Raw genomic sequence first — 54,429 nt, 5'->3', positions numbered from 1 at the left:
ATTTATATTTATACTTATATATATATATTATGGCGTCACAATATTGAACCAGAATGGAAATTCATCCATCATCATCAATAGTTGACCAAAGACTTTGCCATTACCATCGAGCTGCATTTTTCCAGATTTGACCAATTGCCCAAAAGACTGTTGTTTTAACAGTAAAAGGTTTAAATCTTTTCGGTCGATAGTGACCGTTAAGTCTGCGGCTTTGTCTTGAATATTTTCAATGTTATTTAAATGGGCATTACTTAACTCGACTAGGAATTTTTCATTACGGTCGGGGAAAACAAAATTAATTTTAAACTGATGTGCCAAGGCTTTATCAGTATTTAACCGCACACCCAGAAAATCAAAAATCAATTCACTACTCATGGCTTTGATGATATCTGGGCCAGCTTTAGTGGCTTTAGCCTGGGTAGGTATGCCGTGGCGCAATTCAAAAGCGGCCGCTAGATAACTATTACGCCAGCCGGCATTCTCAGCTTGGTAACCCAATTGTTCTAAGGTGTCTGCTTGCAGGTTTTTTGCTTGCTGATTTTCTGGCTGAGCAAAAACCAAGTGATTGAGTAACTCAGCTACCCAGCGATATTCGCCTTGATCAAAAGCTTTTTGCGCCTGAGTTAATACCTTTTCTGCGCCGCCCATCAAGTCAATATATTTAACCGATGATTGCGCCGGACTCAACTTATTAAGCGTTGCCGGGTTAGCGTCATAAAAACCTAAGTATTTATTGATAATGCCTCTAACATTATGAGAATAAGAGCCATGGTAACCACGGTTATACCACTGGTGCGCTAACACGTCAGGTACCGCTAATTGGTTGTGTATTTCATTAATGGTGACGCCTTTGTTGGCAAGATTTAGCGTTTTATCATGTAGATAACCATACATATCACGCTGTTTCTCTAACACTTCTATAATGTATTCTTTGCCCCATCTTGGCCAAGAGTGCGAAGCAAACATGATGTCGCTATCCTGAGCAAAACGATAGATAACTTTATTGATAAACTTACTCCACGCTTGTGAGTCCCGTACTTCAGCGCCACGTAGGGTATAAATATTATGCAGTGTGCCAGTAACATTCTCAGCCAACCAGAGGGTTTTAAACTGAGGGAAATAGGTGTTCATTTCAGCGGGTGATTCTGTCCCTGGGGTGTTTTGCATGACCATTTCAATACCATCAACAATAATGCTTTCTTCATCGGCCAAAATTTCTCTCGTCGGTGCAATCAAATCGATGTAGCCGGTAGATAAGCCTTTACCAATAGCGGCGTCAACTTGGCCTTTAGGACCTTTTGCCAGCGCGTTCCCATATTGGTAGGTGGCACGACGCGTCATCGCATTGCCGGCTAATACATTTTCTTTAATCGCGTGTGCCATAAAACCACGCGGGGCAATAATTTCTACGGCACCAGAATCAACTTGGGCTTGGCTAACCACGCCTTTTATACCACCAAAATGGTCAGCATGAGCGTGACTATACACTACGGCTTTTACCGGGAATTGACCTAGTTCTTCGGTCACTAGGGCTAATGCAGCTCTAGAGGTCGCCGCCGTTAATAGGGGATCAAAAATAATCCAGCCACTATCACCTTTAATAAAAGTAATATTGGCTAAATCGTAGCCTCTGACCTGATAAATGCGTTCGGTTACTTGATACAAGCCATAAGCCATATTTAACTTAGCTTGACGGAGTAAACTGGGGTTAACCGTGTCTATATTAGGGTTATTAAGTAAAAATTGATAATTACCGAGTTCCCAAACCACGTTACCTGAGGTGTCTTTAATAATGAGTTTTTCAGGCCGTTTGATCAGGCCTTTTTCCGCCAAAGAGAAATCAAGTTTATCGCTAAAAGGTAAGTTTTTCAGTAATTGCGCTTGATGAGCAAGGGTATATTTACTGGCGGGTTTTAGCTCGGTATTAGCATGAGCAGCACCCATGGTGACGAATAAAGCACAATATAAAAATAAAAAAGTACGTTTGCACATATCATTTCTCTTAAATAAGCGATAAAAAAAGCTGATTAATGCGGTTGAAAATACATTCAACCCTATTAATCAGCTCGGTTTTACTTCACTTTACTTTAATTAACGACCTAAACGTCTAAGCGCTGAAGTTGAAAAGTCTTGTCTACTGACTTTTTCGCCCCAAATCATAAAGGTCGGCTCTTCATTACTTAAACCAGTCACCAAGTAGCGACCAGAATTTAAGTCGTGTAAGGTTTCAGCAACCATCCAAGGGGTATCAACATCATAGAATTGGATGTTGTGGGCTTCTGATAATTTCCATAGTTCACCACGACCGTCATATTGATCGATAACAGAGGCGCCCCAAGTATCTTCATCGATAAAGAAAGTACGTTTAGCATAAATATGTCTAGCACCTTCTTTTAGTGTCGCCTCAACTTGCCAAACACGGTGTAACTCATATCTTAAATGCTCAGCATTTAGATGACCTTCTTGTATTAAGTCTTCATATTTTACTGTGGTATCGAGTAAGTTATATGAGTTATATGGGATATAAAGCTCTTTTTTACCGACTAACTTCCAGTCATAACGATCAGGAGCACCATTGTACATATCATAGTTATCAGTCGCTCTTAAACCATCAGTACCTGCGCCTGGGCCGTCATAAGCCACATTAGGTGCACGACGAACACGACGTTGGCCTGCATTGTAGACCCAAGCTTTACGTGCTTCTTTCACTTGATCTATAGTTTCATGAACTAATAGCGCAGTACCTGTTAAGCGTGATGGCGCAGTAATTTCCTGCAGATAATAGAACAATATATTGGCATCTTCTTCAGCATCACGGCCGCCTTTTAAAAACTCAGGCCAAACTAATTGGTCATTCATTTTTACGGGCACAAATGAACCATTTGCCTGTACGGGAATCGTGGTCAAAAAACGTTTAGCCGTACCACCACGATAACGCGTGATATGATTCCAAATAACTTCTGAGCCATTTTGCGCGATTGGAAAAGGGATCGTGGTATCAAAATTAGCGATACCATTACCCGATTGCACCAATTCAGCTGTGGTCGCATTTTTCTTCACAACATCATAAAGATCATTTGAGTAAGCGGCTGTTCTTCTGGTTTGATAAATAGGCATTGTATAGTCTGCATATTTCTCAAACATAGCAATTTGACCAGCACTTAAATTAGCTTTGTAATCACCAAAATTAGCGTTAGTAATTGAAAACAAAACCTTATCTTCTGCAAAAATGTTTGCGGGACGCCCTGAGTCTGCACTTGCTGTCGTATTTTTACTGGTCAGCCCACCTGTCCATGCCGGAATAGTACCCGAGGCATTAGCCGCCATTTCAGCACCTAATGGCGTTAGCGTTTTGCCTAATTGCTCAGCTTGCTCTGCAGTCACTTTGGCGAAGGTATAACTACTAACGAGTGATAGCATTAGTAAACTTGCTGTTGTAATATTTTTTTTCATCATAATTCTCTTATGTTTTTTGCAATATAACTAATATGAAATGCCAAATGACAGCGAAACTAAATCTTTATCTTCTAAATTGCTGTGACTACCACCTGAGTAGTTGTTGTAGCCTAGCGTCATAGAGTATTTTTGTTGATATGAAGCTTGCACAGAAACCCCTAAATTTTTGCGACCTTCATGAAATTGCTGACCTGGATCTGGCGAATAGCCACTCACATCATGGCCCCAAAAAATACTTGGCTCTAATGATATGCCCGCATAGACATCGCTATAAGTAAAGATAGCTTTCATGCGGTAGCCCCAAGCATTATCGCTCACAAAACCATCGGCACGACAATCACCTGATAAAGCACCTGCGGCAACTAAATTGCTACAGTTAAAACCACCACCGGCATCAAAGTCACCTAAACCAAAGACAGAATTACGGCCATAATGTTGGTCAGAGTCTTCAACACCATCAGTTAAAATAACACCGACTTCACCAATAACGGTTATGCGAGAAGCTCCTAACCTGTTTTCAAAGAATTTAATCGCGGTGACTTGTAATTGGGTCACATCAAATTCATCCCAACCTTGAACTTCTTGGCCATAGCCAACAGCGGTAACTCTTGGGCTGAAACGTAATACCGGTGATTCAGACAAAGCACCATTTAATATTTCAGGGCCACTAATTTGAATAGGCGTATCTGGCTTGTAAGAAACCTCACCTGATAAAGCCACACCGGCAACATTGGTGGCAAAACTAGCACCAAAGTATTTTAAGTCTTCAGGAAATTCAATATTATAAGCTGGATTTAGTGCCGCTAAAGCGCCACCTGTTGGGTCGACCATCTTAGGAACGAAAACCGGTGAAGGGCTTCCTGTTGCTAAAGGAACACGGGTACGAACAGCATTAATTAGTGGCACACGAGAGTGAATATTCATGTAGTACAAACCAAACTCAGTATCATTGAGTTCTTCAGCATAATAACGTGCCGCTATACCGTATTGACCACCGTCATCTGGTTCAACATCTGCTTGTCTTTCAGCAGCAAAACCTCCGGCTAAACCAGCTTGATCGCCAAAAGGTCCTACCGAAACAAAGTTACAACCAGAGGCGGCAAAATCTGCTCCTGAGAAATAGGTACCACAACCATCAATTTGAGTTTTTTCCCACTCATATTGATAAAAAGCTTCAATACTCAATTCACTGGTTAAACCTAAGTTAGCGTAGAGCATGCCAACCGGTAAAATACCCTCTTTTAATGTCGCGCCTGGGCGACGTAACGCGGCGACATCAAATGGGTTAGATGAGTTCATACCACCTTGAATAAAGGTGCTTTCACCCCAGCTCACCACTTGGCGGCCTAAACGTACGTCCAGAGGAGAGGTACCTATATCGAATGCGCCATAAACATAAGCATCAAGTAATGTTACACCTGAGAATTTAGTATTATCTTCAAAGCCATCATCACTTAATGGGGTATTTGGCGTGTAGCCATTGTTAGAATTACCATGAAGCACATCACTATCTTTAAGCGCATAGTCGTACCAATATTTAACACGAACAAAAGCACCAAAATTACCTTTACTCAACTGCAGATCATGCACACCTTTTATTATTTTCGAATAGGCATCATGCTTGGCATAGTTTAAATTGCCATCATCTGTAGTTGATGTAAAACCTGTTCCACCATTGGTTTTACCAATAAAACGAGGGTCAGCATCACCCAGTCTCCAACTTGCGCCAATATCTAATTGTGAGTTGATTTGCAGTAGAATGTCATTGTCTTCACCAAAGTTAAAGTCTACGGCCTGCGCTGAGGATGTACCCAGTGCCATAGCAACAACCAGAGCTAATGGTTTGATTTTACAGTTATTAGTTAGCATTTTATTCGCCTGTTATTATAGTTGTAATAGGTCAGTTGTAATAGATAATGTAATGTTTTTTTATTGTAATTGTAATAGGTAATGTAATATTTCTTCCGCATTAACATTACGCCAATGTTTTAATTAATATTTCGCTAAATGCGCCAACCTATTGTCATTTCGTGCAATAGTCGTAAAATAGAAAAAAATCAAAATATAGGTAATGTAGTGCAAGATTATTATTCAACATTAACTGGCTGGATGATCCCTATTTCAAGGGCTATGCAAGCAAATAGCATTGACGCTGCAAAAGCGCTAAAAGAATGTGATATCTCTCTCGATGTCATGCAGGATCAAGAGTCTAGTATTGCTGCCGAAAAATTTGCCCATTTACTTGAATATTGTAATAAAAAATTAGACCGTCATGATTTTTCTGTACTAGTAGCAGAGCAATTTCACCCAGGTATGTTTCATGCATTAGGTTATGCCATGATGTCTTCAAATACCTTGTATGATGCACTGGAGCGTATTGCTCATTACAAACGTGTGGTGTCAAACACTTGTCAATTAGTTAATCATGAACGCAATGAACACTTAGTCTTTGAAATGAACATTTTTACCTATGAATCAACTAACAGACCCGTACTATCACAAGAAATTGTTGAGACTTTTCTAGCGACCATTATCCGCTTTTCCCGCGAGCTTGTTACCTTAGACTTTGCGCCGGTAAAAGTTTGTTTTGCTTACCCTACTCCCCGTTATGATGTGTCTTATTTAAACAATTTTTTTAACTGTGAAGTAGAGTTTGATAGCAACCAAACCGCGATTATCTTTGATCTAAAGCAAACGAAAGAAAAATTACTTTGTGGTAATCCCTTAATCACTCATAGCCATGAAAAAATGCTTGACGAATTTATGGCTAGAGTTGATAAAAATGATTTAACACATATCATCAAAAACAAAATTTTTGAACTATTACCACTTGGCGCACCATCACAAACTGAAATAGCTGAATTTCTTGGGATGAGTTTGCGTAATTTGCAACGCAAATTAAATGACCAAGGGACAAGTTATAAAGAAATATTAGAAAGCACGCGCAAAAAATTAGCGATGAATTACATTACTCAAAAACATTTAAGCTTAAGTGAAATTGGCTATTTAGTGGGTTTTTCCAGTGTCGGTAATTTTAATCGCGCTTTTAAACGCTGGACCAATCAAACCCCTGGTGATTATCGACAAGGTCGTAAAACATAGAAAATTAGCGCTCAATTTTTCTAAAACTGCATACATCTGTAGTTTGGCTGGCGTGTGTATAAGGGCTATCATCAGTTTAAAACTTTGAAGATAATAAATTTAAATTGATGCTAGCGATATCACATAGTCCAAATTCAGCGGCAAAAATCCCATCAAAAATTAACTGTGTTGCAAAGATAATCATTTGGCACGTTTAACACCTCTAAATTAAATTGTTATCATCAATACTAGTCAGTAGATTTATATAACTTATTAGGACTTTTATGCGCCCATCTTATATTGCTCTTAGCGTGATAAACTTATTTTTTCTCGCACAGCTTAATTTAGCTGAAGCGAAAACTAGCTTAGATTTACTTGAGTTACCCGCCAAGCAAAGCGCTTTAGCCAGTAAAAGTGTACTGATGGCAATGACGCCTAATAATAACGCTATTCTAGCGGTAGGTGAACGTGGCCATATTATTAACTGGAAAAGTCAGTCAGATTGGCAGCAACAACAGTCCCCGGTGAGTGTATCTATAACCAGCATTACGGTATTGTCTAACGGCAGAAAAATAGCCGTGGGGCATGATGGCGTCATTCTAAAAAGTGCCCCTGAAAGTAACACTTGGCGTAAAGTATTTACTGGCGCTGAGCTGACTAAGCTTAAAATAGCCCAGGTGAAAGAGCAATATAAAGCCCTGCAGTTAGTGATAACGAACACGCAAGATGAAGACGAACTTGATGAGCTAACCTACCAACTTGAAGACTTAGCCTTTGCCATTGAAGATAACCAATTAGAATTAATCTCTGGTCCCAACAAACCGCTTTTATCTGTTACAAGTACCGCTAACGACACCCTATTTGCTACTGGTGCTTACGGCTCATTTTTGACCAGCAATGACCAAGGAGAAACTTGGTCCTTAATCAGTAAGCGCCTTGATAACCCTGATAGCTTTCATCTGAACTCTGTAATTACCACCCCTGATGACCAGTTATATATTGTTGGCGAAAATGGCATGGGCTTTCACTCTGACAACCAAGGTGAAACTTGGTCGTCAATGGCTTTACCCTACTCTGGCAGCCTATTTGGCATTATCGCCAATCCGACAAACTCTGCCCAACTGGTGGCTTTTGGCTTACAAGGTAACCTGATGGCATCGCTTGACGGTGGCGCGCATTGGCAACATAAAAAGCTCCCCACTAGCGCTAGCTTACTCGGCGGCACCTTCTCTAAACAAGGTAAAGCTTACTTAGTGGGACACGGGGGCTTAATTGTCGATTTACTCCCTGAAGACCTCAGCACATTGGCGATTAATAAACATCCTTCAGGTGCAGCACTTTCAAGTGTTGTAGTGCAAGAAAATTCATTAATTCTCGCCGGACAATTCGGTATTTTAACCTGGTTACTTAAGCAGTAAGGGCAAACTTATGTCAGAGAATAAATCCGTTCATTCGGCTAGCAAGTTAGAGCAACTTATAGAGAAATTCGTCTTTGGTCATCGCGCGATAGTGATGACCATTATTGCCGTTTGTATCGCTTTACTGACCATTCAAGCGGTTAACGTTAAGCCTGAAGCTAGCTTTACTAAAATGATCCCCGGTGATCATCCTTTTGTAAATAATTTTTTAACCTATCGAAAAGAACTGGCTGATTTAGGTAATGTGGTTCGCATTGTGGTAGAAAATAATCAAGGTGATATTTTCAATGCTGATTTTCAACAAACCTTAAAGCAAGTTACTGACGAAGTTTTCTATATTCCGGGCGTAAGTCGTGACGGTCTTAAATCATTGTGGACCCCTAATGTTCGCTGGCAAGAAGTCACTGAAGAAGGTTTTGTTGGTGGCGCCGTAATCCCCGATGGTTATGACGGTTCGGCTGAAATGATAGAACGCGTTAAAGCGAATATCTTTAAATCAGGACAAATAGGCGTGTTAGTGGCTAATAATTTCCAATCAGCCATTATTTTAGCGCCCTTGCAAGACATTAACCCTGAAACAGGTTTGCCGCTTGATTACCGAGAGCTGTCAAAAATTTTAGAAGAAAAGATACGTGACAAATACAGTAGCGACAATATCACTATTCGTATTGTTGGCTTTGCAAAAGTGGTCGGTGATTTAATCGATGGCGCTTTACAGGTTGTCGCCTTTTTCGTTTTAGCCGTGCTTATTACCTTTGTATTATTATGGTTTTATTCGCGCTGTATACGCAGCACAGTGTCGGTATTAGTCTTCTCTATTTTTGCCGTATGTTGTCAACTGGGTATTCTGAATTTACTCGGTTTTGGTATTAACCCTTATTCAATGTTGGTGCCCTTTTTAGTTTTTGCGATTGGTGTTAGCCACGGCGTACAAATTATCAATTCAATTATTCACCATAGCGTCACTGGCGCTAATAAAATTGATGCCGCCAAACTTGCTTTTCGCTCACTCTATATTGCGGGTATTACCGCTTTAGTCAGCGATGCTATCGGTTTTACCACCTTAATGGTGATTGATATTGAAGTGATCCGAGAACTCGCCATAGCCGCCAGTATTGGTGTCGCGATTATTATTGTCACCAACTTAGTTGCACTGCCTATTTTAATGAGTTACATCGGTGTTTCTCCTGCTGGTTTAAAATACGCCCAAAAATCAGCTCATAAAACCGGTATTGTTGAGCGTTTGTTTAAAAACTTTGCTAAACCGCCACTTGCAAAAGTAGCGATAGCTGTTGGCATTATTCTTTTTGCTTTAGGGCTTTATTTCTCACAAGCTATGCAAATTGGTGATTTAGACGCCGGAGCACCCGAGCTAAGACCTGATTCCCGCTACAACTTAGACAATGCTTATATTGTTGAAAATTACAGTACCAGTACCGACCTATTTGTCATTATGGTTAAAACTGAAGTTGAGCAATGTGCTCAATATCAAAACCTAGTGTGGGTCGATCAATTTCAATGGCATTTACGCAATGTGCCTGGTGTACAAGCGGTAAAATCTGTTGCCGATGTGTCAAAATTTGGTCTGTTTGGTATGAACGAAGGCTCATTAAAATGGTATGGCTTAAATCGCAACCAGTTAATGACCAACGCTTCCTTGTCTAAAACACCACAAGGTTTAATGAACAAAGATTGCTCTATGGTGCCCGTATTGGTCTTCCTTAATGATCATAAAGCACAAACCCTAGACAATGTGGTTAAAGCGGTAGAAGTATTTAAAGCTGAAAACCAAGTTGATGGTGTCGAATTTCTGATGGCTGCCGGTAATGCCGGTATAGAGTCTGCCACTAATATGGTGATTGAAGATGCACAAACTGAAATGCTAGTTTGGGTATATGCCATTGTTATTATTATTTGTTTAATCACCTTTAGAAGTGGTCGCATCGTGGTTTGTATTATCACGCCATTAATCTTAACCAGTATCATAAGCCAAGGCTTAATGGGCGTTTTAGGTATTGGCGTAAAAGTTGCCACCTTACCTGTCATTGCCTTAGGTGTGGGTATTGGTGTTGATTACGGTATTTATATTTTCAGTAAAGTTAAAGAGGCACTCGGCCAAGGTAAATCCTTATACATGACTTATCGCTACGCTTTAAACCAAACAGGTAAAGCCGTTGCTTTTACCGGTATAACCTTAGCGATTGGTGTAGCTACTTGGGTATTTTCACCGATAAAATTCCAAGCCGACATGGGTATATTACTAACTTTCATGTTTATTTTTAACATGTTAGGAGCACTAACACTGATTCCAGCTCTTGCATGGTTACTGAAGATAGGCTCTAACAAGGATAAGAAATAATGACTGAAATAATCACACAAACAGCCTTAAATGAGACTTTTTTACAACAAAAAGCATTTTTTGCTCAGCATACTTATCCTAGCTATCAAGAGCGCATTAGTGACTTAATCAAGTTAAAAGCGCTTATTGTTGATAACCAAGACGCTTTTATTGCCACCATGAGCGAAGATTTTGGCCATCGTAGTGCTGATGACTCAAGAATAGGTGATATTCTCACCACCGTCATGGGTATTAACTATGCAATAAAAAAATTAAAAAACTGGATGAAGCCTGAAAAAAGACATATCGGGATTTTATTTCAACCGGCAAAAGGTCAGGTTATTTATCAACCTAAAGGTGTTATTGGTATTATCGCGCCGTGGAATTATCCGGTATTTTTGACCTTAGGGCCGTTAACAACAGCATTAGCCGCAGGTAATACTGCGATGATAAAAATGAGTGAATACACAGCTAACACCAACAGCTTATTAGCCAAGTTAGTGGCGAAGGTGTTCCCGAGTAATCAAGTGGCGATAGTTTGTGGTGAAGCTGACATGGCGGCGGCATTTTCAGCGTTAAGTTTCGATCACTTATTTTTCACTGGCTCTACCGGTGTCGGTAAATTAGTGATGAAAGCTGCCGCTGAAAATCTAGTCCCTGTGACCTTGGAATTAGGCGGTAAATCACCGACCATTATTGATGAAGACATCGATATAAAGACCGCAGTCAGTCGATTAATTTTAGGTAAAACGCTTAATTCTGGCCAAACTTGTGTGGCGCCAGATTATATTTTTTGCCCACAAAGTAAAGTATCAGAGTTAACTCAAGCTTTTCAAAGCGCTTATCAAAGTATGTACCCTAATACGCTAGAAAATGACGACTGCACTTGTATCATAAATGATGGACAAAAAGCCCGAATTGATGGTTTATTAACTGATGCTAAAGCGCAAGGGGCGACCATAATACCCTTGAGCCCAACCAGCAGTGATAGCGCGTCGAGAAAAATGCCTTTAACACTGCTCACCGATGTTAATGATGACATGAGCGTGATGCAGCAGGAAATTTTTGGCCCCTTATTACCTATTATTGGCTATAACAATATTGACGAAGCCATTACTTATATTAATAGTAAACCGCGTCCACTGGCCTTGTACATTTGCAGTTTTAACAAGGCCTTTCAACAACAGGTATTATTAAATACTCATGCCGGTGGTGTCTGTATTAATGATGCCGCTTTTCATGTTGCTATTGATGATTTACCTTTTGGTGGTATCGGTGCCTCTGGCATGGGGCAATATCATGGTAGTGAAGGTTTTAAAACTTTCTCGCACGGAAAATCAGTACTTTCACGAGGAAAAATAAGCCTAGGGACATTATTATTTCCCCCGTTCGGTAATAAAATTCATCAAATTTTGTTTAAATTATTTATTCGTTAATTAACCTCATGAGTAAATAATTTACTCATGACACTTTTATTAAGTTTTTGATCTTTTTTTCGCAAAGAAAATAAATCAGCCCGATGTTTATGGTTGCAGACTAAACATAAGTACCTGCAGCCCTTTAGCAGCAATACTTGAATATTGTGATTGATAGCACCGCTGCCGTGATGTATTTTAACCGCTACGACTGATCAATAACTTAATGAAATTATTATTAATTTACAATTTCATATTACTTTGCTTGTTCTACTCTCTTTGTTTCAAGCACCAACGCATCTAGTTGCTAAAGGAAATAACATGACTAAACCTTGGATTAAAAATTATCCAGAAAACGTGGCTCATGAAGTGGATTTAAATCGTTATGACTCTTTATTGGCTTTATTTCATCAAACAACCGCTAAATATGATCAACAAACCGCCTATAGTAATTTTGGCGCTGAGTTGACGTTCAAGCAAGTAGATGTACTATCACGATCCTTTGCGGCTTATCTACAAAATGAACTCAAGATTGTTTCAGGTGAACGTGTCGCCTTGATGTGTCCGAATACCTTATGTTTTCCAGTGGCTATGTGGGGCATTATTCGTGTTGGCGGCGTGCAAGTAAATGTTAATCCTATGTACACACCACGAGAGCTTGCGCATCAGCTTAATGATGCTCAAGTCGAAACCATCATCATATTTTCACCCTCAACAAAAATGCTTGCTGATGTTATTGAAAAAACTGATATTAAAAATGTTATTACGGTTAACTTAGACGATTTAGTCAATAAAGGTTTACCTTGCGATCCTGTTGACTCGCGTTTGAGCCAAACCATAAGTTTTACTGATGCCTTAACGCAAGGAGAAAGTTTAACCCTGACTGAGCCGACTCTCTGTCAAACTGATTTATTGTTTTTGCAATATACTGGTGGTACTACCGGGCTATCTAAGGGGGCTATGCTGAGTCATGGCAACCTAATTGCCAATATTATGCAATACCAAGAGTTTGCTAAAAATAAGATAAATTACGGCAATGACGTTGTTATTACCGCTATCCCCATGTACCACATCTTTGCTTTGATGGCGAATACGCTAAGCTATTTCTATTTTGGCGCTAAAAATGTTTTAGTGACAAATCCTCGTGATATGGCGAGCTTTGTCGACATATGGAAAAACACGCCCGCCACTGTTTTCACTGGGGTAAACACTTTATTTAATGGTTTATTACACACGCCGGGCTTTGATCAAGTTGATTTTTCATCATTAAAAATTTCTCTGGGCGGCGGCGCAGCAGTACAGCAAGCGGTCGCAGACAAATGGCAACAAGTGACCGGCGTTAGGCTAAACGAAGGTTATGGTTTATCTGAAACTGCACCGGTTGTGTCATTAAATTTTGGCACTACCATTAACGGCAAAGCCGTTTATATACCCGGTATTGGTGTACCCGTGCCCAGTACTGATCTTTCTATTCGTGACGATGCTGGCAATGAAGTCGCACAAGGCGAATCTGGTGAGTTGTGTGCTAAAGGTCCACAAGTTATGCAAGGTTACTGGAACAATATCGCCGCCACCAATGAATGTATGACTCCTGATGGCTACTTTAAAACCGGCGATGTCGGCATGCTGGACGAGCAAGGCTTCTTCCACATTGTTGATCGTAAAAAAGATATGATTAATGTTTCTGGTTTTAATGTTTATCCTAACGAAATTGAAGCTGAAGTGGCTAGAATGCCTGGCATATTAGAATCAGCTTGCATCGGCGTAACTGATGAAAAAACCGGCGAAGCCGTTAAAATCTTCATCGTTAAATCAGATAAAAGTATTACCGAACAAGATGTTATCAAATTTTGTCGCCAAGGATTAACGGCCTATAAGGTCCCTAAACATGTGGTTTTTATCGATGAAATTCCTAAATCAAGCGTCGGTAAATTATTACGCAGAGAGTTAAGATAGTATTTACGGTGGGCTACAGCGGTTATACGGGCAATGAGTGAAAATAATTCAACCGTTGAATGAATTCTTCTCGTTTGCTGCCAACAGATAATAGCCTTAAGATGATCTTGTTTTAGGATCTCCCCCGGTTCAAAAAACGTTTTTACATAGTTAATTTGTTTCATTTTAAGGACATCAATCGATGTCCTTTTTTTTTCATTATTTTTTATCCACAACATTATTTTGGTGCAAGCACACTATAATGGTGCACTATCCGGTATTTCAAAGCGTAAAAAATAAAATAAAACATATTAAATCAATAGGTTAAATTGCGGCTTAAGTTTTGCTATAAGACATTTGTCTTTATTAAAATATGTTAACTATGCCAATTCAAACACCTATACGTGGCCTACGCTCATTTTGCGTAGCGTCGAAATGTTTAAGCTTTAAGCATGCTGCAGCACAATTATTTTTAACTCCCTCAGCCGTTAGCCATCAAATAAAACAACTTGAAACACAATTAGGTATCGTTTTATTCAATCGTGGCACCAGAACCATTGAACTTACCAGTGCCGGAAAACAGTTTTACCAATCGATTCAACCGTTAATTAATCAATTAGAATCAACCATAGACGAATTTACGCAAAAACAACAAAATCAAACTATTGTCATCAGTTTGCCAGAATTTTTTGCCAGCGAATTATTTATCCCTCGTTTATCAGAGTGGTCGCAAAATAACCCAACCATTAACCTACAGCTAGAAACAGTTAAGTCTGGCAGCGAACCATCACGGTCTGCAGATTTATCTATTGTACTTGCCAATGGCAAGCCTAATGCAAAAATAGTTCAAGAGTTATTTCCTATTCGTTATGCCCCGGCGTGTAACAAAAAACTTTATAAAAAGCTAAAAAATACCGGTTTTTCTGCCTTAAAAACCACACCGTTACTTTTACATAGATCACGCCCATGGTCTTGGCATCAATGGGCTGATAAAAATAATGTTGACGATTTTGACCCTAAACAAATCATCCAATTTGACAGTATGTATGCTGTAGTTCGAGCAGCACAACAAGGTATGGGTATTGCCCTCGTACCCTTGCCAATGAGTAAAGCCTGGTTCAGTGAGCAACTGCTGGTAAAGCTATTTGACGAGGAATTAAATACCAATGATAAATATTATCTTATTCAGCATGAAAATATGGATAATAATACAAAGCTGAAGCTCTTTGCTCAATGGGTAAAAGAAACCTTCACCATTTAACCCGTTTACGCTTATAAGCGTAAAATGCTGATGTTCGCCCTTGAGTCAATTCTCCGCTAACAACAGAGTTAAGCTACTGACATACAGTTGAATTTTATTCACTTGATAGGTGTATTCTAATCGTTTGTCAGTTATTGGGCTTATCTTTATATTGTTGTTGTATCAATTTGATGCACAACACATATGGAGAAAACAACATGAACAAAACCATGTTACAAAACACACTATTCGCCACTTTATTATTAAGTACTACGCCTGCAACTTTAGCCAATGAAGGGATATTCCAAGTGGCTGTCGTAAAAGGTAGTATCGGTACTGCAGACATCACTAAAGGTGAAGTAGCATTGGGCATAAAAAAATTAACCGCTAGTGAAAGTAGCAAAGATTTTTATGACCGTAAAATGAATTTGTGTGTGGCTTATTTGCAATCTACACAGAGCAATAAATCAGAGTCAGCCTGTACAGAAGCGATCAACAGCATAGAGTCTATTAAGCTTCAAAATAGCAAAGTGCGCTATTTAACCTCACTTAATTACAGTAACCGTGGTGTTGCTAGGTATAAACAAAATCAATTAACCGCAGCATTAAAAGACTTTGAATTTGCCGTTACCATTGACAACAACCCGATTACAGCCGGTAATTTACAAAAAATAAAACAACTTTTACCGGTAAACAATGTAGAAAAAATAGCGGCGTTATCTGATTAACACTGATATTTTTCCAATTAGGAGCAGACAAATGATCAATAATATACTTCACACAATCAGCTCAACCATTAGCTTGATGACTGAAATTAAGCATATCTCGATTAGCCAGTGGGATGTTGAGTAAAAAGACGGCATTATTCATTACCAAGGTTTATAAGCTGGTAGCTAAGGTAATGAATAATGTCAAAACCACCATAACAGCACGCAATAAGAGTAAAACAACGCATTTAAATGATTGAACCAAGATTGCCACTGTCTACAATAAATAGGTTTTTCATATGATAAGCGCAACAAATTAAATCACCTTATTAGTCATTTATTAGCTTAAACATAGCAAGGCTAACAAAGCGCTAGGCATGTATCATTTTTTGTGCATAATGAAGGTCCCTCATGCATTATTGCAAGCTATTCAAAAGATAAACAAGTCCGTTATATGATAAAAGACATTTCCAACTTGCAGGTCAAATTACAAACCTTACTCGCAGCACAGCAAGAATTTTATACTCAAGGTAAAGTAGCCGATTACATTCCGGCCTTGGCTGAAGTCAGCCCAGAAAAAATGGGCGTTTGTGTTTCCACTATTGACGGTAAAACTGTTGGCGCTGGCGACTATCAAGAGCCCTTTTCGATTCAAAGTATTTCAAAAGTGTTTGGTTTGGTGATGGCAATGAACCGCATTGGCGATGACCTGTGGCAACGGGTTAATATGGAGCCGTCTGGGCAACCCTTTAACTCCATTATTCAGTTAGAGTGGGAAAAAGGTATTCCCCGAAATCCAGTGATAAATGCTGGCGCCTTATTGGTGGCTGATGTGCTCACTAGCCACTTTTCTTCTAGTAAGTTAGCCTTTTTAAGTTTTATGCGCTCGTTAGCTCATGATGACAGTATTTATGTCGACAACTATGTTTACCAATCGGAATTAGCCCATGGAAGCCGAAACGCGGCATTAAGCTATTTAATGAAAAGTTTTGGCAATATAGAGTCTGAAATACCTGAGGTATTAAGTCATTACTTTACCCAATGTTCAGTCGCCATGAGTTGTGAACAACTGGCAACTAGCCTACTATTTTTAGCAAATAAAGGTATTGACCCCGTTTCTAAAGAAGCTATTTGCACGCCAAGAGATGCCCATCGAGTTAACGCGATATTATCCACCAGTGGTATGTATGATCAGTCTGGCGAATTTGCTTTCTCTATTGGCTTACCAGCAAAAAGTGGCGTAGGCGGTGGTGTTATTGCGATAGTGCCTAACTATGGCGTTATTTGTACTTGGAGTCCGCCGTTAAATAGCTTTGGTAACTCAGTGATTGGCACAAATTTAGTGGCGAGTTTAGCCCAAGAGTTAGGCTTGTCTATTTACCATTAACACCATCATCTAATACTTGCTCAAGATAATACTCGCGCAAGATTTTTTCTTCCAAAATATGCGGCGAGTATTGTCTTGATAATAAATCAGCCAGCCTGTTAAGGTAATATAAATAGGCGTCACCATCATAGTTCTCTGATAATGGATTCATAAAACCATGTAAGTATTCACTTTGCTCAAGTGTGACGGTGGATTTGTCTTGTAAAACAGTGCGCAATGCAGCCACTGAAAAATGTGGCTCTGCGCTAGGTAAAATTAACCTAGTCGCAATTTGGGGTGTTAACCGAGTTAAGTGTCTAATTTGACTACTATAAAAACAAATAGCCCCTAAGCTTTGCTTAACCGCGCCTTGGGCGCATAACTGCCAAATAGCACTGCCACCAACACTAAAGCCCACCAACCATTTACTGCCTGATATTGCCAACAGCTTTTGCTCAAGTTTGTTAACGTAACCCTCTAAACTCACGTTTTCAGTAAAATACTGATAAGCGTCACGCTCACAGGTGAGACCTTTCGGTTGTTGTTGATAAGGGCCAACCATATGGCATTTAACGCCATAGGATTTTTCCACGCCATAGCCATTTTCAACGCCAAGACCTTGCTCAAGGTTAGCGGTAACTTGCTGACATAAGTGCTTAAACTCATCGGTTAAACCAAAAATATCAGCGACAAAAATTATATTCAACCAAGCCCTCCAATAAGTAACTAGGTCGTTAAGTACAGCGACGTTAACAGAGAACACGAGCAAATCATTGACCTTAATTAGGGGGTAAATTTTACCTACTATTTTAAAATTTGAAAGCTCAAATGGGCTAAGCACTAGAAATAGCCGACACTACCCGTTAGAATCTAAGCTATAGCAATTCTAATTATCAGCAACGAGACATATTCAGATGGGCAGAGCATACCAAAACCGTAAATTATCAATGGCCAAAACTGCGGGTCAAAAAACTAAAGTTTATTCAAAGTACGGCAAAGAAATTTATGTACTAGCTAAAAATGGCGGTGTAGACCCTGATGGTAACCTAGCTTTGCGTCGGACGATTGAAAAAGCAAAGAAAGATCAAGTTCCTACACATGTTATTGAAAAAGCATTAGAAAAAGCGATAGGTGCTGGCGGCGAAGATTATGTAGAATCACGCTACGAAGGCTTTGGCCCAGGCAACTGTATGGTCATTATTGATTGTTTAACCGATAACGGCAATCGCACCATTAAAGATGTACGCCAATGTTTTACTAAAACTTACTCAAAAATTGGTTCATCAGGTACTGTTTCACACATGTTTGATCATCAAGCGCTATTTGCTTTTAAAGGTGAAGACGATGAAAGTGTTTTAGAGAACTTAATGATGGCTGACATCGATGTGACTGATGTTGAGCTTGAAGACGGTATTATTACCGTTTACGCACCACATACTGAATTTTTCAAAATCAAAACAGAATTTGCCAACAGCATGCCGGAAGTTGAACTCGAAGTAGAAGAAATTACTTGGGTACCACAAACCTATACTGAAATTTCAGGTGAAGACGACTTAGCTAATTTTGAAAAATTCATCAACATGCTAGAAGACTGTGATGACGTACAAAATATTTATCACAATGCTGAACTCGCGGAAGAATAACGCTCAAGCAACACTGATTGATTAAAGGCGTCTTAATCCATTTGACTCATAAATGGATTAAGATGCTTTTTTTAATCGCCACTATCTTGCCCTAAAAACCTAAGGTGCCACATGATTGATTTTCGCTCTGACACAGTAACTCGCCCCAGTAAAGCAATGCGTACGGCGATGGCAAACGCTGAAGTGGGTGACGACGTTTATGGCGACGACCCTACGGTGAATGAACTTGAGTCTTGGGCAGCAGAGCGACACGGCTTTGCCAGTGCCATGTTTTGTAGCTCAGGCACACAAGCTAACTTATTAGCGCTAATGGCCCATTGCCAACGAGGTGATGAGTACCTTTGTGGACAACAAGCACATAACTATAAGTTTGAAGGCGGTGGTGCGGCTATTTTAGGCTCAATTCAGCCACAACCTATAGCCAATGAGCAAGACGGCTCTTTATGCTTTAAAAAGCTTGCAGCGGCAATAAAACCTGACGACTCTCACTTTGCTCGTACGACTTTACTCAGTATTGAAAATACCATTAACGGTAAAGTTCTGCCGTTAACTTATATGGTAAAAGCGCGTGAATTTACTCAGCAAAACAATTTAGCTCTGCATTTAGACGGTGCGCGAGTTTACAATGCTGCCAGCGCATTAAATGTCGATATTACAGAAATTTGCCAACACGTTGACTCAGTGTCTATTTGTTTATCAAAAGGCCTTGGCGCGCCAATAGGCTCGTTATTACTTGGCTCACAAGCCTTGATAAAAAGTGCCAAGCGCTGGCGAAAAGTGGTGGGTGGCGGTATGCGCCAAGCCGGTATTATCGCTGCTGCAGCCAAAATAGCACTAGCGCAAAATCCAGAAAAATTAGCACAAGATCACATTAATGCGACATATTTAGCGCATGCCTTAAACCAGTTTACTGATATTTCAGTCAATCTGGAGCAAGTTGAGACCAATATGGTTTTTGCAAAGTTCTCTGAAGCTGTTGATATGGCTAATTTGGTCGACAAGTTAAAGGCAGATAACATACTATTATCTGCGGGCAACCCTATGCGACTAGTCACTCATTTAGATATTGATAAAACGGCTATAGATAACTTTATTAAAAAGTTAAGCAGTGCTTTAACTCAAACACCTACTAGCGTTAAAGTAAGCTAATAACTGTTTTATAGGTTAGAAGCTGAGTGTGAAAGCTAAATGGCAGCTACAATCGAACTGAGAGTGAATTGAAAGTGAATTGAGAGTGACAACGGATACTTGCTCGGGTTAACGCGCTGGTTAACCCTTTCGAATTCGCTGTTATTTTGCTAGTTTTTCGATCATGTTATTTACCGCGCTCAAATGCTCAGGGTTGTTATGACACATGCCCTGAAAAACCGCACAAATATCAAGAAAGTCAGGCAGTTCAGTGCGTTGTGCTAGCTTCATCAAACGTTTTGTTAACCGTAACGACGCCACAGGTTTAGCCGCTATTTCGTTTGCTAGCTTTTGTACTCTTTCAAGTAGATATTCTGGCTCAACCACATCTAATACCACCCCCATTTCTTTTGCCTCTAGCGCATCGATAACACGGCCAGTAAAGGTTAACTCAGCGGCTTTTTGATAACCAATTAAACGTTGCATAAACCAAGCGCCGCCATCACCTGGAATAATACCTAAGTTAACAAAGGTTTCACCAAATTTAGCTTTTGTTGATGCTATTCTCATATCGCACATATTAGCAATATCAAAACCCGCCCCTATTGCTGGGCCATTAACCGCCGCAATAACCGGTACTTCTAATTTGTGTAAAGCTAGTGGAATGCGTTGAATACCTTCTCGGTAACGTCTTTCTAGTGCTTGTACATCACCGGCAAAATCTCCTGTGCGCTCAGCCATATCTTTTATATTTCCACCAGAAGAAAACGCAGAGCCGTCACCGGTAATAATCAGCACAGCGATTTCAGGTGTACGATTAATCCATTCAACGGTATTGACAATATCGTCGGCAATGGCAGTACCTGTTAAGGCGTTACGCACATCGTGGCGATTGAATGTTAAGGTGAGTACTTTATTGTTTAGCGTTATTTTACTGTCGACTAATATGGGTAGTGAACTCATTTTTACCTCAATAATTTTATTAATTAACCTTAACCTTACCTAAAGTTAAGGTTAAGGTTAAGGTTAATTAGGGCTTAAGATTTTTCAGCAATTTTCACTTGTTGCCAAAAGGCTTCAAGCTCGTCTAACGAATGTTGTTCAAAACTTTTATCCGCGTTATTAACTTGCGCTTCAACACCATAAAAGCGCCGAGTAAACTTGTTATTTGCTTGGCGCAGTAAAGCTTCTGGGTCTTGTTTAGCATGTCGACATAAATTGACTACCGCAAACATTAAATCCCCCAATTCTTCAGCTAAAGCGGTATCGTCTCGATGTAATTCCGCTTTTACCTCTAACACTTCTTCTTCAACTTTAGCGAAAACGTCATCAATATTATGCCAATCAAAGCCAACATGGGCACAGCGTTTTTGAATTTTTGCGGCCTGTGATAACGCCGGCAGATTACGCGGAATATCGGCTAAAATACTTAAGTTTTTATCGTCATTTTTTTGCTGACGCTCTTTAACCTTCTCATTTTCCCAGTTGGCTTTGACTTGCGCCTCAGATTCAAAGTCACTACTCGCAAAAACATGGGGATGACGGCGGATCAATTTTTCACAAATAGCACTTAGTACAGTGTCAAAGTCAAAACGCTTTTCTTCCTCACCAAGTTGGCTATAAAACACTACTTGAAACAATAAATCGCCTAGCTCTTTTTCCAGCTCAGTAAAGTCTTCTTGCTCAATAGCGTCAGCTACCTCGTAAGCTTCTTCAAGGGTATGGGGGATAATAGAGGCAAAGGTTTGTTTCAGATCCCAAGGACAACCCGTTTCAGGGTTACGTAACTCGGACATGATCCAGCGAAGTTTTTCTATTGAGGGTTTGTCGTTCAACATTTTTAAATATCCTGCCTATTTATCTTGGCGCTATGCAGCACCTACTACTTTGTATAGCTAACCTAGCATCCTAATTCATCATATTAAGCCAATATATTACATTCCTTAATATTAAGATATTGGCAATTCGTTATTGTGTATTTTTTGTACTAAACTTTTAAAGTGAATAAAAAATGCAGTAAAAATATACTTTACAAAAGGAAAATAATTATGAGAAAGGCTATCATTGTTAGTTTATCTTTTTTGTTAACTGTCATGCCGTTTACAATTGATGCTGAAGAACAAAAGCCTAAAAAGTTCGCCGACGTTGAGTACATGTCAATTACCTATACCGACTTTAAACCCGGAAAAGCGGATAGAGCTATGGAAATAATCACAGATCATTATTTCCCAGCATCTAAAACAGCAGGAACTCAAGTACCTTATATTATAAGGCTGCAAAGTGGTGAATGGGATATGGCTACAGCATGGACTTTAAAAGATGGTTATTCATCCATGGAATGGGACGTATCTGCTGAAGGAATAAAGTGGATGGAAGCATTCAACAAACAAGAGGGTATAGAAAAATCGAAAGAACTTAGAGATGAATTTAATAGTTTAATTCAAAGGAGTAATCACGTCATTGGCTATCATCCTATTAATATTAAATAATGAAACAACTCTAATGTGAGGCCATTTTTTTATAAAAACTTGAGGGCTAATATCAACGAAAAAATTGGCTTGCTATAACAAAGGCAACCCTTTTTAGGGTTGCCTAATTCACATTTCACACGCTCAGCTTTTTCTTAAGCGTTTGGCGTTAAAATGACTTAATTACTGGTTATAATCGTTTAACTTCTGCAACGTCATCTAACTGCTTTAATTTAGCTAATAAACGCGTTAACGCTTCGTTATTGGCTATTTCCACTTTTATGGTCATGCTCATACTTTGTTTAGCGTTATCGGTATGACTTTCAATGCCAATAATACTGACTCTTTCATTGGAAATAATCGTCGAGATATCTCTGAGTAAGCCTTGGCGATCACCGCCAATAATGTTGATACTCACTTGATAACTTTTTTTGTTATTTATGCCCCACTGTACTTCTACTTCACGCTCTGGTTGCTGATTCAGTGCGTTGGCGAGCTGTTCACAGTCAACCCGATGCACTGAAATCCCACGTCCTTGAGTAATAAAGCCAGCGATTTCATCGCCCGGCACAGGATGACAACATTTCGCCATGTGAGTCAACAAGTTACCAACACCTGAAACGGTAATACCATTATTATCAGCAGCTTCTGTGTCAGCTTGTTGCGGCTGACGAATTAAGCTTTGCGGATCAATATCTACTTCAGGTTTTAACTTTTCGTCTTGCTGTTGTAAACAATGAACAACCTGTAACAAGCGCGTACTGCCTGAGCCTACCGCAGCAAACAAGTCATCTTTTGTCGTAAAATTAAAACGCTCTATCGCCGCAGAAAAATCAACTTTAGCCAAAGATAACTGTAACTTACCCAATGCGGTGTCTAACATTTCTTTACCGGCAGCAAGGTTTTTATCTCGGTCAAGTAACCGAAAAAAATGTTGTACCTTGGCACGAGCACGCGGTGTATGAAGATAATTTAAACTGGGGTTTAACCAATCTCTACTCGGATTGAGTGTTTTGCTGCGCAAGACTTCAACTTGATCGCCGGTTTGCAAAAGATAGGTAAAAGGAACTATTCGACCAAATACTTTTGCGCCAATACAACTGTGACCGACATTGGAGTGGATGTAGTAAGCAAAATCTAAAGGGGTTGCACCACTGGGTAAATCAACCACATCACCACCTGGGGTAAAAACATAAATACGGTCTTCAAATACTTGACTACGCAGTTCATCAAGTAATTCGCCACTTTCTGACACGTCTTCTTGCCATTGTAGAATTTTTCTTAACCAACTGACTTTTTCATCAAAACCTGAGGTTTTACCACTGGCATTACCTTCTTTATAACGCCAATGCGCTGCGACACCCAATTCTGCATCGTCATGCATTTGTTGTGTTCTAATTTGAATCTCTATTGTTTTATCTTCGGGGCCGATAACTACGGTATGAATTGATTGATAGCCGTTGCTTTTTGGCGTTGCAACATAGTCATCAAATTCTTTAGACAAATGCTTCCAACTGGTGTGCACTAGCCCTAATGCGCCATAGCAACCTTGTAACTCATCAACAATAACCCGTACTGCACGCACATCAAATAGCTGTTCAAAGTCTAACGACTTTTGTTGCATTTTTTTCCAAATGCTATAAATGTGTTTAGGGCGTCCACAAACAACACCTTTAATATCAGAGGATTTTAATTGCTGAGATATGTTATCAACAAATTCAGCCATATAGCGTTCTCTGTCGAGACGTTTTTCATCCAGTTGCTTGGCAATTTCTTTGTAAACCTCAGGGTGCAAGTAACGAAAAGAAAGATCTTCTAGTTCCCACTTTAACTGCCCAATACCTAAACGATTGGCCAATGGTGCGTATATATTGCTGGTTTCTTTAGCCGCTAATACTCGGGTTTCTTCATCACTGTCTTTTACCAAGCGTAAGTGGCATAAGCGTTCTGCAAGCTTAATAACAACGGCGCGAACATCTTCAACCATCGCCAATAGCATGCGGCGAATATTGTCAATTTGATTGGTATTGACTAGGCTAGATTGTGATTGCTGTAACGCCTTAATCGCTTCCATTTGGCTAAAACCTTTGCACAGTAAATATATTTGTTTAGAGAAATTTTCTTTAATATATTCAAGGCTAATGCACTTATACTCATACAAAGGACAGATAAAAGCCGCGCATAATGAGTCGGTATCAAGATTTAAACCCGATAGAATTTCCACCATTTCTAAAGATTTAGTTTGGCAGGGGGTACTATCATCAAATAAATAATTTACTTTTTGATACAACTTTTCTAACGCTGCTTTTTTGTCATTGTCTAATTCAAGCGCCGCTAGCCATTGCTCAAAGCTTGCTTGTGACATTTGATGTGACTTACGCACAGAAACCATGGAACTCCCTACCTGTGATTCAATTTTTCGACAACGCTATAAGCTAAACATTAGCATAGTTTCAACATGCTTTGTTTGTGCAAACATGTCCATTAAGGCTATTTTTTCAATTTTATAACCGTGATCGATAAGTAATTTTGCATCACGGGCTAATGACGCCGGATCACAACTGACATAAAGTATCTGATTAACATTAAAGGCCAGTAATTGCGTTAACGCTTGATAAGCTCCGGCACGAGCAGGATCAAGTAAAACCTTAGTATACTTTTGTTTTGCCCAAGGCTGGTCTTGCCAATCACTGTTTAAATCAGCTTGATAAAATTGGCAATTGTGAATATCATTTTTCAGCGCATTTTCTTGGGCCTTCTCTACCATTACTGAGATGCCCTCAATACCGACAACACGACTGACCTTTTCGGCAATAGGTAAACTAAAGTTACCTAAGCCACAAAACAGGTCGAGCACAATATCGTTTTCATTAAGCGCTAACCAAGTCAGCGCCTGCTCCACCATTTGCTTATTAACCAGATGATTGACCTGGATAAAGTTATTCACCGAAAATTCAATTTTTATTGCATCTGTTAAGGCATAAAACAAGGTTTTATCTTCGGTCAGTGGCGTGACCTCATTACCGTCATCAAAGTAAACTAGCCATTGATTTTTATTAGCAAAATGTTGCCAAAGCTTTTTGTCTTGCGCCGTTGCTTTCACTAATTGTCGCACCACAACCACCTGCTCATTAGCCGCAATAATTTCAACATGACCGATGGCATTTTTACCTGACAACCTGGGCAGAAGTTCTTTTAGCTCAGCAAAAATATGACCAAATGCTTCGACGATTACTGGGCAAGACTTAATTTCAGTTAAGTGGCTGCTCTCGCGTTGACGAAAGCCAATAATCGGCGCGCCACGTTTATTATATTGCACACCAATTCTTGCTTTACGGCGATAATGCCATGGATCATTAATAAGGTGACTCTGCCATGGCAGACTTTCATTGAGTGCTTGGCGAGCAAATAATTGTGTTATTTTATCTTGCTTATAAGCTAACTGCTGCGAGTAGTCCATATGCTGTAAATTACAACCACCACACTGAAAGTAATGACGACACTTAACTTCTACTCGCGCTGCACTGGCGCTAATAACACGCAATAATTTTGCTTTTGCAAACTTACTTTTTTGCTCATACACATTAACTTCAACCGTTTCATTGGGCAGTGCACCTTCAATAAAAATTGGGTTTTTACCCTGAAAGGCAACGCCGCAGCCTTGCTGATCAAGGTGGCTAACATTAACGGTTATGTGTTGCTTTATCGGTGCTTTTTTCGGGCTTGCTTTAAAAAAATTTGCCATAGCTATCTTAGTTTGCCATCAAGGAGCAGCATAAATTATCTATTAGCTGCCATAGTGAACGATTACTATTTGGTATTAGTCTTAACTGTGCCATTATAGTGTTATTAACCCAATGATTTTACACTAAAGCTCAACAAAAAATGCATAAAATAAGCCTGAAAGATTGGGTAATTTTACTTACGGTCGTTCCTACGACCCTAATCAGTTTAGTTGTTGCTGGCTACTTATCCTATAGTCGCTATAGCGAACTCGATCAGTTTATTTATCAACGTGCCAATAGCATCATTTCTCCTCTTGCCATTAGCAGCGCTGAGCCATTATTAGCGAAAAAAAGAGATAGCTTAAGAACGCTGATCGGCTTTAGCCACCGCAGTCAATCCGACATTATAAAAAGCATCGCCATATTCACTGTCAACAACCAAGTGTTCGTCACCAGTGCTTATCACGGTGACACCCTTGCCATGCGCCTTAAAACCGGAGAAAGTTTGCCTAAACGCATTCAGTATGAAGACTTCGGTGATTACCTCATTTATCGCGCGCCCATTATTGACGAATTTACCACACAAACCAGTGACGGCACTTTAGGCAGTAGTATTATTGGCTATATCGCCATACACATTGACAAGAGTACGATTAGATATGCTCAACAACAATTGTTGATCACAGTATTTTTCATCTTACTCGCTGGCTTTATCATCAGTGCATTGTTTGCCTATAAACTCATTAATAGCGTTACCCGCCCGATATCATCAATGGTATTAGCGATAGACCGTATTAGAGAAGGAAAAATTGATAGTCGTATCAGTGGACAGCTTGTTGGTGAGCTAAACTTTTTAAAAAATGGCATCAATACCATGGCGCAATCTTTAGGCACTTATCAAGATGAAATGCAACGTAGTATTGATCAAGCCACGATAGATTTACGTGAAAGTTTAGAGCAATTTGAAATTCAAAACGTCGAGTTAGATATTGCAAAACGTAAAGCGCAAGATGCTAACAAGGTAAAGTCTGAGTTTTTGGCCAATATGAGCCATGAGTTACGTACGCCTCTTAATGGTGTTATCGGTTTTACCCGGCAAGTGTTAAAAACGCCCTTAAGCGATACTCAGCGCGATCACTTACAAACTATCGAACGCTCAGCGGCCAGCCTGCTATCGATTATTAATGATATTTTAGACTTCTCTAAACTTGACGCAGGTAAAATGATCATTGAAAACATTCCGTTTTCCATTCGTGAATCCATTGAAGAAACCCTGACATTACTGGCACCCAGTGCCCATAAAAAGAATATTGAATTATCATTACGCGTTAGCCCTCAATTACCTGACTCACTGATTGGTGACGCAATGCGTATCAAACAAGTGATGGTTAACTTAGCCAGTAATGCGATTAAATTTACTGATAAAGGCTCGGTGGATATCAAGCTTGAAGGCCATGTTATTGGAAAAAATCGCTATAAAATTAGGGTAACAGTTCAAGACACGGGTATTGGCATATCAAATCAGCAAAAAAATTCAATTTTCCAAGCCTTTGGCCAGGGTGATAAAAGTGTGACTCGGATTTATGGCGGCACTGGTTTAGGACTGGTTATCTCTCAACGTTTAGTCTCAGAAATGCACGGTAGCATTGGTTTTGACAGTATAGAAAATGAAGGTTCAACTTTTTGGTTTACCTTTCAGTGTGAAATAAACACCATACCCACTTTGCAGTTATCTGCCCCAGAGAGTCTGATTGGTAAGGCAATATTGTATTATGAGCGTCATGCCGCAAGTCGTTTAGCAACCAGTGAAATATTGGCAAGTTGGCAAATGAAAACAACTTGTATTAGCCAACGCAGTGATATGGACGAAATACTGGCCAATAAAAAATTGCTCTCGTCATTCGACTTTGCTTTAATCGGCCATGACGTTACGCCATCAGCGCTTAATGACGTGAAAAAGTTTATATTTGTCCTGAAAGATATTATTCCGTCCATACATTTAGCCATTAATAATAATTCACCTAGTTTACATGAGGCGTTAATTTCAAGTGGTGCTAAAACTTGTCTCAGTAAACCCATAACGGTGCAGCGCTTGAGTAAAACACTTGCTCCAACAACCATTCGAGAAATCAATAGCTTAATTTCAGTGTCAGAAAAAAAAGTGCCGATTAAAGTACTGGCAGTTGATGATAATGAAGCCAATTTAAAATTGATCAATGCGCTGTTACTTGAACAAGTCACAGATGTCATCACAGCTACCGACGGCGCTCAAGCCGTAGCGTTATGCCGACACGAGAAGTTTGCTTTAATATTTATGGATATACAAATGCCTGTACTCGATGGCATTTCTGCTTTGGCTATTATTCGTCAACAAACACTTAATGAGCATACCCCAATAATCGCGGTGACCGCACATGTCTTTGGCGAAGAAAAAGATAAATTACTCGACAATGGCTTTAACTCCTTTATTACAAAGCCTATTGATGAAGCCATGCTGCATCATAGTATTTATGAGTATTGTGATTCAACATTACTCGCTTATCACCCTAAACTTGTTGCTCCAACACCTAGGCCTATTAACGATTCTAGGCCAAAGATTATTGATTGGAAACTGGCATTACAAAGAGCAGGACAAAAAAAAATGTTAGCCAAAGATATGTTTATTGGCTTGGTCAACAGTTTGCCAGAAAGCAAAGCCAACATTTCTGAAGCGCTTATCTCTCAAGATATTGAGCAGTTAAAAGTGTTAATACACAAGCTTAATGGCGCTTGTTGTTACTCTGGTGTACCCAGTTTAGGCAAAGTGACTCATGAACTTGAAACAGAATTAAAGCGAGATATTGGCCTAGATGATTTACAGCCAGAATTTTTCGAATTTTTTGAACAAATAGATTTGGTACTAGAAGAAGCCGAAGCTTTTATCAACAATATTGAAAGCAAGCATTGAAAATATAACTAAATTGGACTAAAGAAAACAGGATAAATAGTTAACGCAGTTTTATATTTGGTGAGGTGTTAATGTCGCCATCTTCAGTAACCACCGCAATCCCTGAGTCACACATTAATACGGCTAAGCTATGTCCTTCATCATTGCGAATAAAACTGAGTTCATAACCAAACTTCCCTAAACTACTAGCAGAAAACTTTTGTGCCAGTGAGAGTTTAAACCACCACGTTGATTGCTCAGGTACTTGTTTTCGCCTATCAAGAATAGGATTTTTTTGCGACGGCATATCAACTCCCCAATCCACATCTACTGATAAAAAATTCATTCACTTAAGTAAAAGTATAGGGTATATATAATGGCCAAGTCATAGTTTATTCGTAGCTTTGTCACATGCCGTTACATACTCAACTTGCTGTCATTAACTAGGTTGATAATACAACAAAAGCTGTGGCATATTTCACTTCATCAGAAAGTGATATATGCCATGTAGTAGCACCTAGATTTTCAGCTAGCATTAACGCCTGCAAACTAAGCTCAAGTGTGGGTTGACCCGAAGCTAATGACACAATATCAAAATGTTGAAACGAGACTCCGTTAGCAATACCGGTGCCAAGCGCTTTAGCTGCTGCTTCTTTGCCAGCCCAGCGTTTAGCCAAAAAACGCTCGGGTTGTTTTAACGTAAGATAGTGCTGATATTCACCAGACGTTAAAATTCGCTTGGCTAAGCGTTGCTGCGCATTTTCAGACATTTTTGCAATGCGCCGAATATCAACTATATCAGTACCAATACCAACAACTGACAAACTTTAACCCTCCTGAGTACTAAGTTATCCTAAAGTACGTGCTTCTAGCATTAAACGCTTCATATCTCGAACCGCTTTGTCTAAACCGTCAATCACCGCACGGGCGATAATAGCGTGGCCAATATTGAGTTCAATTATTTCAGGTATCGCCGCAATTGGCTTAACATTGAAGTAATTAAGCCCGTGACCTGCGTTAACTTTTAAGCCTAAGCTATCAGCGTACTCAATGCCTTCAACCAAGCGCGCAAGCTCTTGTTGTTGTTCTTCTTCGCTTGCTGCATCAGCATATTGGCCAGTATGAATTTCGATATAAGTCGCTTTACTGAGTAGGGCTGCATCAATTTGTTTTTTATCAGCATCAATAAATAAACTGGTTTGTACACCCGCATTAGCCAATCGAGCTACAGCGGCGTTAATTTTATCTTGTTGCCCAGCAACATCTAATCCACCTTCCGTGGTTAACTCTTCACGTTTTTCCGGCACTAAACAACAAAATACGGGCTTAACTTCACAGGCAATATCCAACATTTCGTCAGTAACAGCCATTTCAAAATTCATCCGCGTATGTAAGGTTTGTTTTAGTACATAGATATCTCTATCTTGGATATGGCGACGGTCTTCACGTAAATGCACTGTGATACCATCAGCACCAGCATGCTCGGCTACAGAAGCCGCATAGACAGGGTCAGGATAATTAGTGCCACGTGCTTGTCTTAATGTCGCAATATGGTCTACGTTTACACCTAATAAAATATCTTTCATATACAATCTCTATTATGTTTACTGGATTAAATGTTTACTGGATTAAATGTTCACTGGATTAATTTTAACACCTTACATAGCTAAGTTTAACGCTTTAACTTAGAAATTTAATCATGGCTTTGCTAGGCTTTCTTACTAAAGAGTTTTCGGCTATTTAACGGTACACCATCAAGTAAATGATTAATCACTTGTCTCATCAAAGCTTTAAATGTATTGAGTACTTCTGGTGTCGATAAATCGCGTTCGGCAATCGCTTGTAAATGCCAACGATTATAACAAGGCTGCTTTAATTTTGTATAAGCTGGAATAAAGCCTTCGTCTGGTAAGTAATAGAAGCCCTCTGCACTATGCTCAAATACTAATGAAAAATCAAAAGAAAGGCCCAGCTCATCCATCAGCATCAATTCAAATTCTCGCAAACAAATCTCAATATTGCTCGCTTGTGCTAAAGCTTCTAAACTCATTTTATATTGCTGAAAAAGCGCCTCGCAAGCAATATTGTCGCCAAGCAGCTTAACCAATAATTCATTAATATAAAAAGCACTGAACAAGGCGTTTTTCTTTAAAAGGAAAGATTTGCCAATCGGCTCAACTCGAATTAAGCTCTTTAAGTTGTATTGCCCTTTCAAGGTGACTTTAATCGGTAGAAAAGGTTGTAGTAGTGCTTTACGACTCGACTTTGTTGAATGACCGACATAACTTAACGCCGCCAGTTTGCCGTCATGCTCAGTTAACAAATCAATTAGCAGCTGATTCTCTCGATAAGGTCGACTATGGAGCACAAAAGCTGACTGCGTAGTTTCTAGCATCTAGATTCCAAGTTAGCCCAGTGGTATTTAAGCACTGTTCAGAAAGCGAAAAATAAAATTTTTATTGGCTCAGGTAACAGTTACAAACTAAACCTAAGTACCTAACGCTATGTAGGCGAGGCTTAATCGACTACTTTGTGAATAGTAAATTAAGCCCGAATATATCAAACTAACCTGAGTAATCGTCGCCATAGCCTAAGCTTCTTAAGGCGCGTTCGTCATCTGCCCAGCCTGATTTAACTTTCACCCAAGTCTCTAAAAATACTTTACGTTCAAATAGATTTTCCATATCACGTCTTGCTTCTTGGCCAATAACTTTCAGCTTTTCACCCTTATTGCCAATAACCATACGCTTTTGGGTCGTTCTTTCGACTAAGATCAGCGCGTTAATATGCAAGATACCTTTTTCATCAATCTTAAATTGTTCAATTTCAACCGTTGTTGAGTAAGGTAATTCATCGCCAGTAAAACGAATTAGCTTTTCACGCACAATTTCAGAGGCCATAAATCGACTTGAACGATCGGTAATATAATCTTCAGGAAACCAAAATTCTGCTTCGGGTAAGGTGTTAAGGCAGATTTTTTTAATCGCCTCAACGTTATCACCTTTACTCGCTGAAATCGGTACAATGTCAGCAAAGTCGTGCATAGCACCTAGCTTCTGTAAATGCGGTAACAAGGTGTCTCTGTCGGGTATATTATCAATTTTATTAACCACTAATACACAAGGAGCACCGCTGTTTTTAATTTTGGTCAGTACCATTTCATCGTCGCTTGTCCAATGTGTACCTTCAACTAAAAATACTACAGTGCCAACTTCTGCCAAGGTACTGCTAGCCGCACGGTTCATTAAACGATTAATGGCCCGTTTTTCTTCTGAATGCAGGCCAGGGGTGTCAACTAAAACGGCTTGATGATTACCTTCAGTTAAAATACCTAATATTCGATGACGTGTGGTTTGTGGTTTACGTGAGGTAATACTGACCTTTTGGCCAAGCAAGGTGTTTAATAATGTTGATTTACCAACATTTGGACGGCCAACAATGGCAATAAGACCGCAATAGGTTTGTTCTGTTGTCATAATCTAGTTATCAACTTAAATGTCAAACAAGCGATTAAGCTTGTTCTATTAATTCTAAAACCTGCAAAGCGGCGGATTGCTCAGCTTTACGTCGGCTACTGCCCTTAGTAATCACTTCCTTCACCACTACACTTGTTGTGCAGCGCACTGTGAACTGCTGATTGTGTGATTGCCCTGTGGTATTAATTACATCATATTGTGGCAAAGGAATTTTTCGTCCCTGCAAATACTCTTGTAAACGTGTTTTGGGGTCTTTTTGTTCATTGCCTGGTTTGATGTCGCTTAAGCGCTGTTCAAACCAGCTGAGAATTAATGCCTGACATGTGGGTAAGTCGGCATCTAAATAGACAGCGCCTATGATGGCTTCAATGGCATCTTCAAGGATCGAATCTCTGCGATGACCACCACTTTTTAATTCGCCAGGTCCTAAAATCAAATATTGACCTAGGTCAAAGTCTCGACCCACCTCAGCTAAAGTAACACCTTTAACCAAACTTGAACGCATACGCGTTAAATCGCCTTCGGCCTGCTTGGGAAATTTTTGATATAAAGACTCTGCAATCACAAAACCTAAAATCGAATCACCTAAAAACTCTAGTCGCTCATTATGAGCACCTTTAGCGCTTCTATGTGTTAACGCTTGCAATAATAGTTTTGGCTCTTTAAAACTATAGCCAATTTTTTTATAAAGCCGCGCAATCGCGGCAGGAGTATGTAACACAGTTATTCAATTCCACCGATTCGAGAAAAACGCACGTTAGTTGGTATCCAATGTGGTAAAAAGCTGTCTGGTGTCCGATCAAAATCAAAACTCATCCAAATCGCAACCGCTTCACCGACTAAATTCTCTTCTGGCACAAAGCCCCAAAAACGTCCATCTAAGCTATTATCCCGATTATCGCCCATAACAAAGTAATGACCTTTAGGCACAAAAAACTCATTCGCTTGTGTACCACTTTGCTGAAAGTAATGCTGTGTGCGCGGTAAAATTTGCTCATTGACTAAGAAGTCATGTGTTTTATCCGCCATCGTTGAGCTGTAACGCGTTAATGGCATACCATCGTCGTTATAATCGGTTTTATTTTTAAAGGTTTGTTTTACTTGCTCAAAATCTGGACATTTTGCATCAGAAGGCAAGCAGGCTGATTTGATATATAAAATTTTATTTTTATATATCACTCTATCGCCCGGTAAACCTATCACACGTTTGATGTAATCAATTTGTGGATCTCGTGGGTATTTAAAGACCACAACATCACCACGATCTGGCAAGCCAACTTGAAAAAATTTATTACGTACTACGGGATCGCGCAAACCATAGTTAAACTTATTCACTAAGATAAAATCGCCATCAAGTAACGTTGGCATCATAGAACCAGAAGGTATTTGAAACGGCTCATAGATAAACGAGCGCAGTATCAAGACAAAAGCAATAACCGGAAAAATTTGTACTGAGGTATCAACTAATGCTGATGGCTCAATTAATTTAGTCACAATGTTTTCACTTAAAGGTGATGCACATTGAGCTTGCGCATCGGCTAACTTAAGCTGACGTTGTGGTGCTAAATAAAACTTATCAGCTAACCAAACAATGCCGGTAATTACGGTAACTATGACTAAAAATATTGAAAAGTAAACTGCCATATTATTCCTATCTTTTAATAATTAAACTAATACAAAGTTGACTACTTAAGTGTTCTACTCTTTCATTGAACAGTTCATTAATCAACTTGGTATTCTTATTTATCTAATTTAAGCACAGCTAAAAACGCTTCTTGTGGTACTTCTACATTACCCACTTGCTTCATACGTTTCTTACCATCTTTTTGCTTCTGCAATAATTTTTTCTTACGAGAGATGTCACCACCATAACATTTTGCGGTAACGTTTTTACGCAGCTGTTTGACCGTAGTTCGAGCGATAACATTGTTACCAATGGCCGCTTGAATAGCGATATCAAACATTTGTCGATGAATTAACTCTTTTAATTTTTCAACTAGCATGCGACCACGGGCAACAGAATTGGCGCGATGAGTGATCATAGCTAACGCATCAACTCGGTCACTATTGATCATCACATCAACACGGACCATGTCAGCCGGCTCAAAACGAATGAAATGATAATCTAATGAGGCATAACCACGACTGGTGGATTTTAACTTATCAAAAAAGTCCATCACCACTTCTGCCATAGGTAATTCATAAGTTACCGCAACTTGATTACCGTGATAAATAATATCTTTTTGCACACCACGTTTGTCAATACATAAAGTAATAACATTACCTAGATGCTCTTGAGGTACCAAAATATTCGCTTGCACTATTGGCTCACGAATTTCTTCAATATTATTTGTTGCCGGTAAATCGCTTGGATTATCAATAGAGATAACATCACCATTGGTACAAGCTATTTCATAATTTACCGTTGGCGCTGTTGTGATCAGATCAAGATCATATTCGCGAGCAAGACGCTCTTGCACAATTTCCATGTGCAACATGCCCAAGAAACCAATACGGAAACCAAAACCTAGTGCTGATGAGTTTTCAGGTTCAAAAAACAAAGACGCGTCATTCAAGCTGAGTTTATTTAAAGCATCACGGAAGTTTTCATAATCTTCTGAACTGATCGGAAAGATACCGGCGTAAACTTGTGGCTGAACTTTCTTAAAGCCCGGTAAGGCCTTTTGCGCTTCTTTTTTAAAGATAGTTATTGTGTCACCTACTGGTGCACCGTGAATTTCTTTAATACCCGCAACGATAAAGCCAACTTCACCCGCTTTTAATATACCGGTCGGTTTTTGTTTTGGTGTAAAAATACCCACCTTGTCGACAATATGGTGTTGTCCTGTCGACATCACCACCATTTTATCGCCTTTTTTGATTTGGCCATTCATAATTCGAACTAAGGATACTACGCCTTGGTAGTTATCAAACCACGAATCAATAATAAGTGCTTGCAGCGGTGCATCAGGATCACCCTCTGGAGGAGGAATATTCTCAACAATAGTTTCTAGTACGTCTTCAATACCTAAACCGGTTTTAGCCGAACAGGTCACAGCACCGGTAGCGTCAATACCAATAATATTTTCAATTTCTTCACTGACACGCTCAGGATCGGCTTGTGGCAAATCAATTTTATTTAGAATAGGGATGACTTCCAGTTCCATTTCAAGTGCGGTGTAGCAGTTAGCTACAGTTTGAGCTTCAACACCTTGACCAGCGTCAACCACCAGTAAAGCACCTTCACATGACGCTAATGAACGAGAAACTTCATAAGAAAAGTCGACGTGACCTGGCGTGTCGATAAAGTTGAGTTGGTACACTTCACCATTTTTTGCTTTGTAGTCTAACGTAACACTTTGCGCTTTTATGGTGATACCACGTTCGCGCTCAATATCCATAGAATCAAGTACTTGGGCTTCCATTTCACGTTCTTGTAGACCACCACAATGTTGAATTAGGCGATCTGAAAGCGTTGATTTACCGTGATCAATATGGGCGATAATAGAAAAATTTCGAATATGTTTCATAAATGGGAAGTCAAATAAGTTTATAGTTAATTCAATAATGGTGAGATTTTAGCGAATTTAGCGCGCTGGGGCTATCTTTTGTTGCGATTCAATCAGTGATTTCTGTAATCATGATGTTTTGATTTTCTCGACGGATAATTTTTGGCGCCAGTTTTGCACAGGTTGCGCTTTTTATTTGTTGCCTTTTAGCTAGCATAAAGCCACAAAAACCACCGCTAATACCCAATAAAATGGCAAAAATTTCATGAGGCAGTATGGTGTTAATTACTAGCCATTGGCCAAACCAAGAAGCCAATAACAAGCCTAATACCGGCCATAAATAAACTTGCCAAGCCGATTGCAAGAGAGCACTTTCATTTAAGCCTAACACAACGTTATCGCCAAGTTCTAAGGCTAGTGAAGATGTTAAGGTCAACGAAAGTTTTTTCTGTGGAAAAGCTTTTGCCACCTGACCGCTGCCACAATTGTCAACTTGCTGACAGCCACCACAAGCTGATTTTATCAAACTGGTCACGGTGACATTGTCATGGTCAATAGCGACGACGGTGGCTTGTTCTTCTATCATGGTGTGGAATTAGTATTTAAAACAACAGAATCAGCAATGGCCTTTGCCGTTTTTGCTGGAATTTTACCCACAACACTGACTTCAAAGCCGTTAACGACTTGATTCAATACCACGGTTGCGCCATCCATAACATAATCAGTCGCACGTTGGTTGTCTTCACTGGGATTTACGTAAACAGAAACATCGACTAAACCATCATTAAAAAGCATAAATTCAACAGGTTTTTTAGTGGTAGAAATTCGATGACGATTGGCATTTAATCGTTTAAAGCCATCAGGTAACCATTTAACTTGCCATTGCAGTACTTGCTCTTGATATCCGGCTGGAATTTCAATAACTTTTGGCAAGCTTGTTTGCTGTAATTGCAATAAACTTTCACCTAAAGCATCAGTGATATCTAAATGGGTAAACTGTATTTGTTCTAATAATTGACCAGTACGATTTGCCAAGGCGAGTTTTAATAACATACCAGATTCTTGGTCTAACCATAGCCAGTGTCCGTAACGATAGACATCTTTAGAAACAATACGAATTAATTGCGCAGGTCGCCCTAGCACTCGACTTCGCCCAACAGAGATAAAATCATAGGTTTGACCAAGTGCAGTGACACCTTCGCGCAAAACAGCAGGTATAGGACCGGTTATTTGTTGAGATGTTACTGAGTATGGAGGTAATTCTGGCTCGATATAACTAACAATATTGTCCTTTCGTAAAACATCCCTGCGCGGGCCGTTTAACAAAGAGAGAATTTCTAGCTCATTACCACTTTCATCTACACCATGAAACCAGTGATAAGGTTCTGCCTGATTGTTTTTAACCACAACAAAAGAGGTACTAAAGTTAAGCGTTTGTAAAGAGGTTGCTAGGCGCTCAAGCCAAGGTTCGGCTTGTTCGTTTTCATTGGCCGCTATGGGTGTGCTAATGTCTTCATTAGCCTCTACTGGTGTGCTAATGTTTTCATTGGCTGCTACTGATGTGCTAATGGTAATCAATAGCAGCAGACTTGATATTAGTTTCATTTAGCTGATTCTTCAGCCTTATCTTGTGGTGATGTATGATTGACATCAACTGAACTTAATTTAATTTGTTGTTGATGATCTGACAATAGCGCTTGGAAACGTCTTTGTTGTTCAATAAAAGCTTGTTTCTCACTGCTGCGACTAGTTTGTTGAAAATTTAAGCTTACGGGTTCTGCAACACCACCAAATGGCATAGTTTTAACCACTTGACTGGCCGGTAATAAAGCATCGGTATCAGCGCTATTTTGTTGTACGCCCATGACCATAAGACCGGCTGCAGATGCTGCAATGGCCATTTGACCAAAGGGTTTAGCAAACTGCACCACTTTCGCTTTTAATTTTCCAACAAGATTATTGCTAGTATGAGGCGCTAAAATCGTTGGCTCATCAGCAATCGCTGACGCTATTTGTGATGACAGGTCAAAATTAATAACATCAGAAGTTTCACCGCGCATTACATCACCCATTAAATGGTAACGTTGCCAGGTTGCTGACAAGTGTGAGTCATTGAGGATTTCATCAAATAGTTCATCGTTTTGTTGATCATTATCTACAATCGACGATACTGCCTCAAACTTATTTTCACTCATAAAGACACCTTAAAAAAATAACTCTTCATTCATTAGTTAACAAAAGACTACACTTTTATCAGCTAATACTATATTTATTATGCTTGCGTGTACTGCTGTTGAGCTTATTATTTTTGCATTTAATGTTACTGCATTCACTATTGCTGTAACACTATTGCTGTAACAATGGTCTGATTTTTTTATCGACTGCATCACGCGCTCTAAATATTCTTGAACGTACTGTGCCAACAGGACAATCCATAACCGTTGCAATTTCTTCGTAACTTAAGCCTTCTAACTCTCTGAGGTTGATCGCAGTGCGCAAATCTTCCGGCAATTGTTCTATGGTCTTAAATATGACACTTTTAATTTCATTGGTCAGTAATAGTTTTTCTGGTGAGGCATTCTCTCGTAACGCTTCACCCGAGTCATACATTTCTGCATCTTCAATTTCAATATCTGAGCCAGGGGGTTTACGTCCTCCGGCAACTAAGTGGTTTTTCGCACAATTAACAGCGATGCGATACAACCAAGTATAAAAAGCACTATCACCTCGAAAATTAGGTAAAGCTCGATAAGCTTTAATAAATGCTTCTTGTACTATATCAGGCACATCACTATGATTTTTAACATAGCGTGAAACCAAGTTTGCTACTTTATGTTGATATTTAATTACTAGCAGGTTAAATGCGTTTTTATCACCACGTTGCACCCGCTCAACCAACTTTTGGTCAACGTTCTGTTCGCTCATTTGAGCTCCATCTCCTACTCGCCATTATTTCACTTATCTACATCTGGTTTACATCTGGCTCATAGCAAACGCAACAACTCATGGCAAACGCAACAAGTAGGACTAGCCTTATGTTAAAAAGTTCGATAAATATTGAAAAAAATTAAATTTTGTTTATAAAAATAGTTTTCTGCTGTTCTGTAACAGCAATAAAAGCTATATTGGGTCATAGATTATTGTACCTTAATTTTAAGAATATATGAATCAACAACACAACTGTGACGTTTTAATTATCGGCAGTGGCGCAGCAGGATTATCGCTTGCTCTGCATCTAGCCAAAAATGCCGACGTGCTTATTTTAAGCAAAGACCAAATTAACGAAGGCTCAACATTTTATGCCCAAGGGGGTATTGCAGCAGTCTTCGATGAAAATGACAGTATTGCCTCACATGTCGCTGATACCTTAATCGCTGGAGCGGGATTATGCGACGAAGCCATAGTGCAACATACCGCTGAAAATGCCAAAAACTGCTTAGAATGGTTGATTGATAAAGGCGTTGATTTTGATCAAGATGTACCGGCTGCTAATGGAGATATTCGCTATCATTTAACGCGAGAAGGCGGACATAGTCACCGAAGAATTCTGCATTCAGCTGATGCCACAGGTCAAGCCATTCAAACAACCTTGGCATCACAGGTAAAAAATCACCCTCGCATTCGTATTTTTGAACGCTATAACGCTATTGATCTGGTTTATCAAAAAAATAAAGTCAATGCTGAACGTGAATGTATTGGTGCCTATGTATGGAATCGAAATGATGAACACGTTGAGCGCATTTTTGCCCATAAAACTATTTTAGCCACGGGTGGCGCGAGTAAAGTTTATCAATATACCTCAAATCCTGATGTTGCCAGTGGCGATGGTATAGCTATGGCATGGCGCGCTGGTTGTCGCGTTGCAAATATGGAGTTTAATCAATTTCATCCTACTTGTTTATTCCATCCTGAGGCAGGTACCTTTTTATTGACTGAAGCACTAAGAGGCGAAGGCGCACTGCTACTTCGCCCTGATGGTAGCCGATTTATGCCTAGCTTTGATGAACGAGCTGAATTAGCGCCACGTGACATTGTGGCCCGCGCGATCGATTTTGAAATGAAACGACTTGGCGCCGATTGCATGTATTTAGATATTAGCCACAAATCCAGTGATTTTATTAAGCAGCATTTCCCAACCATTTACGAACGCACACTCGCCCTTGGCATCGATATCACAAAACAACCTATGCCAGTGGTACCTGCTGCTCATTACACCTGTGGTGGTGTTATGATTAATCAACAGGGCCAAACCGATATTGAAAATCTATATGCGATAGGCGAAGTCGCTTATACCGGACTACATGGCGCTAATCGCATGGCAAGTAACTCGCTACTAGAGTGCCTAGTATTTGCGCGAGCCGCCGCCATTGATATTGAACAAAAAATTGATATATCAAAACCTTGCATAACACTTCCTGCCTGGGATGAAAGCCGAGTTACCGACTCAGATGAAGAAGTGGTTATTCAACACAACTGGCACGAACTGCGGTTATTTATGTGGGACTATGTCGGTATTGTACGCACAACAAAACGCTTAGAGCGAGCATTGCACCGAGTCGAACTTTTACAAAGTGAAATCGAAGAATACTACCGACATTTCAGAGTCAGTAATAATTTATTGGAGTTACGAAACTTAGTCCAAGTGGCCGAATTAATTATTAGATCAGCATTAGATCGTAAAGAAAGTCGAGGTTTGCATTATACCTTGGACTTCCCTGATTTATTGACAGAAGCAAAAATCACTATACTTAAACCAGTGGAGTAATAAGGTATTTTTACCCGTAACTTTTCAGTCACCGCTTTTCATCCGTAACTTTTTACCCGCAAGATAGTGCGAGCCAAACGCGCCTGATCTTTGCTAGATAAGCTATCTTTGAAAATAAAGTGTTGAGTAGTTACGGCGTCTTTGCTGCTAAAAACCAACCAATAACCCCACAAATTAATTTGTGAGTTAGCCGATATTTGCAAAGCTTTTTGATGGTTAAATTGGCATTCACCCGTATCTGATAAAACAAAATTCGCTTTAGTTTTATCTTTGCTTGAGGTAAATAACATCAGCCACTGACTTGCTAGCGGCGCAGGGGCTTGGCGATACAGAAAAATTATAAAGCCCAACAAAGCAGCCATAAAAAATCCCAGCCAAAAGCTAATGCCGAAAAGAACGGTTAAGGTAAGATAAGTAAAACTCAAATAAAATAATAAGTTAAATATCGCCCTATGCCTAGAAGGCGATACCTTAATATTATAGTTTAACTCGCTGTAATATAATCTGCACCATGGCGTTAAGCTCTTTGTCTTCACAAGTTTCGTGCCCCATAAACCATGCGAATAGCTCAGGATCTTGACACTCTAATAGACGCTCAAAAGTAGCTTTATGTTCAGTAGATAATTCATCGTAAGCCTCTTCAACAAATGGCATAAAAAGTATATCTAACTCTAGCATACCGCGTCGACAAGCCCAGCGAAGTCGAGGTTTATTATCTTTTAATGTCATACATCACTCTAATTAGTAAAATCTCGCCACATTCTAACAAATCCAAAGTTAAAATAGCCACGAATTGATCATTAAATTAGTAAACTTTTAATAGTAAAATAGCAGAAAAATCGGCTATATGCTTGTAATCTGAATAAATGTCCTCACCTATGATGTTAATAGCCTTTTTTTAGCAATATCGCCGGATGATGAACATAATGAATAATAACTTACCTAGTTATAACGAATTACCAGAAGTATTTGCAATCAACCTTGATAGTATTGGCGCCATTACCTTAACGGGTCAAGAACAAATCAAATACCTACAAGGGCAAGTTACCTGTGACGTTGACACCTTGGCGCAGGAAAAGCTCCTTATTGGCGCGCACTGTAACGCCAAAGGTAAAGTATTTTCTGCTTTTCGTTTACTGGAGCGTGAAGAAAAATTTTTCCTACTCCAACCAACAAGTTCGATTGAGCAATCTTTAGCAGAACTAAAGAAATTTGCCGTCTTTGCTAAAGTTGAGATAAGCCAAGACACTGAACTGGCTTATTTAGCCATTGCAGGCGAGCAAGCATCAGCTAAAATGGCGACATTATTTCAACAAGTGCCTGACACACTTACACCCGTAGTACACGAAAATAATACCACCTTGGTTTACCTTGCTGGCAACATTAGCCGCTATATCATTATTGATAACGTTGATAAATTAGCTGATATTTCTGCAACCTTTGATTTTCCAGTCTATGACGGTGCGCTTTGGAACTTACTAGAGATTTCAGCTGGGTTTCCCATGCTCTCTCAACAGTATGTCGCAGAATATGTACCGCAAATGCTAAACCTGCAAGCAATCAATGGCATTAGCTTTACTAAAGGTTGTTATTTAGGCCAAGAAACTGTTGCTCGTATGCAATATTTAGGTAAAAACAAACGCGCGCTTTTTGCCCTAACAGGCAAAGATATGGAGGCTAACGTCGGTGATATCATCGAGAAAAAGCTTGGTGAAAATTGGCGTAAAGCCGGTGATGTATTAGCGGTTTATCAAGCCAGTAATATGCAGACCTACATACAAGGCGTTTTAGCTAACGATGTTGATAATAGCACAGCGCTAAGAATTAAAACCCAAGACTCAGCCCTAACAATAATACCCTTACCTTACAAATTAAGCACAACCACTGAATAGGACATAATATGAAAATTACCGACAACAAAGTTGTTGTACTGCATTACGCGGTATCTGATAACGAAGACACCTTAATTGATAGTTCTTATGATCACAGCCCACTAGCGGTAATTCAAGGTTCTAACTATCTGATCCCTGGCTTGGAAGCAGCCTTAGTTGATCACAAAGCCGGTGATAAATTTGAAGTTGAAGTCAGTGCAGACGATGCTTATGGACAACGTGAAGACGGCTTTGTACAAACCGTACCCAAAGAAATGTTTGCTGGCATTGAAGATTTAGACGTAGGTAGTCAGCTGCGCGCCACGACTGATGAAGGCGAACAAACCGTTATCGTCATTGACGCACAAGAAAATGAGATTACCGTTGATGGTAATCACCCGTTGGCCGGCATGGACTTAAAGTTTGATGTTGAAATTATAGAAGTACGTGATGCTACTGAAGAAGAGTTAGCGCATGGCCATGTTCATGTTGAAGGTGAAGAAGGTTGTGGCCACGATCACTAACATTTATGAATCCAAGCCAAGGCTAGATTAACCTAAGCTGATATTAAAAAAGGCACTGATAAAGTGCCTTTTTTGATCGGTCTGATATCTCGCCAGCACAAGTTATACCAATTTCATTAATTAGGTGGTCTACTTTATACGCAGGAAAAATGGCCAAATATAAGGCATTTATTTTAATAACTAGTTGTTCTAATTATTAAATAAATAACGCAGTAGTTGGTTGTTTTAACCAGTAAAAATGATCAGATAATTAGTGATATGGTATTATACCAAAGGTATGACTTGTGCTTTAATTTCGCTGTAGCGCATATACTGACAAACGCCAAAGTAACTTAATTGCCGCACTTTAGCGCGGGTAAATAACGGCACACTCATGCCAGACAAAAATCGACAAATAGTATCAGTAGACAAGATATTCGCTGATTCACCAACAGGAGACTTTAACGTTGAAAAATGCTGTTGCAACTGCTTAATACCTAGAGCAATTGTGTCAACACTCACTGTTTGATGATTGCTTGAATAAGGTAATATTGCCACCTGCCCACGACAAACGGAACAATGCCCACAGTTTTTTGGTGCACCTTGATCATCAAAGTATTGCGAGAGCTGTTGAGTTAAACAATCTTCACTTTGAAAAAACGCGACCAGCTTAGTGATACGCTCGATTTCGGCTTGCTCTTTGTCAGAAAAGTAATCAAAAAGCGTATCAACCAAAGCATTATTTTCTAACGCCGCCATGTTGACACTAAAGACTTCTGTTGCCTTTTTCGTTTCCAACACAATATGCTGCTGCTCTGCTAAATACTCAAGCGCTGCAACAATACGTTTTCTCGGCGCTTGATGACGCGCATACATAAGATCAAAGTCGGGCTCACCCCAAATTTTCTTCATTTTTGCGCAATTAAAAACTTGTGCTAAAAATTCGTTACGCTCGGCATTAAATGCGCTGATGATTTGCGCTTTTGGCGTAACAAATTTAAATTTAAAATCAGCAAAATAGCTAAATTTAGCGTCAATAACCCCAAGTAATTCTAACTGAACCAATAAGGTTTTTAATGGCAGCTGTTTAATATTACTGGCATTTGACAAGCTCAGCACTTGCAGTTCCCATTGGCCATCTTGCATTTCGTTACGTATGTTTTGCAACACATAGTCGATGCTTGAGCGCTCAGGCGTGTCAGCATAAACAAAGTTTTCTACGGTATGAATACCATCAAGATTGGCCAGAGTAAAACAGGCAGCATTAGCTTTGTCTCGACCTGCCCGGCCAATTTCTTGACTATAGTTTTCAATAGATTTGGGTAAATCATAATGAATAACAAAACGGATATTAGCTTTATCTATCCCCATACCAAAGGCGATAGTTGCGACGATAATCGGGGTTTTTCCGTGCATAAAGTCTTGCTGAATTTGCTTGCGCACATCATCTTTAAAACCGGCATGGTAAGCCTTTGCCGCTATACCTTGTTGTTGCAGAAAGTCAGCCACTTTTTCAGCACTATGTTGCAAAGTAACATAAATGATACCGCAACCTTGGTGCTGGCGAATTAAATCAACCAGTGTTTGGTTTTTCTCTCTTTCTGCGACCGGTAAAACAGATAGATCTAAGTTGCTGCGATAAAAACCTGTTTGCACTATATGCTCATCAGTAATGGCAAATTTATTAGCCATATCCTGCTTAACTTGTTTAGTGGCTGTGGCGGTAAGTAAAAGCACTAGGGGAATATTGAGCTCTTGTCGATAACGTGGCAATTTTAAATAATCAGGTCGAAAATTATGACCCCATTCTGAAATACAATGTGCTTCGTCTACCACCAACATAGAAATAGCAATAGCTTCAATAAACTGACGAAAGCGCTCATTTTTAAAACGCTCAACTGATACCATCAAGATTTTTATTTTACCCGAGCGAACGTCACGGGTAATTTGCTGACTCTCTTCAAATGATAATGTTGAATCGATACTGGCCGCGGCAATACCTTTTGTATGCAAAAATGCGAGTTGGTCTTTCATCAAGGCCAATAAGGGCGATACCACCAAGGTTAAATGCGGTAAATTTATTGCCGCTAATTGATAGCATAAGCTCTTACCGGCACCGGTAGGGAAAATGGCTAAGGAAGAGTCACCATTAAGCAACTGCGTTATGGTTTGCTCTTGCCCGGTTCTAAACTCATCAAACCCAAAGGTAGTTTTTAATGATTGCTGTAACATAATTGCCCTACTGCTTAAATATATACTGTCTAGTCTATGATATTAAGGCAGCAACAACACTTATTTCGACCAAAAGCACATCTCTTGCCATCGCCGCTTGCACACAAGCACGAGCGGGTGCAAAACCTAGTGGCACCCAAGCATCCCATACTGTGTTCATAGCAGCAAAATCAGTCATCGTTTTTAGGTATATTGTGGCTGATAACATATGCTGTTTTGAACTACCGGCCTCTACTAATAAAGCCTCAACCTTATCTAGCATAGTTTGTGTTTGCTCAGTAATACTTTGCGTGGCGTCAGCGCAAACCTGACCACATAAATAAACGGTGCCATTGTGTTTTACTATGCGGCTCATGCGCGCTTTAGTCTCTAGTCTTTCAATTGTCATTATTCTCGCCTTGATATAGTTAAAATCGCTGCGCCTTCATATCCATGTAATCGCAGCATACCCTAACATCTGGTACATAAAAAACCCCAAGGTTTACACCTTAGGGTTTTATAATATTAATGAAAAAATAACTGAGGTCATCAACACAGGAAGAAGATTCAAATTCAAGGCGAAAGCACCAAGCCTAGTTTACTCGCTGAGTACTGCTAACGCAGAGTTGAATGTTCTCACCCGCTTAAGGCTCAGTTACTCCCATTCAATAGTCGCGGGTGGTTTACCCGATATATCGTAAACTACACGAGAAATACCATCCACTTCGTTGATAATACGGTTAGACACTAGGCCTAAGAACTCGTAGGGTAGATGTGACCAACGTGCAGTCATAAAATCGATAGTTTCTACACAACGTAGGCTAACTACCCAATCATATTTACGTGCATCGCCCATCACGCCAACTGAACGTACCGGTAAAAATACCGTGAAAGCTTGGCTGACTTTTTTATACAAGTCATGTTTGTGTAATTCTTCAATGAAAATGTGATCAGCACGACGTAATAAGTCAGCATATTCTTTTTTCACTTCACCTAAAATTCGCACACCTAAACCAGGTCCAGGAAATGGATGACGATAAAGCATGTCGTAAGGTAGTCCTAACTCAAGGCCTATTTTACGCACTTCATCTTTGAATAATTCACGTAATGGCTCAACTAAGCCAAGTTTCATATGTTCAGGTAAGCCACCCACATTATGGTGCGACTTAATCACATGTGCTTTACCGGTTGCTGACGCGGCTGACTCAATAACATCAGGGTAGATAGTACCTTGTGCTAACCATTTAGCATTACTGAGTTTATTGGCTTCTTCATCAAAAATTTCAACAAAAACATTACCAATAATTTTACGTTTTTTCTCAGGATCACTCTCGTCAGCCAAACGGTCTAAGAAGCGGTTTTCGGCATTAACATGAATGATATTCAAACCAAAATGGTCGCCGAACATATCCATGACTTGTTGGCCTTCGTTTAAACGCAGTAAACCGTTATCAACAAAAACACAAGTTAACTTATCGCCAATTGCCTGATGTAACAGCATGGCAACAACTGATGAGTCAACACCACCCGATAAGCCAAGTACGACTTCATCATCACCGACTTGCGCTTTCATTTTGGCAATCGCATCTTCAATAATTGACGCTGATGTCCAAAGCTTTTCACATTGACAAATATCAACAACGAAATGCTCAAGAATACGTAAACCTTGCTTGGTATGAGTCACTTCAGGGTGAAATTGCACCCCGTAAAATTGCTTCTCTTCATTGACCATAGCGGCATATTTACAGCTAGGGGTTTGTGCAACCGTAACGAAGCCGGCAGGAATAGCTGATACTTTATCACCATGGCTCATCCAGACATCTAACAAGGCATTACCGTTTTCACTGACATGGTCTTCAATGGCATTAAAGAGTGCAGATTTAGTAATAACTTCAACCGCGGCATAACCGAATTCTTTCTGCTCAGAGCTTTCAACGCTGCCGCCTAATTGCTCAGCCATGGTTTGCATACCATAGCAAATACCTAAAACAGGTACACCGGCATTAAACACATACTCTGGCGCACGTGGTGAATTATGCTCAGTGACTGACTCAGGTCCACCAGCTAAAATAATACCGGTTGGATTAAAAGCTTTCAGTTGTTCTTCTGTAACATCCCAAGCCCATAATTCACAATAAACCCCAATTTCACGCACACGACGAGCGATGAGTTGGGTGTACTGTGAACCGAAGTCTAATATGAGTATGCGGTGATCATGAATGTCTTTACTCATGTTGTTTTCCTACTTTTATTTTTAAATGTATAAAATGAACAGGCTGAGCGTTCGCTCTATTTGAGTTACTGCTCAGCCTATTTGAATTGTTGTCGATGAGGTATTCGCCTGCATCAGTTTTTCTACTTTCTATCGCTATTCAATTGATAAAATTGCCGTCCAGTTCAAGGTGCTAGCGCGGAGCTTAGTTTCCTAAGTGAGCACTTACAACGCCAAGATTGGCCGACAATAATTCAATAACGCTAACCCATACGGTAGTTGGGTGCTTCTTTAGTGATAGCTACATCATGCACATGCGACTCGCCCATACCAGCAGAAGTAATCTTCATAAATTCAGGCTTAGTGCGCATTATTTCAATTGTCGCTGAGCCAGTTAAGCCCATTGATGAACGTAAACCGCCCATTTGTTGGTGAATAATAGCGGCAACAGGACCTTTATAAGCAACACGGCCTTCAATTCCTTCTGGTACGAGTTTGTCGGCTTCACCGTCAGATTTTTGGAAATAACGGTCACTTGAGCCTTCTTTTTGGCTCATGGCGCCTAAAGAGCCCATGCCGCGATATGACTTGTAGTAACGTCCTTGATAAAGCTCTACTTCACCTGGCGCCTCTTCAGTGCCTGCCAACATGCTGCCGACCATCACACAATGCGCGCCGGCCACTAGTGCCTTAGCAATATCACCAGAAAAACGAATTCCCCCATCGGCGATAACGGGAATACCCGTACCTTTTAAGGCTTCAACCGCATTAGAAATAGCGGTCAATTGTGGTACACCAACACCGGTAACGATACGGGTAGTACAAATAGAACCTGGGCCTATGCCAACTTTTACCGCATCCACTCCGACATCGGCCAATGCTCTAGCGCCAGCGCCAGTAGCAACATTTCCGGCAATAATTTGTAAGTCAGGATATCTGCCACGTGTTTCAGCAACACGGTCAAGCACACCTTGTGAGTGACCGTGAGAGGTATCAATCAATAATACATCGACTCCAGCAGCAACCAGCGCATCTATACGCTCATCGGTACCCGCACCAACACCAACAGCAGCACCAACGCGTAAGCGGCCTAATTCATCTTTACAAGCGTTAGGTTTATTTTCAGCTTTTTGGTAATCTTTAACTGTGATCAACCCTTTTAGTGTGAAGGCGTCATCAACCATAAGAATTTTTTCAATACGATGTTCGTGCATTAAACTTAAAATGACTTCACGTGACGCACCTTCTTTGACGGTCACTAATTTGTCTTTTTTAGTCATCAATGCTGAAACTGGTTTTGTTAAGTCTGTTTCAAAACGTAAGTCGCGACCGGTAATAATACCAATCAACTTATTTTTTTCATCAACAACAGGAAAACCAGAAAAACCAAGTTCATCAGCTAGGCGCATAGTGTCTTCGATACTTGCACTTGGGTTGACTGTGACGGGATCTGAAACAATGCCACTTTCATATTTCTTAACTTGAGAAACATTTTTGGCCTGTTCAGCTATGGTCATATTTTTATGGATAAACCCGATGCCACCTTCTTGTGCTAAGGTAATGGCTAAACGCGCTTCGGTCACTGTGTCCATCGACGCAGAGATCATAGGTACATTTAAATTTATCTTTCGAGTTAATTTAGTTTTTAAATCGGCAGTATGGGGCAGTACCGTAGAATGGGCAGGTACCAGTAAAACATCGTCAAAGGTTAACGCTTCTTGAGCAATTCTTAGCATCGCAACATCTCTCTAAAGTGAGTGGTTAGGGAGGAAATATTGCGGCAGAATTTTAACCGCTTTCCCTACTAAGGTAAACTTAAAATTGCAATTAATCGAAAATAAACTGCCGATGCTGGTCTAAACAAATATATAATACTGGGCAATTACCCAATTATTACCTCTTAACAACAGAAAAAGTAAAGTATTTATGGCTCAACAGCACATTCTACAAGTAAGTGAACTCACCAAAAAAGTACGTTTTATCTTAGAAAGTGAGTTAAATACCGTCTGGTTATGTGGCGAAATATCGAATTTTATTGCTGCAAGCTCTGGCCATTGGTATTTATCCTTAAAAGATCAAAAATCGCAAGTTCGCTGTGCCATGTTCAAAGGCAATAATCGTCGGGTGAGAATACAGCCACAAAATGGTCAACAAGTATTAGTACGCGCTAAAGTTTCCTTGTACGAACCACGAGGCGATTTCCAGTTGATTATTGAACAAATGGAGTCAGCGGGTGATGGACTGTTAAGACAGCAATATCAATTATTAAAAGACAAACTACACGGTGAAGGTTTATTCGAACTGCACCACAAACAAGCCATTCCTAAGTTAATTCAAACGGTTGGCATTGTCACCTCTCCTACAGGTGCTGCGGTCAAAGATATCATCACAGTATTAAAGCGCAGGAATCCATTAATAAAGGTCATTATTTACCCAGTGTTAGTACAAGGTGAACAGGCTAAATATGAGATTGCCCAAGCGATTAACTTGGCTAACGAGCGTAATGAGGTTGACGTTTTATTAATTGGTCGTGGCGGTGGTTCGCTGGAAGATTTATGGGCCTTTAATGAAGAAATAGTCGCTCGCGCCATTTTCCAGTCAAGCTTGCCAACCATCAGTGCTGTTGGACATGAAATTGATACAAGCTTAGCTGACTATGTTGCCGACTTAAGAGCCCCAACACCGTCTGCAGCAGCGGAAATAGTGTCTGCTGATGTTGACGAGCGTATTAATAAAGTGGCTGAATTACTCAGTCGTGCACAGCTAGCGCTTAAGCAACAACTCAAGCGCGCCGGTCATTCGCTAACCAGTTTAAATCATAGGTTAGCCCAAGTGCATCCCGAGCAACAACTACAAAATAAACAGCAAAAGTCAGATGAACTGAGTATGCGCTTGCAAGGGCTAATTACCCGAGCAATAAACCAACTTAAGCATAAGCCTCAATACCTTGAACAACGACTACTCAATGCCTCACCATTAAACCACATAAAACAAAATCGGCAACAGGCGGCTCAACTCAACACAAAACTTATTGGCGCACAGCAGCGCTTATTAATAGCCAAGCGAGCAAGTTTTGCCCATCAATGCGAACAACTTCATATGGTAAGTCCATTAGCAACAATTGCTCGTGGTTACAGTATAACTCGTGATGAACAGGGACAAATGATTAAGAGTACCAAAGATATAAATATCGCTGATACCATTAAAGTAGAAATTTCAGATGGTGTAATAGACGCTAAGGTGATAGCGGTGCAAGTCAATTAATACAGTAAATTAATGCGGTAAAATAACTGCCTGTTGTAGCAGTTTGTTCACTTCAACTTTACTTGAATCATCAAATTTAACCCCAAGCATGACACCATCAACTTGGGTTTTGGTGTTACAAATCTCAGCATTTAGTTTCAAGTTTTTTAAGTCTTGGAAAGCTTCAATAATGATTTCCACGGGTTTATCTTCAGTTAAGATAAGTTTCTCGCCATTAGTAATCATAATCTGACAGCCAGACACTGAAATATCAGATATTACTGAGGCCCAATAGTCACCTTTCACCTTAACTTTCGCTTTGATATAAGTCTCAATACGCATTGATGAGCGTAGGTTTTGTAAGAGGACTTCACGTGGAAAATCAAGCACAATAATACGTGATGGAATTTGAATCGTTTGCCTAATATTAGAAATAAAGGCAACTACAGCACCTTCATGACCTTCAATTAACCCGCGCACGGTTACGCCTATACCTTGGGTTACGTATTGTGCAAAACTGCCCAACTTTGAACTGTCAGGGTATTGTACTAAAACGTATTTTTTTGGCATGTAGCCAATAAAAACTGAACGAAACTTACCACGTTGACCGGATGGAGTTGTCATATCTAATGTGACAATCGCGCCTGGATTTAACAAGGCTAAATTGCGACTTAATCGCCCAATCACTGGTACTTTTATAGGATTATCAGGCATAAATTTCCAACAACATTTAATTTAAATGAGACAAAAAAAATAATAAAACAAGTTAGTCGACAATTTCACAGTAGCGGAATATCATCATGAAATCAATATGGTTTTTAGCTATTTTAACTATATTTTGTCATAAAAAAGCTGATGTTATCATCAGCTTTTTTATCAAAATAGCCACTTAGTCTTTCTTATAACCTTGAGTTAGACGTGCCATTTTCTTTTGCTCGGTGTAGTTGAGCTTTTTCTTACCAGCAAACGGGTTAGAGGTTTCTCTAAACTCAATTCTTATTGGCGTACCCATAATTTTTAATGATTTACGGTAATAATTCATTAAATAACGCTTGTAAGAAAGTGGTAGATTTTTCGCTAGATTGCCATGAATAACGATAATAGGTGGATTGTAACCACCGGCATGAGCATATTTTAGTTTTATACGACGACCTTGATGCATAGGTGGCTGATGATCAAACACCGCCATGTCTAAAATTTTGGTGACCATAGAAGTAGAAATACGCTTAGTCGCTGAAACAAAAGCTTCTTCTACCGATTCGTATAAGTGACCCACACCTGTACCGTGCAACGCCGATATAAAATGAATACGAGCGAAATCGATAAAACCTAAACGACGATCTAATTCAGATTTAATACGATCTTTAACATGATCATCTAAACCATCCCATTTATTTACCGCTAAGACTAAAGAGCGACCCGCTTCTAAAATAAAGCCCAGTAAGCTTAAATCTTGATCGCTGATGCCCTCTTGAGCATCAATGATTAATAAACATACGTTAGCATCTTCTATTGCACGCAGAGTTTTAATCACAGAAAACTTCTCTACGATATCAGTAACATTTTTACGGCGACGAATACCTGCCGTATCGATTAAGGTATAAGGACGACCATTATGTTCCATTGGAATATAAACACTATCACGTGTGGTACCTGGCATATCAAATACCACCACCCTGTCTTCACCTAAAATTCGGTTCGTTAAGGTTGATTTACCGACGTTAGGCTTACCAATAATCGCTAACTTGATGGTGTCAGTTTCTTCTGGTGCTTCGTCAATATTTTTTTTATCTAGCGCTTCATGATCTATGTTTTCATCAAAGTCACCGTCAAATTCATCATTTTCTAGTACTTTTGGTTTACCAAGTTCGGCAATATGAGGCGTTAGCGCTAAGGTTAATAGTTGCGTAACACCACGACCATGTGCGGCGGCAATTTGATGTACTACACCACCCAAGCCAAGAGAATAAAAGTCGGCCACAGCAGAGTCGGCATCTATACCATCAACTTTGTTGGCAACTAAAAATACTTTTTTATCTTGCTTACGTAAATGGCTAGCAATGCCTTGATCAGCAGACGTTAAACCTACTCTTGCATCAACCATAAATAGCACGGCATCTGCTTCGTCAATGGCAATCAGCGACTGCTCGGCCATTAAGGCATCAATACCTTTTTCGTTACCTTCAATACCACCGGTATCAATAACAATAAAAGGGTGCTCTTCAACTTCCGCTTTTCCGTATTGACGATCACGGGTTAACCCTGGATAGTCGGCAACTAAAGCGTCTCGACTGCGCGTTAATCTATTAAATAATGTTGATTTACCGACATTAGGTCGGCCAACAAGTGCTACTACAGGAAGCATGTTCACCTCAAATCTCTCTTTAAACTCAATATAACTCAATCATTATATCAGTATTATTAATAAACAACGGCTCCAGTGCTGTTTGCATTGGAGCCGTTTATAATTTTAGTTTTTTATTCAACTAGTTAATAACTATTAATTAGTTGAATAACTTATTTAGCAATGGTGATCGCTTCTAAGTCGCCGTTGCGGGCTTGACTATACAAAACGCCATTTTCAACCGTTGGTGTAGCATGAATACCACTGCTATCAAGGTGATGACGAGCCACAATTTCACCTGTTGCCTGATCTAACCAATGCAGATAGCCTTCAAAATCGCCAACCACAACATAGCTACCGATAGGAGCTGGTCCGGTTAAGCCACGGTTAGTCAGTGATAATTGGCTCCAAAGCTCTAAGCCATTATTACGATCAATGGCATATACGTGGCCTTTAACATCAGTTAAAAACAAGCTATTACCACTAATGGTTAATTCACGGTAAGACGAGTATTGGCGCTGCCACAAGACACGGCCCGAACGTAGTTCAACCGCACTTAAATTACCACGCGAAGATACGGTATAAATATTGTCGCCGAAGATCAATGGCGTTGAGTCAACATCAATCACGCGTTCTAGCTCTGTTGAACCTGCCGCCTCACCAATATCTACAGTCCAGCCTTGACGACCTTGTTCTAGTAAATAAACTGATAAAGAACCGTCAGCTGAGCCAACAATAACACCACCACCCGCAATGACCGGCGCACTAATACCACGCAAAGTAAGCGGCGGAACGTCTTGTTCGATTTGCCAGTCGTCTTGGCCATTTGAAGCATTAAACGCTTTCATAACGCCAGATGCAGTATTGACCACAAGTTTTCCGGAATCGAATGCCGGTGCAGCAATAACTTCACCTTTAACTTTTCCTTGCCATGATAACTCGCCACTTTCTGCATCAAGGGCAATAACATCGCCATTCTCGCTACCGAAAAATACTTTATTGATGCCAACGACAGCGCCACCACTAATTAAGGCGGGTTCTTTCTTATCAAAAAAACCGCGCTTATTATCGATGTCACTTAAATTAGCATGCCAAACTTGTTCACCGCTATTCTCATCAAATGCGTAGGCATCTCCGTCTCGACTAGCACTAAATACTTTGCCGTAGGCAACCACTGGCTGAATGCGGGAAAAGTAATCTCCAACGCCGTCACCAACAGTGGCATCCCATTTTACAACAGGTTCAAATAATGCTTTTATTTCGCTTAATGGCGCGACTTTTAGTTCATCATCTTCATCATCGGTTGATGAACATGCAGAAATCCCTACCGCTAGCAAACAGATAGCAAGGAGGCTTTTGTTAAAGCGTTTACTGATAAACATGCTTATATCACTCTCTATTTGCTTAAGTTAATGACTTGCGCTAAATCATCTAATTTCATTTGCAATG

46 protein-coding genes (1 of these 46 cut by a window edge) are annotated in these 54,429 nt (G+C 39.8%); 16 read left to right on the top strand and 30 right to left on the bottom strand.

Annotated elements, in window-relative coordinates:
• Positions 1-27 precede the first annotated feature (27 nt).
• From H4J65_RS06545 to H4J65_RS06535, 3 genes are all read right to left on the bottom strand, one after another.
• The gene (locus tag H4J65_RS06545) at positions 28-1,992 is read right to left on the bottom strand and encodes an alkyl/aryl-sulfatase (RefSeq protein WP_182196908.1); all 1,965 of its coding nucleotides are present in this window, start codon (positions 1,990-1,992) and stop codon (positions 28-30) included.
• A gap of 99 nt (positions 1,993-2,091) precedes the next feature.
• Positions 2,092-3,453, bottom strand: a complete 1,362-nt coding sequence (locus H4J65_RS06540; RefSeq protein WP_182135039.1) for a DUF1329 domain-containing protein — start codon at positions 3,451-3,453, stop codon at positions 2,092-2,094.
• Between the two features lie 30 nt (positions 3,454-3,483).
• Positions 3,484-5,325, bottom strand: coding sequence for a DUF1302 domain-containing protein (locus tag H4J65_RS06535; RefSeq protein ID WP_182196906.1), 1,842 nt, complete (start codon positions 5,323-5,325; stop codon positions 3,484-3,486).
• Positions 5,326-5,532: 207 nt separating this feature from the next.
• Between H4J65_RS06535 and H4J65_RS06530 the strand changes: the two genes are divergently transcribed.
• The 8 genes from H4J65_RS06530 (at position 5,533) to glsB (ending at position 16,977) form a co-directional block, all read left to right on the top strand.
• The gene (locus tag H4J65_RS06530) at positions 5,533-6,558 is read left to right on the top strand and encodes an AraC family transcriptional regulator (RefSeq protein ID WP_182134967.1); all 1,026 of its coding nucleotides are present in this window, start codon (positions 5,533-5,535) and stop codon (positions 6,556-6,558) included.
• A 263-nt stretch (positions 6,559-6,821) separates the two neighbouring features.
• Complete coding sequence (locus tag H4J65_RS06525) at positions 6,822-7,955, top strand: YCF48-related protein (protein WP_182196904.1); 1,134 nt, start codon at positions 6,822-6,824, stop codon at positions 7,953-7,955.
• A 10-nt stretch (positions 7,956-7,965) separates the two neighbouring features.
• On the top strand, positions 7,966-10,314 hold the full coding sequence (locus H4J65_RS06520; RefSeq protein ID WP_182196902.1) for an RND family transporter: 2,349 nt from the start codon (positions 7,966-7,968) through the stop codon (positions 10,312-10,314).
• Positions 10,314-11,729, top strand: a complete 1,416-nt coding sequence (locus H4J65_RS06515; RefSeq protein WP_182196899.1) for a coniferyl aldehyde dehydrogenase — start codon at positions 10,314-10,316, stop codon at positions 11,727-11,729. The genes H4J65_RS06520 and H4J65_RS06515 overlap by 1 nt, the downstream gene beginning before the upstream one ends.
• Before the next feature lie 300 nt (positions 11,730-12,029).
• A complete protein-coding gene (locus H4J65_RS06510; protein ID WP_182196897.1) occupies positions 12,030-13,664 on the top strand; it encodes an AMP-binding protein in 1,635 nt (544 codons plus the stop codon).
• Positions 13,665-14,031: 367 nt separating this feature from the next.
• Positions 14,032-14,904 carry a LysR family transcriptional regulator gene (locus tag H4J65_RS06505; protein WP_182135037.1) on the top strand — a complete coding sequence of 291 codons (873 nt, stop codon included), beginning with the start codon at positions 14,032-14,034 and terminating at the stop codon, positions 14,902-14,904.
• 197 nt (positions 14,905-15,101) lie between these two features.
• Positions 15,102-15,611 carry a tetratricopeptide repeat protein gene (locus H4J65_RS06500; RefSeq protein ID WP_182196895.1) on the top strand — a complete coding sequence of 170 codons (510 nt, stop codon included), beginning with the start codon at positions 15,102-15,104 and terminating at the stop codon, positions 15,609-15,611.
• 433 nt (positions 15,612-16,044) lie between these two features.
• Entirely contained in the window at positions 16,045-16,977 is a 933-nt protein-coding gene (gene glsB / locus H4J65_RS06495) for a glutaminase B (RefSeq protein WP_182196892.1), read from the top strand.
• Here the strand turns inward: glsB and H4J65_RS06490 are convergent.
• On the bottom strand, positions 16,964-17,662 hold the full coding sequence (locus H4J65_RS06490; protein WP_182196890.1) for a hypothetical protein: 699 nt from the start codon (positions 17,660-17,662) through the stop codon (positions 16,964-16,966). The two genes, glsB and H4J65_RS06490, sit on opposite strands and share 14 nt — an antisense overlap.
• A 208-nt stretch (positions 17,663-17,870) precedes the next feature.
• Between H4J65_RS06490 and H4J65_RS06485 the strand changes: the two genes are divergently transcribed.
• Positions 17,871-18,599: a YebC/PmpR family DNA-binding transcriptional regulator gene (locus H4J65_RS06485; protein ID WP_182185369.1), complete on the top strand. Its 729-nt coding sequence runs from the start codon at positions 17,871-17,873 to the stop codon at positions 18,597-18,599.
• A 111-nt stretch (positions 18,600-18,710) separates the two neighbouring features.
• Positions 18,711-19,748 (top strand): low-specificity L-threonine aldolase, encoded by a 1,038-nt coding sequence (ltaE, locus tag H4J65_RS06480; protein WP_182196888.1) that lies wholly within the window; start codon positions 18,711-18,713, stop codon positions 19,746-19,748.
• A gap of 141 nt (positions 19,749-19,889) precedes the next feature.
• On the opposite strand, the gene H4J65_RS06475 is transcribed toward ltaE, so the two are convergent.
• A complete protein-coding gene (locus H4J65_RS06475) occupies positions 19,890-20,690 on the bottom strand; it encodes an enoyl-CoA hydratase-related protein (RefSeq protein ID WP_182196886.1) in 801 nt (266 codons plus the stop codon).
• A gap of 74 nt (positions 20,691-20,764) precedes the next feature.
• Positions 20,765-21,565 carry a nucleoside triphosphate pyrophosphohydrolase gene (mazG, locus tag H4J65_RS06470; protein ID WP_182134945.1) on the bottom strand — a complete coding sequence of 267 codons (801 nt, stop codon included), beginning with the start codon at positions 21,563-21,565 and terminating at the stop codon, positions 20,765-20,767.
• Between the two features lie 210 nt (positions 21,566-21,775).
• Here mazG and H4J65_RS06465 point away from each other — a divergent pair, with 210 nt between their 5' ends.
• Positions 21,776-22,216, top strand: coding sequence for a hypothetical protein (locus H4J65_RS06465; protein WP_182134943.1), 441 nt, complete (start codon positions 21,776-21,778; stop codon positions 22,214-22,216).
• Between the two features lie 169 nt (positions 22,217-22,385).
• On the opposite strand, the gene relA is transcribed toward H4J65_RS06465, so the two are convergent.
• Positions 22,386-24,587, bottom strand: coding sequence for a GTP diphosphokinase (gene relA, locus H4J65_RS06460; protein ID WP_182196884.1), 2,202 nt, complete (start codon positions 24,585-24,587; stop codon positions 22,386-22,388).
• Between the two features lie 36 nt (positions 24,588-24,623).
• Positions 24,624-25,940 (bottom strand): 23S rRNA (uracil(1939)-C(5))-methyltransferase RlmD, encoded by a 1,317-nt coding sequence (gene rlmD / locus H4J65_RS06455; RefSeq protein WP_182196881.1) that lies wholly within the window; start codon positions 25,938-25,940, stop codon positions 24,624-24,626.
• 140 nt (positions 25,941-26,080) lie between these two features.
• On the opposite strand from rlmD, the gene barA reads away from it, so the two are divergent.
• A complete protein-coding gene (gene barA / locus H4J65_RS06450; protein ID WP_182196872.1) occupies positions 26,081-28,867 on the top strand; it encodes a two-component sensor histidine kinase BarA in 2,787 nt (928 codons plus the stop codon).
• Between the two features lie 40 nt (positions 28,868-28,907).
• On the opposite strand, the gene H4J65_RS06445 is transcribed toward barA, so the two are convergent.
• From H4J65_RS06445 to rpoE, 12 genes are all read right to left on the bottom strand, one after another.
• A complete protein-coding gene (locus tag H4J65_RS06445) occupies positions 28,908-29,153 on the bottom strand; it encodes a hypothetical protein (protein ID WP_182196870.1) in 246 nt (81 codons plus the stop codon).
• 136 nt (positions 29,154-29,289) lie between these two features.
• Positions 29,290-29,670: a holo-ACP synthase gene (gene acpS / locus H4J65_RS06440; RefSeq protein WP_182134933.1), complete on the bottom strand. Its 381-nt coding sequence runs from the start codon at positions 29,668-29,670 to the stop codon at positions 29,290-29,292.
• Between the two features lie 24 nt (positions 29,671-29,694).
• On the bottom strand, positions 29,695-30,432 hold the full coding sequence (gene pdxJ, locus H4J65_RS06435) for a pyridoxine 5'-phosphate synthase (RefSeq protein ID WP_182196868.1): 738 nt from the start codon (positions 30,430-30,432) through the stop codon (positions 29,695-29,697).
• Positions 30,433-30,554: 122 nt separating this feature from the next.
• A complete protein-coding gene (gene recO, locus H4J65_RS06430) occupies positions 30,555-31,241 on the bottom strand; it encodes a DNA repair protein RecO (RefSeq protein ID WP_182196866.1) in 687 nt (228 codons plus the stop codon).
• A 169-nt stretch (positions 31,242-31,410) separates the two neighbouring features.
• Positions 31,411-32,322, bottom strand: a complete 912-nt coding sequence (era, locus tag H4J65_RS06425; protein WP_182134927.1) for a GTPase Era — start codon at positions 32,320-32,322, stop codon at positions 31,411-31,413.
• Positions 32,323-32,356: 34 nt separating this feature from the next.
• Positions 32,357-33,043, bottom strand: coding sequence for a ribonuclease III (rnc, locus tag H4J65_RS06420; RefSeq protein ID WP_310649779.1), 687 nt, complete (start codon positions 33,041-33,043; stop codon positions 32,357-32,359).
• A 2-nt stretch (positions 33,044-33,045) separates the two neighbouring features.
• Positions 33,046-33,966, bottom strand: a complete 921-nt coding sequence (gene lepB / locus H4J65_RS06415) for a signal peptidase I (RefSeq protein WP_182134925.1) — start codon at positions 33,964-33,966, stop codon at positions 33,046-33,048.
• Between the two features lie 95 nt (positions 33,967-34,061).
• Positions 34,062-35,852 (bottom strand): translation elongation factor 4, encoded by a 1,791-nt coding sequence (gene lepA / locus H4J65_RS06410; RefSeq protein WP_182134923.1) that lies wholly within the window; start codon positions 35,850-35,852, stop codon positions 34,062-34,064.
• Between the two features lie 88 nt (positions 35,853-35,940).
• Positions 35,941-36,417 carry a SoxR reducing system RseC family protein gene (locus H4J65_RS06405; RefSeq protein ID WP_182185380.1) on the bottom strand — a complete coding sequence of 159 codons (477 nt, stop codon included), beginning with the start codon at positions 36,415-36,417 and terminating at the stop codon, positions 35,941-35,943.
• On the bottom strand, positions 36,414-37,436 hold the full coding sequence (locus tag H4J65_RS06400) for a MucB/RseB C-terminal domain-containing protein (protein ID WP_182134919.1): 1,023 nt from the start codon (positions 37,434-37,436) through the stop codon (positions 36,414-36,416). The genes H4J65_RS06405 and H4J65_RS06400 overlap by 4 nt, the downstream gene beginning before the upstream one ends.
• Complete coding sequence (locus H4J65_RS06395) at positions 37,433-38,026, bottom strand: sigma-E factor negative regulatory protein (RefSeq protein ID WP_182134917.1); 594 nt, start codon at positions 38,024-38,026, stop codon at positions 37,433-37,435. Before H4J65_RS06395 ends, H4J65_RS06400 begins: the two co-directional genes overlap by 4 nt.
• A 151-nt stretch (positions 38,027-38,177) precedes the next feature.
• Positions 38,178-38,756 carry an RNA polymerase sigma factor RpoE gene (rpoE, locus tag H4J65_RS06390; RefSeq protein WP_182134915.1) on the bottom strand — a complete coding sequence of 193 codons (579 nt, stop codon included), beginning with the start codon at positions 38,754-38,756 and terminating at the stop codon, positions 38,178-38,180.
• Positions 38,757-38,994: 238 nt separating this feature from the next.
• Here rpoE and nadB point away from each other — a divergent pair, with 238 nt between their 5' ends.
• Positions 38,995-40,596, top strand: a complete 1,602-nt coding sequence (gene nadB / locus H4J65_RS06385) for an L-aspartate oxidase (RefSeq protein WP_182134913.1) — start codon at positions 38,995-38,997, stop codon at positions 40,594-40,596.
• 38 nt (positions 40,597-40,634) lie between these two features.
• On the opposite strand, the gene H4J65_RS06380 is transcribed toward nadB, so the two are convergent.
• Both H4J65_RS06380 and H4J65_RS06375 read right to left on the bottom strand, forming a co-directional pair.
• Positions 40,635-41,132 carry a protein YgfX gene (locus H4J65_RS06380; RefSeq protein ID WP_310649923.1) on the bottom strand — a complete coding sequence of 166 codons (498 nt, stop codon included), beginning with the start codon at positions 41,130-41,132 and terminating at the stop codon, positions 40,635-40,637.
• Positions 41,074-41,325, bottom strand: coding sequence for a succinate dehydrogenase assembly factor 2 (locus H4J65_RS06375; RefSeq protein ID WP_182134909.1), 252 nt, complete (start codon positions 41,323-41,325; stop codon positions 41,074-41,076). Before H4J65_RS06375 ends, H4J65_RS06380 begins: the two co-directional genes overlap by 59 nt.
• A 197-nt stretch (positions 41,326-41,522) precedes the next feature.
• Between H4J65_RS06375 and ygfZ the strand changes: the two genes are divergently transcribed.
• Positions 41,523-42,488 carry a tRNA-modifying protein YgfZ gene (gene ygfZ, locus H4J65_RS06370; protein ID WP_259363322.1) on the top strand — a complete coding sequence of 322 codons (966 nt, stop codon included), beginning with the start codon at positions 41,523-41,525 and terminating at the stop codon, positions 42,486-42,488.
• An 8-nt stretch (positions 42,489-42,496) separates the two neighbouring features.
• Positions 42,497-42,991 carry a peptidylprolyl isomerase gene (locus tag H4J65_RS06365; protein WP_182134905.1) on the top strand — a complete coding sequence of 165 codons (495 nt, stop codon included), beginning with the start codon at positions 42,497-42,499 and terminating at the stop codon, positions 42,989-42,991.
• Between the two features lie 264 nt (positions 42,992-43,255).
• Here the strand turns inward: H4J65_RS06365 and H4J65_RS06360 are convergent, their stop codons facing one another.
• The 4 genes from H4J65_RS06360 to guaB all read right to left on the bottom strand — a co-directional run bounded on the left by H4J65_RS06360 (position 43,256) and on the right by guaB (position 49,129).
• The gene (locus tag H4J65_RS06360; protein WP_182196860.1) at positions 43,256-45,202 is read right to left on the bottom strand and encodes an ATP-dependent DNA helicase RecQ; all 1,947 of its coding nucleotides are present in this window, start codon (positions 45,200-45,202) and stop codon (positions 43,256-43,258) included.
• A 34-nt stretch (positions 45,203-45,236) separates the two neighbouring features.
• The gene (locus H4J65_RS06355) at positions 45,237-45,590 is read right to left on the bottom strand and encodes a RidA family protein (RefSeq protein ID WP_182196858.1); all 354 of its coding nucleotides are present in this window, start codon (positions 45,588-45,590) and stop codon (positions 45,237-45,239) included.
• 246 nt (positions 45,591-45,836) lie between these two features.
• Positions 45,837-47,414: a glutamine-hydrolyzing GMP synthase gene (gene guaA, locus H4J65_RS06350; RefSeq protein ID WP_182185383.1), complete on the bottom strand. Its 1,578-nt coding sequence runs from the start codon at positions 47,412-47,414 to the stop codon at positions 45,837-45,839.
• A 242-nt stretch (positions 47,415-47,656) separates the two neighbouring features.
• Positions 47,657-49,129 carry an IMP dehydrogenase gene (gene guaB, locus H4J65_RS06345; protein WP_182134897.1) on the bottom strand — a complete coding sequence of 491 codons (1,473 nt, stop codon included), beginning with the start codon at positions 49,127-49,129 and terminating at the stop codon, positions 47,657-47,659.
• Between the two features lie 190 nt (positions 49,130-49,319).
• Here guaB and xseA point away from each other — a divergent pair, with 190 nt between their 5' ends.
• Positions 49,320-50,657 carry an exodeoxyribonuclease VII large subunit gene (xseA, locus tag H4J65_RS06340; RefSeq protein ID WP_182196856.1) on the top strand — a complete coding sequence of 446 codons (1,338 nt, stop codon included), beginning with the start codon at positions 49,320-49,322 and terminating at the stop codon, positions 50,655-50,657.
• Between the two features lie 9 nt (positions 50,658-50,666).
• Here the strand turns inward: xseA and H4J65_RS06335 are convergent, their stop codons facing one another.
• The 4 genes from H4J65_RS06335 to H4J65_RS06320 all read right to left on the bottom strand — a co-directional run.
• Positions 50,667-51,350: a PilZ domain-containing protein gene (locus H4J65_RS06335; protein WP_182134893.1), complete on the bottom strand. Its 684-nt coding sequence runs from the start codon at positions 51,348-51,350 to the stop codon at positions 50,667-50,669.
• Between the two features lie 175 nt (positions 51,351-51,525).
• Complete coding sequence (der, locus tag H4J65_RS06330) at positions 51,526-53,001, bottom strand: ribosome biogenesis GTPase Der (RefSeq protein ID WP_182134891.1); 1,476 nt, start codon at positions 52,999-53,001, stop codon at positions 51,526-51,528.
• 152 nt (positions 53,002-53,153) lie between these two features.
• A complete protein-coding gene (gene bamB, locus H4J65_RS06325; protein WP_182196854.1) occupies positions 53,154-54,362 on the bottom strand; it encodes an outer membrane protein assembly factor BamB in 1,209 nt (402 codons plus the stop codon).
• A 14-nt stretch (positions 54,363-54,376) separates the two neighbouring features.
• Positions 54,377-54,429 carry the 3' end of a tetratricopeptide repeat protein gene (locus H4J65_RS06320; RefSeq protein WP_182196851.1) on the bottom strand. The gene runs 586 nt beyond the window's last position, so the window shows 53 of its 639 coding nt (coding positions 587-639); its start codon lies beyond the right edge, outside the window; the stop codon is at positions 54,377-54,379.

Source organism: Colwellia sp. MB02u-9 (genome assembly GCF_014077085.1).
GTDB lineage: Bacteria > Pseudomonadota > Gammaproteobacteria > Enterobacterales > Alteromonadaceae > Cognaticolwellia.
This window is presented reverse-complemented; position numbering and strand designations above follow the sequence as displayed.

Coding starts and splice junctions, on each gene's coding strand:
- H4J65_RS06545 (WP_182196908.1), bottom strand. CDS start 1,992: ATGTGCAAACGTACTTTTTTATTTTTATATTGTGCTTTATTCGTCACC.
- H4J65_RS06540 (WP_182135039.1), bottom strand. CDS start 3,453: ATGAAAAAAAATATTACAACAGCAAGTTTACTAATGCTATCACTCGTT.
- H4J65_RS06535 (WP_182196906.1), bottom strand. CDS start 5,325: ATGCTAACTAATAACTGTAAAATCAAACCATTAGCTCTGGTTGTTGCT.
- H4J65_RS06525 (WP_182196904.1), top strand. CDS start 6,822: ATGCGCCCATCTTATATTGCTCTTAGCGTGATAAACTTATTTTTTCTC.
- H4J65_RS06520 (WP_182196902.1), top strand. CDS start 7,966: ATGTCAGAGAATAAATCCGTTCATTCGGCTAGCAAGTTAGAGCAACTT.
- H4J65_RS06515 (WP_182196899.1), top strand. CDS start 10,314: ATGACTGAAATAATCACACAAACAGCCTTAAATGAGACTTTTTTACAA.
- H4J65_RS06510 (WP_182196897.1), top strand. CDS start 12,030: ATGACTAAACCTTGGATTAAAAATTATCCAGAAAACGTGGCTCATGAA.
- H4J65_RS06500 (WP_182196895.1), top strand. CDS start 15,102: ATGAACAAAACCATGTTACAAAACACACTATTCGCCACTTTATTATTA.
- glsB (WP_182196892.1), top strand. CDS start 16,045: ATGATAAAAGACATTTCCAACTTGCAGGTCAAATTACAAACCTTACTC.
- H4J65_RS06485 (WP_182185369.1), top strand. CDS start 17,871: ATGGGCAGAGCATACCAAAACCGTAAATTATCAATGGCCAAAACTGCG.
- ltaE (WP_182196888.1), top strand. CDS start 18,711: ATGATTGATTTTCGCTCTGACACAGTAACTCGCCCCAGTAAAGCAATG.
- H4J65_RS06475 (WP_182196886.1), bottom strand. CDS start 20,690: ATGAGTTCACTACCCATATTAGTCGACAGTAAAATAACGCTAAACAAT.
- mazG (WP_182134945.1), bottom strand. CDS start 21,565: ATGTTGAACGACAAACCCTCAATAGAAAAACTTCGCTGGATCATGTCC.
- H4J65_RS06465 (WP_182134943.1), top strand. CDS start 21,776: ATGAGAAAGGCTATCATTGTTAGTTTATCTTTTTTGTTAACTGTCATG.
- relA (WP_182196884.1), bottom strand. CDS start 24,587: ATGGTTTCTGTGCGTAAGTCACATCAAATGTCACAAGCAAGCTTTGAG.
- rlmD (WP_182196881.1), bottom strand. CDS start 25,940: ATGGCAAATTTTTTTAAAGCAAGCCCGAAAAAAGCACCGATAAAGCAA.
- barA (WP_182196872.1), top strand. CDS start 26,081: ATGCATAAAATAAGCCTGAAAGATTGGGTAATTTTACTTACGGTCGTT.
- H4J65_RS06445 (WP_182196870.1), bottom strand. CDS start 29,153: ATGCCGTCGCAAAAAAATCCTATTCTTGATAGGCGAAAACAAGTACCT.
- pdxJ (WP_182196868.1), bottom strand. CDS start 30,432: ATGAAAGATATTTTATTAGGTGTAAACGTAGACCATATTGCGACATTA.
- recO (WP_182196866.1), bottom strand. CDS start 31,241: ATGCTAGAAACTACGCAGTCAGCTTTTGTGCTCCATAGTCGACCTTAT.
- era (WP_182134927.1), bottom strand. CDS start 32,322: ATGACAACAGAACAAACCTATTGCGGTCTTATTGCCATTGTTGGCCGT.
- lepB (WP_182134925.1), bottom strand. CDS start 33,966: ATGGCAGTTTACTTTTCAATATTTTTAGTCATAGTTACCGTAATTACC.
- lepA (WP_182134923.1), bottom strand. CDS start 35,852: ATGAAACATATTCGAAATTTTTCTATTATCGCCCATATTGATCACGGT.
- H4J65_RS06405 (WP_182185380.1), bottom strand. CDS start 36,417: ATGATAGAAGAACAAGCCACCGTCGTCGCTATTGACCATGACAATGTC.
- H4J65_RS06400 (WP_182134919.1), bottom strand. CDS start 37,436: ATGAAACTAATATCAAGTCTGCTGCTATTGATTACCATTAGCACATCA.
- H4J65_RS06395 (WP_182134917.1), bottom strand. CDS start 38,026: ATGAGTGAAAATAAGTTTGAGGCAGTATCGTCGATTGTAGATAATGAT.
- rpoE (WP_182134915.1), bottom strand. CDS start 38,756: ATGAGCGAACAGAACGTTGACCAAAAGTTGGTTGAGCGGGTGCAACGT.
- nadB (WP_182134913.1), top strand. CDS start 38,995: ATGAATCAACAACACAACTGTGACGTTTTAATTATCGGCAGTGGCGCA.
- H4J65_RS06375 (WP_182134909.1), bottom strand. CDS start 41,325: ATGACATTAAAAGATAATAAACCTCGACTTCGCTGGGCTTGTCGACGC.
- ygfZ (WP_259363322.1), top strand. CDS start 41,523: ATGAATAATAACTTACCTAGTTATAACGAATTACCAGAAGTATTTGCA.
- H4J65_RS06365 (WP_182134905.1), top strand. CDS start 42,497: ATGAAAATTACCGACAACAAAGTTGTTGTACTGCATTACGCGGTATCT.
- H4J65_RS06360 (WP_182196860.1), bottom strand. CDS start 45,202: ATGTTACAGCAATCATTAAAAACTACCTTTGGGTTTGATGAGTTTAGA.
- H4J65_RS06355 (WP_182196858.1), bottom strand. CDS start 45,590: ATGACAATTGAAAGACTAGAGACTAAAGCGCGCATGAGCCGCATAGTA.
- guaA (WP_182185383.1), bottom strand. CDS start 47,414: ATGAGTAAAGACATTCATGATCACCGCATACTCATATTAGACTTCGGT.
- guaB (WP_182134897.1), bottom strand. CDS start 49,129: ATGCTAAGAATTGCTCAAGAAGCGTTAACCTTTGACGATGTTTTACTG.
- xseA (WP_182196856.1), top strand. CDS start 49,320: ATGGCTCAACAGCACATTCTACAAGTAAGTGAACTCACCAAAAAAGTA.
- H4J65_RS06335 (WP_182134893.1), bottom strand. CDS start 51,350: ATGCCTGATAATCCTATAAAAGTACCAGTGATTGGGCGATTAAGTCGC.
- der (WP_182134891.1), bottom strand. CDS start 53,001: ATGCTTCCTGTAGTAGCACTTGTTGGCCGACCTAATGTCGGTAAATCA.
- bamB (WP_182196854.1), bottom strand. CDS start 54,362: ATGTTTATCAGTAAACGCTTTAACAAAAGCCTCCTTGCTATCTGTTTG.